We start from the raw sequence: 56,355 nt of genomic DNA, 5'->3' as shown, positions 1-56,355 counted from the left end.
CAGCGCGGCGATGGCGCTGTCGTCCTCGGGCAGCAGCGCGGCGCGGTTGCCGGCCACGGCGGCAAAGCCGGTCGTGGCGTGATTCGCCTTGATGACCGGCTCGGCGAAATCGGGCAGGACCTTCAGTTCCTCGGGGCTGGGCTGCCACAGGCCCGACAGGCGCGAGCGGACATTGGCCATGGTCTCGACCTCGGCGCCGCGCATGCGGATCTCGCCGAACAGCACATAGGCCAGGATGCCGACCAGCGGCACCAGTTCGATCACCAGGATCCAGGACAGCCGGACCGTCGGCTCAAGCCGCGGGCGCAGCAGCACGCGCACCGAAACGGCCAGCGCAGCTGCGTAATGCATGAACACAAGGGCTTCGGTCCACATGCCGCCATGAAAGCCCGGACAGCGCGGAATTGCAATTCGGCACCGCTTTGCATATCTGAGCCCCTGAACGCAGCGCAGGGGGCCGCCGATGAACTGGATCACCAATTATGTCCGTCCGCGCATCAATTCGCTGTTCTCGCGCCGCGAAGTGCCCGAGAACCTGTGGACCAAATGCCCGGAATGCGGGACCATGCTGTTCCACCGCGAATTGTCGGACAACCTGAACGTCTGCACGAATTGCGACCATCACCTAGCGATCAGCCCGCGCAGCCGCTTTGCCGCGCTGTTCGACGGCGGCGTCTTCGTCGAGGTCAAGGTGCCCGAGCCGGTCGCCGACCCGCTGGGCTTCCGCGACCAGAAGAAGTACCCCGACCGCATGAAGGCCGCGCAGAAATCCACCGGCGAGAAAGAGGCGATGCTGGTCGCCGAGGGCGAGATCGGCCGCACCCCCATCGTCGCCGCCGCGCAGGACTTTTCCTTCATGGGCGGCTCGATGGGCATGTATGTCGGCAACGCCATCATCGCCGCGGCCGAACGCGCGGTGAAGCTGAAGCGGCCCCTGGTGCTGTTCTCGGCCGCCGGCGGCGCGCGCATGCAGGAGGGCATCCTGTCGCTGATGCAGATGCCGCGCACCACCGTCGCCGTGCAGATGCTGAAAGAGGCGAAGCTGCCCTATATCGTCGTGCTGACCCATCCGACCACCGGCGGCGTCACCGCCAGCTATGCCATGCTGGGCGACATCCAGATTTCCGAACCGAACGCGCTGATCTGCTTCGCCGGCCCGCGCGTGATCGAGCAGACCATCCGCGAAAAGCTGCCCGAGGGCTTCCAGCGCGCCGAATACCTGCTGGAACACGGCATGCTGGACCGGGTGACGCATCGCAAGAAGCTGCGCGAGGAACTGGTCTCGATCCTGCGCATGCTGGGCGGCCTGCCCGCGCCGGTGGTGGGCGACCTGCCCGCACCCGGCACCATCGCCGCCCCGCGCGCCGAGACCCCGGCCGACAGCCCATCCGCCTAGGCCGGACGACATCGCGATGACCTCCTCCGACGCCATTCTCGCGCGGCTCATGCAGCTGCATCCCAAGGTCATCGACCTGTCGCTGGACCGGATGCACCGCATCCTGGCCGCACTCGGCAACCCGGAACGCCACATCCCGCCGGTGGTCCATATCGCCGGCACCAACGGCAAGGGCTCGACCCAGGCGATGATCCGCGCCGGGCTGGAATCGGCCGGCAAGCGCGTCCATGCCTATACCTCGCCGCATCTGGCGCAGTTCCACGAACGCATCCGGCTGGCCGGAGAGCTGATCTCGGAAGCCGAACTGGCCGCGGCGCTCGAGGAATGCGAGGCCGCGAACGCCGGCGCGCCGATCACCTTCTTCGAGATCACCACCGCGGCGGCCTTCCTGGCCTTCTCGCGCACGCCGGCGGATTACACGCTGCTGGAAGTGGGCCTGGGCGGCCGGCTAGACGCGACCAATGTGATCGAGGCGCCGGCCCTGACCGTCATCACCCCCATCAGCATCGACCATACGCAATACCTGGGCGAGACGCTGGCCGAGATCGCCGGCGAAAAGGCCGGGATCATGAAACGCCGCGTGCCCTGCATCGTCGCCCCGCAAGAGGCCGTCGCCCGCGAGGTGATCGAGCAGAAGGCCGAGCGGCTGTTCGCGCCGCTGCGCATCGGCCGGCAGGACTGGGACAGCCGGCGCGAGGGCGACAGCCTGGTCTACCAGGACGAACACGGGCTGATGGACCTGCCCCTGCCCGTCCTGCCCGGCCCGCATCAGATCGTGAATGCCGGCACCGCCATCGCCGCGCTGCGCGAGCTGGGCTTCGGCCGCATCGAGGCCCGCGCCGCAGTGACCGAGGTCGAATGGCCCGCGCGCATGCAGCGCCTGAACCATGGCCCGCTGGTCGAGGCGGCGGGGGCCTGCGAATTGTGGCTTGACGGCGGCCACAACCCGGCCGGTGGCGAGGCGGTGGCGGCGACGCTGGCCGCCCTGCCCCGCCGGCCGGTGCATCTCGTCTGCGGCATGCTGAACACCAAGGATGTCGCAGGCTACATGCGGCCGCTGGCCGGCGTCGCGCAAAGCCTGACCGCCGTGGCGATTCCCGGCGAACCGAACACCCTGCCAGCCGAGGATACTGCCGCGGCCGCAGCCTCGGTAGGGCTTGCGGCCGGCACCGCCCCGGATACGCTGGCGGCCGTCAGCCGCATCGCCGCAGACCAGCCCGGCGCGCGCATCCTGATCTGCGGCTCGCTTTATCTTGCCGGGCAGGTGCTGCGCCGGAACGGCTGACCCGGCGGGCGGTTCGTACCCGTCCCGGCAACGGCAAGGGCGGGCCGCGGTGCGCGACCGCCTGGACGGCTATCACGCGGGGCCTCTCGGCGCGTTGACGGCGACGATCACGCCAGAAGCAGTGGACACCAAGCGAAGCGGCCCGCCTTCGGCCCGGCAGGGGCCATGGCCGCGCCCAGCCCCGACAGGCGCCCGGGCGTTCCCGCAACGGCCAGCGGGGCGCGGCGCGCAGGATGCGTCCCCAAGCCACGAAACCATCCCGCAGGCTGGGCCACCGCCCGCCTTCGCGTGGCGGGACCGCTCCTGCCGCTTGGGCAAGGGCCGGGCAAGCGACCCGGAAAGGCGCCGGCCAGCGGACCCTGGTCACCGCCCGTCCAGCATCCTCAATTCGTGGGTGCGGCCCGCCTTGACATAGGTCAGCCGTCCGTCGCCGATGGAGTTGATCGTGCCGCCGTCGATGCGGTCGCCCAGCCGGACCGTCACCACCTTGCCGCTGCGCAGCCGGATCAGCGCCCGGCTGGCCTTGCCGGCGCCGATGATGCCGATGACCGTGGTGCGGCCCATGTCGATGCCGCGCGCCTGCGTCGCCGCCTTGGCCACCGAGGCCGAAGTCGTACCCTTGGGCAGGGCATTGGTGGCGATCTCGGGCTCGTTGTCGATCTCGGGCGGCTTGTAGTCCTGGCGTTGGGCACGCGCGGCCCGTTCCTCGGCCTCGGCCTGGGCGCGGGCGCGGGCTTCGGCCTGGGCGCGGGCCTCGGCCTCGGCCTTGGCATCGGCGGCGGCGCGGGCGCGGATGCGCGCCTCGGCCTGGGCCTGCAACTGCTCGTCAAGCTTGCGGCGGGCGGCCAGTTCGGCCTCGCTGGGTCCGGCAGCGGCGGCTGCGGCCGCCGCCGGCGCGGCGTCGGGGGCCGAGGGCGCGCGCTCGCCCCGCCGGGGCGGCAGGGGCGAGGAGGCCAGCGCCGAAAGCTGTACCCCGCCCGGCGTGGTGGGCGATGCCGCGACCGCGGCCGAGATGGCCGCCTCGACCGCATTGCCCGAAACCCCGCCGCCGGCCGGGGCGCCGGGACGGGCACGGGGACGGGCCGAGCCACGCAAAAGCCCGCCCGAATCCTGGGCGGGCGCGGCGGCGCTTTCGACATGGTCGGGTTTGTCCGGTGGCGGCGTGGTCGCCGATCGCAGCGCGGCGTCGATGGCCGATGGTCTGACGGCATCGCTGGCCGAGCCGGGCTTGCGCTGCGGCCGTGCCTGAGCCAGCCGCTCGCCGCGCAGCGGGGATTGCTGCATCGCCAACCCATTGCGGCCCAGGTCGCGGATAAGGTCGCGCAAATGCCCCTGCTCGGCCGGGGTCAAGTCGTCGGCGGGCAGGCCCGCGCCCGGAACCTCGGGGGTCGAGCCCTCGGGGCGCGACGGCGGCCGGGCCGAACCGCGCAGCATCGCATTGCCGGTCGCGGCGACGGGCTGGACCTGGGCGGGGGCCGATACCGGCGCCGCCGAGGCGGGCGCCGGCGCTGCGGGGCGGCTGCGTCCGGGGGGCCGCGCGCTGCCGACGGGTTGGACGCGGGACCGGCTGGCCTCATAGGGCAGCGGGTCCGAGGGCACGCGCGGCGCGGTATCGGCGCGCGGCACCGTGGTTTGCGGCGTGCTGCGGCGCGGCGCCAGCTGCGGCCGGGCCGAACTGGTCAGCGGAGCGGCCGCTGGGCCGGGCCGGGCCGGCGCGGCAGCGGGGGCCGATCTCGCGGCGGGCAGCGTGGCGGCCGCTGCGACGCTGGCGGTCGTGCTGTCCTGCGTGCTGTCCTGCGCGGGGGCGGGTTCCGGCGCCGGGGCAGCTGCGGTGACCTGCGCCGGGGGCGGCACCACGGCGGCCGCGACCGCGGCAGCGGCGACCATGACGCGGCGCCGCTCCTCCTCGGTCAGGGCCGAGGGCGGCGCGGGTGCCGGTGCGACCGCCACGCGCTGTTGCGGTGCCGCGACAGGCTCCAAGGCAGGCGTCGGCGCAGGATCGGGCTCGGTCATGGCGGTGGCGGGCTGAGAAGCCGCGGGCGCGGGCTCGGCGATTTGCACCGGGGCCTGTTCGGCAGGCTGCGTGGCCGGTGCGGCAGGCTGCGTGGCCGGTGCGGCAGGCTGCGTGGCCGGTGCGGCGGCCGCAAGCTGCGGCTCCTGCCGATCCGGCACCAAAAAGGCCCAGATCAGGATCAGCCCGACGACCAACGTGCCCAGCATCGCGATCAGCCCGGCAAGGCCGCCGCGTTCGCCGGGGCGGCGGGGCTGCGCCGGGGCGCTGCCCGCCGGCCGGGGGCTGCGGCGGGCGTCGGCCGCGCGTTCATGCACGGCACGGGCCCGCGGGTTCAGCGCGGCACCGGCCTGAGGCGCGGCGGCAGACCGTGTGCCGGGTCCGGCCTCTGGCGCCGTAGCCGCGGCCGCGAAAGCCGCCGGCTGGTCCGGGTCCGCCGCTTCGGCGATTCCCGAGGCATCGCCTTCCTCCGGGGTGGCGGCCTTTTCATCGGCCGCGGGAAACGAGACGGGATCGGGCGCCCCGATCAGGGATGATTCCGTTTTTTCGTCGTCATTCCCGGTGAATACTTCGGCATCCTCGGAAAATCCCGCCACGGTTTCTGGCTCTGCCGGCGGGGCCGAAACCTCCTCGGCCACGTCGGCTTCCCCGTCGGCCGCCGGCGCGGGCTGGGCCTGGGAGGGGCTTTCCGCGGCTGCATCCTCCAACGCCTCGTCGCCGTCGCCGTCAAGATCCAGCGTGTCCTGCGCTGCGTCCGGTTCTTCCTCGATCAGCAGCGCCGAGGCCGTCACCCCGGCCTGCGCCGGATCGACCTGCGGCCGGCTGCGCGCAGCGGCTTCCAGCACGAAGACCGGCTCGCCCGGATAAAGCCCCGCGGCCGGCGCGGCACAATAACCCTGTCCTTCGAATCCGTATTGCCGGGCGAAATCGCGGGCCTCGCGCAGGGTCTGGCGGGCCACGGCGGCAACGCGGACGCTGTCGCCCTCGCCCTGCCAGTCAAAGGCCAGATCCTCGATCGCATAGGGGGTCAGCCCGTCCAGCGCGCGCCCCACCGCATGGTCGCGGTCCGCGCCGGGCGCGACGGTCAGCGTCGTGTAAAGGATCTGGTCGTCGGGAATGATCAGGACGACGGGCAGCACCGCCTCGGTTCCGGTGGCCATGCTGCGCAGGCGCGCAAGCTCGTCGTGAAAGTCCGGCGAGGCGAAATCGACCGAGCCCAGGTGCCGCCAGGCCGCCGGAGCGGCGCCGCCCTGCCCCTGCGGGCCCCGCTCGCGACGTTCCAGATGCACGGCATCCTCGCTGAAGGAGAGGGCGTATTCGGTGACGGAATCAAGCGACATCGACAGGCTTTGCTTTCGGTTCCGGGCGCCCTGGGCTGGCCCGGACGCATCTTCGTGATTGATGATCCTGAACTAGCCCAGAACACGATCCGTGAAAAGCCGAACACCGGATTGTGAGGCATCCCGAGACGTATTTGCGGCGTTATAGGGGCTCGTGAAGGCAACCGCGCAAGGGCAAGGCACCCGATGCGCCAAGGAGTAAAGACCAGATGCCCCGATTCCGACCCCTGATGGCTGCCGCGACGCTGATCGTTCTGGGCGCCGGCCCGCTGATAGCCCAGACCGCCCCGGCCGACGCGCCGCCGCCTCCGCCCGCGCAGATGGGACATCACGCCATGAAACATGCCGCCCCCTTCGCCAGGCTGAGCGTGACCGGCACCGGCCATGCCACGGTGCAACCCGACATGGCCACGATCACCCTGGGCGTCAGCACCCGCGCCGCCACCGCCGCCGAGGCGATGACGCAGAATGCCGAGGCGCAGGCCAAGGTCATCGAGACGCTGAAGGCCGAGGGGATCGAGGCGCGCGACATCCAGACCTCGGGGCTGAACCTGTCGCCAGTCATGGATTACTCGGACCAGGGCCAGCCGCCGAAGCTGACCGGCTATGGCGCGCAAAACAGCGTGACCGTGCGGGTGCGCGACATCGCCGGGCTCGGCGCGGTGCTGGACAAGCTGGTCGCCTCGGGCGCCAACGAGATCAGCGGCATCGCGTTTTCGCGCGAGGACATGACCGAGGCCGAGGACCAGGCCCGCACCGAGGCCGTGGCCGAAGCGCGCCGCCGGGCCGAGGTGATGGCCGAGGCGGCGGGCATGCGGCTTGGCCGGCTGATCTCGCTTTCCGAGGCGCCGACGGGCGGCGGGCCGCGCCCGATGATGGCCATGCGCGCCCAGGCGGCCGAAGCGGCCGATACCCCCATCGAGGCGGGCGAACTGGCCGTCCGCGCCGATGTCACCGCGGTCTTCGCCATGCGCCCGGCCGATGCGCCGCAAGGCGGCGGGCAGCCCGAGGGTGAAATCGCACCCGAGGAGCCCCCGGTCGAGCCTCCGGCGAACTGACCCCCCGACGGGCGGCGCAGCGATGCGCCGCCCTTTCGCTTCAGGCCGTGGCCGCGGCCAGCGCCTGATCCAGGTCGGCGATGATGTCGGCCGCGTCCTCGATCCCGATCGAGAGCCGCACCACATCGGGCCCGGCGCCGGCCGCGATCTTCTGCTCGTCGGTCAGCTGGCTGTGCGTGGTCGAGGCGGAATGGATCACCAGCGAACGCGAATCGCCCAGGTTCGCCACATGGCTGAAAAGCTTGAGGTTATCCACCAGCTTCACCGCCGCGTCGTAGCCGCCCTTGATCGCAAAGGTGAACAGCGCCCCCGCCCCCCTGGGATAGACCCGCCGCGCCGTTTCGTTCCAGGGCGAGGAAGCCAGGCCGGCATAGGTGACCGAGGTCACGCGCGGATCCGCCTCCAGCCATTCCGCGACCTCAAGCGCGTTCTCGACATGGCGGGCCATGCGCAGGCCCAGCGTCTCGATCCCCATCAGCGTGTAATGCGCGGCCTGCGGGTTCATGGTCATGCCCAGGTCGCGCAGCCCGATGGCGATGCCGTGGAAGGTGAAGGCCAGCGCGCCGAAGGTCTCGTGGAACTTCAACCCGTGATAGGCGGGCTCGGGCTGGGAGAGGCTCGGGAACTTGTCCGAGGCCGACCAGTCGAACCGGCCCGAATCGACGATGGCGCCGCCCGTCACCGTGCCGTTGCCGGTCATGTATTTGGTCAGGCTGTGGACGACCAGCGTCGCGCCCATTTCGATGGGCTTGCACAGCCAGGGCGTGGCCAGGGTGTTGTCGACGATCAGCGGCAGACCGGCCTGATCCGCGACCCTGGCGACCGCCGGGATATCGGTGACATAGCCGCCCGGATTGCTGATCGATTCGCAGAAAATGGCGCGGGTGTCGTCGTCGATGGCGGCGCGCAGCGCATCCAGATCGTCCAGGTCGACGAATTTGCACGACCAGCCGAAGCGCCTGATGGTCTGGCTGAACTGGGTGATGGTGCCGCCATAAAGCCGGGTCGAGGCGATGATGTTGCGCCCCGGCCCCATCAGCGGGAACAGCGCCATGATCTGCGCCGCGTGGCCCGAGGAACAGCAGACCGCCCCCGCCCCGCCCTCGAGTTCCGCGACCCGCGCCTGTAGCGCCGCGACGGTCGGGTTGGTCAGGCGGGAATAGATATAGCCGACCTCCTGCAGGCCAAAGAGCCGCGCGGCATGGGCGGCGTCCTGAAAGACATAGGCCGTGGTCTGATAGATCGGCACCTGCCGCGCCCCGGTCGCCGGATCGGGCGCGCTGCCTGCATGGATGGCGGTGGTGTCGAAACCCCATTTCTCGGACATGGAAACTCTCCCCTTCTTCGGGCAGAGACTAGGCGCAAGCGGGCGGCGAAGGGAACAGCAAACCCGCCGCGGCCGGCCGGAAAAGCCGGCCCCTCGCGCGGGGGCACCCCCCGGACCGGGGAATTTCCCCTGCCGTTTCGCCAAGGGCGGGCCTGCGGCGACCGCCCCGCCGGGCGTTCCCGCGCGCGGGGCATGAAAAAGACACCTGCCGGGATCGGCCATCATGCGTGGTGAGATCGTTGGCAAGCCAAGGCCAGCCCGCGGACCGGGCGGAAGGTCAGCCTGAGCCCCTTGCGGCCTGCCGGGGGCAAGCTATGCTCACTCCATGATCGATCCAGGTGATGGCCCGGAACAGCCACGAAGGTTCGCGACGCGCATTTGGGGAGTATGTCGGCGTATCCGACCTGCACATTTGAAAAGCTGCGGCTTCGCTCGCTCCTGGCAAGCATGGGTGCGCGGCCTCATCATCGGCGCCATCATGCCTCTCGTCGGATCACTGGCGGGAAGGTGACGGTCCGGTTCCTTCCCCATAGCAGAGGCTACCGCAGCAGAGTTCTTGACGGACATTCCCCCAATGGAAAAGCCCGCCAATATTCGGCGGGCTTCGCGCGTCGGCCGAGCCGATGGCTCAGCGGCATTCAAGCTGCACGTTGACCGGATTGGGCACCAGTTCCAGCATCGCCCCCGAGGAGGCGTCGACGCCCGCGCCGATGATGCCGCCGACAAGCACATTGCCGGCCATCGCCGCGCCGCCGCCGCCCGCCACGCGGTTGGTCACGCGGATCTGCTGCGGCTTGCAGCGGTCCTTGGTGACCAGCACGTTCAGCTCCGACTTGCGCGGCACCTTGAAGGAACAGGGGGTATTCCCGCAGGTCTGCCCGTCGCTGAGCTTGACCTGGGCCCCGCCGGGGGTCGTATTGACGATCAACACGTCCTTCGTCCCGCGGGTAATTGTGGCGCAGCCAGCCAATGAAAAGGCTGCGCAAAGCGCAAAAACACGTCCGATCACAGGAAACCTCACAATAAAAGTGAGATCGTATTATTGTCAAATTTGTCTAAATACAAGCGGATCCCTCGCCAGTTTGCCCTGTATCCAGCAGCATTTCTTCAAGCGACGCCGGCCCGTTCCGCGCGCGACAGACCGGAGAAAAATACCATTAACGGCAAGCGGATAGGAAGGTTTCCTCGAAGTGACAAAAGCGGAATTCTCATCATTTCGCATGAGAGAAGGGCCGGCGCAGCAGGAAGGAAAGCCCAAGACGATCCCGCCGCGCCGCTTCGGCGACAGGCCGTGTCGCGGCAGCCGCAAGCCGTCGAACGCCGCGGCGCGCGGGCGATTTCTTCCAGATTTTCGGGGAAAGAAAATGGTGCGGTCGAGAAGACTCGAACTTCCACTCCGGTTAAGGAACAGCGACCTCAACGCTGCGCGTCTACCAATTCCGCCACGACCGCACTTTCGTAGGCTCGCGTCTCATAGACGCTTGCGCGGCGGATGAAAAGGGCATTTTTCGCCCGCCGCGCGTTTCTTTTCACTCGGCCGCGACCGCCGCCTGCGGCGTGTAATTCAGGATCGGCGCCAGCCAGCGTTCGACCTCGCGCACCGGCATCCCCTTGCGCTCGGCATAGTCCAGAACCTGGTCGTGTTCGACCTTGGCGACGCCGAAGTAATAGGCCTCGGGATGGCCGATATAAAGGCCCGAGACCGAGGCGCCGGGCCACATCGCCATCGACTCGGTCAGCTCGACCCCGGTCGCCGTGGTGGCGTCGAGCAGCCGGAACAGCGTGACCTTTTCCGTGTGGTCGGGCTGGGCCGGATAGCCGGGCGCCGGGCGGATGCCCTTGTAGGGCTCGGCCACCAGCTCCTCGGGGGTGAAGTTTTCCTCGGCATAGCCCCAATATTGTCTGCGCACCCGCTCGTGCATCATCTCGGCCAGCGCCTCGGCGAAGCGGTCGGCCAGCGCCTGCACCAGGATGGCCGAGAAATCGTCATGCGCGGCCTTGAACCGGTCGGCGATCTGCTGCTCCTCGCCGCCCGCTGTCACCACGAAGCCGCCGACATAGTCGCGGGTGCCCTCGGGGGCGACGAAATCGGCCAGTGCCACGTTCGGGCGGCCGTCGCGCTTGCTCACCTGCTGGCGCAGGGTATGCAGGGTCGCCAGTTCCGCCGCCCGGTCCTCGCCGGTGAACAGCCGGATGTCGTCGCCGACCCGGTTCGCCGGCCAGAAGCCGATGACCGCGCGCGGACGGAACCATTGCTCGTCGATGATGCGCTGCAGCATGGCCTGCGCGTCGGCAAAGAGCTGCCGCGCCACCGCGCCCTGCTTCTCGTCCTCGAGGATGCGCGGATAGACCCCCTTCAGCTCCCAGGTCTGGAAGAACGGCGTCCAGTCGATATAGCGGGCAATCTCGGCCAGGTCGAAATCCTCGATCACCCGCGGGCCCAGGAATTCGGGCGCCTTGACCTGATAGCCCGACCAGTCAATCCGCAACGCATTGTCGCGGGCCGAGGCCAGCGGCAGGCGCTTCTTGTCCGCCTCGGCCCTGGCATGCTTGTTGGCCACGTCCATGTATTCGCTGCGGATGGTCTCGACATAGGCGTTTTTCTGGCCCGAGAGCAGGCTGCCGACCACCCCCACCGCGCGGCTCGCGTCGGTGACATAGACCGCCTGCCCCCTGGCATAGCGCGGATGGATCTTGACCGCGGTATGCACGCGCGAGGTGGTGGCGCCGCCGATCAGCAGCGGGATGTCGAAACCCTCGCGCTCCATTTCGCTGGCGACATGCACCATCTCGTCCAGCGACGGGGTGATCAGGCCGGAAAGCCCGATGATGTCCACCTTCTCGGCCTTGGCGGTCTCCAGGATCCTGGTCGCGGGCACCATCACGCCCAGGTCGATGATCTCGTAATTGTTGCAGGCCAGCACGACGCCGACGATGTTCTTGCCGATGTCGTGCACATCGCCCTTGACCGTCGCCATCAGCACCTTGCCGGCGCTGGAGGAACCGCCCGCGCCGCCCGCCGCGGCCTTCTCGGCCTCCATATAGGGCAGCAGATGCGCCACCGCCTGCTTCATCACCCGCGCCGATTTCACCACCTGCGGCAGGAACATCTTGCCCGAGCCGAAAAGGTCGCCCACGACGTTCATGCCGGCCATCAGCGGCCCCTCGATCACGTGCAGCGGGCGCTCGGCCCTCAGCCGCGCCTCCTCGGTATCCTCGTCGATATATTCGGTGATGCCATTGACCAGGGCGTGCTCCAGCCGCTTCTCGACCGGCCATGTCCGCCAGGTCAGATCCTTTTCGCGCGCCTTCGCCCCGCCTTCGCCGCGGAACCGCTCGGCGATCTCCAGCATGTTCTCGGTCGCGGTGCCGCCCTTGGCGGGCTTGCGGTTCAGCACCACGTCCTCGCAGGCCCCGCGCAGGTCCGGGTCGATCTGGTCATAGACCGCCAGCTGGCCGGCATTGACGATGCCCATGTCCATCCCCGCCTGGATGGCGTGATAGAGGAACACGGCATGCATCGCCTCGCGCACCGGCTCGTTGCCGCGGAAGCTGAAGCTGAGGTTCGAGACCCCGCCCGAGACATGCACATGCGGCAGGGACTGGGTGATGCGCCGCGTCGCGCCGATGAAATCGAGCCCGTAATTGTCATGCTCCTCGATCCCGGTCGCCACCGCGAAGATGTTCGGGTCGAAGATGATGTCCTCGGGCGGGAAGCCGACCGTGTTCACCAGCAGGTCATAGGCGCGCGCGCAGATCTCGACCTTGCGGTTCTCGGTATCGGCCTGGCCGGTCTCGTCGAAGGCCATCACCACCACCGCGGCGCCGTAGCGGCGGCAAAGCCGGGCCTGCGCCAGGAAGCTCGCCTCGCCCTCCTTGAGGCTGATCGAGTTCACGATGGCCTTGCCCTGGACGCATTTCAGCCCGGCCTCGATCACCTCCCATTTCGAGCTGTCGACCATCACCGGCACGCGGGCGATGTCCGGCTCGGCCGCGATCAGGTTCAGGTAGTCGATCATCGCCTGCTTCGAATCGATCAGCCCCTCGTCCATGTTGACGTCGATGATCTGCGCGCCGTTCTCGACCTGGTCGCGGGCCACGTCCAGCGCCGCGGCATAGTCGCCGTTGGTGATCAGCTTGCGGAATTTCGCGGATCCGGTGACGTTCGTCCGCTCGCCCACGTTGACGAAGGGGATGTCGTCGGTCTTGACGAAGGGCTCCAGCCCCGACAGGCGCAGGCGCGGCTCGATCTCGGGGATCGCGCGCGGCGGCAGGCCCTCGACGGCGCGGGCGATGGCCGCGATATGCTCGGGCGTCGAGCCGCAGCAGCCGCCGACCACGTTCACCAGCCCCTCGCGGGCGAATTCGGCAACCTGCGCCGCCATCTCCTCGGGCGATTCGTCGTATTGGCCCATCTCGTTCGGCAGGCCGGCATTGGGATAGGCGCAGATCAGCGTATCGGCGACCGAGGACAGCTCGGCCAGGTGCGGGCGCATGGCGGCCGCGCCAAGCGCACAGTTCAAGCCCACGGTGATCGGCGCGGCATGGCGCATGGAATACCAGAAGGCGGTCGGGGTCTGGCCCGACAGCGTGCGCCCGGACAGGTCGGTGATGGTGCCCGAGATCATCACCGGCAGGCGCTGGCCCTTCTCTTCGAACACCTCCTCGCAGGCAAAGATCGCGGCCTTGGCGTTCAGCGTGTCGAAGATGGTCTCGATCAGGATCAGATCGGCGCCGCCGTCGACCAGCCCGCGCAGCTGCTCGGCATAGGCGATGCGCAGATCGTCGAAGGTGACGGCGCGATAGCCGGGATTGTTCACGTCCGGACTGATGGATGCGGTGCGATTGGTCGGCCCCAGCGCGCCGGCGACCCAGCGCGGCCGCCCGTCCTCGGCGGTGGCACGGTCCAGCGCCCGGCGGGCGATGCGGGCGCCGTGGAGGTTCAGATCGTAAACCGCGGATTCCATGCCGTAATCGGCCTGCGCGATAGTCGTGGACGAGAAGGTGTTGGTCTCGACGATATCGGCGCCCGCCTTGGCATAGCGGTAATGGATCTCCTCGATCGCCTTGGGCTGGGTCAGGTTCAGCAGGTCGTTGTTGCCCTGCTGCGGATGCTCGCCCGGCGCAGGCGGATGGCAGCCGCAGGCGCAGCCCGAACCATGGCCGGCGAAATCCGCCTCGCCCAGGCCAAGCTGCTGGATCTGCGTCCCCATCGCACCGTCGAGGATCAGGATACGGTCGCGCGCAGCCGCGCGCAGGGCGTCGAAGACGGGGGAAAGGGGCAGGGTCATGGTTCGGTCCGCGCGTTGTATCGAAAGGGCTGTATATAGGCAGATCGGCATTTAGTGAAATTCAACATCCGCACAATGATCTTGCACCGGATTCATGATCTCGGACCACCCTGCTTTCTCCGTTTCACAAATACCCTCGGGGGTCCGGGGGCAGACGGCCCCCGGCGCGACCGCGCCACCGGCATCGCCCTTGCACCCTCCGCGCGCCGGGACTATCTGCCGGCCATGACCGAATGGATCACCGCTCCCGGACTGACCGATTATGCCGAGGCCACAGCCTTCATGGAGGCGCGCGCCGCCGCCATCGCCGATGGCCGGGCGGGCGAGCTGGTCTGGCTGGTCGAGCATCCGCCGCTTTACACCGCCGGCACCTCGGCCAGGGCCGCCGACCTGCTCGATGCGCGCTTTCCCGTGCACGAGACCGGGCGCGGCGGGCAATATACCTATCACGGCCCGGGACAGCGCGTCGTCTATGTCATGCTGGACCTGAACCGCCGCGGCCGCGACGTGCGCGCCTTCGTCAAGGCGCTGGAGAGCTGGGTCATCGACGCGCTGGCTGAGTTCAACCTGAGGGGCGAGATCCGCGACGGCCGGGTCGGCGTCTGGATCGCCCGGCCCGACAAGGCGCCGCTGCCCGACGGCTCCATGCGCGAGGACAAGATCGCCGCCATCGGCGTCAAGCTGCGCAAATGGGTCAGTTTTCACGGCCTTGCCATCAATGTCGAGCCGGACCTGGGCCATTACGCCGGCATCGTGCCCTGCGGCATCTCGGGCCACGGCGTCACCAGCCTGGTGGACATGGGCCTGCCGGTCGGCATGGACGACCTGGACCTGGCGCTGCGCCGCAGCTTCGCGCGAAACTTCCCGCCGCTCGGCGGCTGATTTTCACCCTGCGACATATTCACCTTCCGCGTTCCTGCGACCTTTTTCCGGTGTTCGGGCTGCTTGGCGCGTGATAGCCCTGTCAGCGCGGGAAGCGGAGAGGTCCGTTCCCCAGACAAAAGCGATTACCCAAGAGGAAACGCGATGAAGATCAGCATCTGTGCCACTCTCGCCGCCCTGTCCCTCGCCCTGCCCGCCGTGGCCCAGGAGGGCGACGCCGCCAAGGGAGAGAAGGAATTCAACAAGTGCAAGGCCTGCCACATGGTCCAGGCACCGGACGGCACCGACATCGTCAAGGGCGGCAAGACCGGGCCGAACCTCTACGGCGTCGTCGGCCGCAAGATCGCCTCGGAGGAAGGCTTCAAATACGGCGACGGCATCCTTGAAGTGGCCGAAAAGAACCCCGACCTGGTCTGGACCGAGGCCGACCTGATCGAATACGTCACCGATCCCAAGCCCTGGCTGATCGAGAAGACCGGCGATTCGGCCGCCAAGACCAAGATGACCTTCAAGCTCGGCAAGAATCAGGCCGACGTGGTGGCCTTCCTGGCCCAGAACTCGCCCGATGCAGGAGCCGAGGCGGCCCCGGCCGAAGACGCCGCGGATTGATGCGCGGCGTCGCCGTGCCGCTGAAACGGCGTGCCCCTGCCTGCGACAAAACCACGCGGGGGCGCGACTTTTAGTCCCTTCTTCGCATTGCGAGGGGTAGGATTGTGGGCTAGAAACCAGCGAGTCCGCTGGCCCTTGGGCCGGCCAGCCGCATGTCTAGGGAGTCCACGCATGGCAGACGCAGCCGTTCACGGCCACGGTGACCATCATGACACCCGCGGGTTCTTCACCCGCTGGTTCATGTCAACCAACCACAAGGATATCGGGATCCTTTACCTGTTCACGGCCGGCATCGTCGGCCTGATCTCGGTCTGCTTCACCGTCTATATGCGGATGGAATTGCAGCATCCCGGCGTGCAATACATGTGCCTCGAGGGCGCGCGCCTGATCGCCGACGCCTCGGCGGAATGCACGCCCAACGGGCATCTGTGGAACGTCATGATCACCTATCACGGGGTGCTGATGATGTTCTTCGTGGTGATCCCGGCACTGTTCGGCGGTTTCGGCAACTATTTCATGCCGCTGCATATCGGCGCCCCGGACATGGCCTTCCCGCGGCTGAACAACCTCAGCTACTGGATGTATGTCTGCGGCGTGGCCCTGGGCGTCGCCTCGCTCCTGGCGCCGGGCGGCAACGACCAGCCCGGCTCGGGCGTCGGCTGGGTGCTCTACCCGCCGCTCTCCACGACCGAGGCCGGCTATTCCATGGACCTGGCGATCTTTGCCGTCCACGTCTCGGGCGCCAGCTCGATCCTGGGCGCAATCAACATCATCACCACCTTCCTGAACATGCGCGCGCCGGGCATGACGCTGTTCAAGGTACCGCTGTTTGCCTGGTCGGTCTTCATCACCGCCTGGCTGATCCTGCTGTCGCTGCCGGTGCTGGCGGGCGCCATCACCATGCTGCTGATGGACCGCAACTTCGGCACCCAGTTCTTCGACCCGGCGGGCGGGGGCGACCCGGTGCTTTACCAGCACATCCTGTGGTTCTTCGGCCATCCCGAGGTCTATATCATCATCCTGCCGGGCTTCGGCATCATCAGCCACGTCATCTCGACCTTCGCGCGCAAGCCGATCTTCGGCTACCTGCCGATGGTGCTGGCCATGGCGGCGATCGGCATCCTGGGCTTCGTGGTCTGGGCGCATCACATGTATACCGCCGGCATGTCGCTGACCCAGCAGGCCTATTTCATGCTGGCGACCATGACCATCGCGGTGCCCACCGGCATCAAGGTCTTTTCCTGGATCGCCACCATGTGGGGCGGCTCGATCGAGTTCAAGACGCCGATGCTCTGGGCCTTCGGCTTCCTGTTCCTGTTCACCGTCGGCGGCGTGACCGGCGTGGTGCTGAGCCAGGCGCCGCTGGACCGGGTCTATCACGACACCTATTACGTCGTGGCGCATTTCCACTACGTGATGTCGCTGGGCGCGGTTTTCGCGATCTTCGCCGGGGTCTATTACTGGATCGGCAAGATGTCGGGCCGGCAATACCCGGAATGGGCGGGCCAGCTGCATTTCTGGATGATGTTCATCGGCTCGAACCTGATCTTCTTCCCGCAGCACTTCCTGGGCCGCCAGGGCATGCCGCGCCGCTATATCGACTACCCGGTCGAGTTCTCGTACTGGAACAACATCTCGTCGATCGGCGCCTATATCTCCTTCGCCTCCTTCCTGTTCTTCATCGGCATCGTGTTCTACACGCTCTTCGCCGGCAAGCGCGTGAACGTGCCGAACTACTGGAACGAGCATGCCGACACGCTGGAATGGACCCTGCCCTCGCCGCCGCCGGAGCATACCTTCGAGACGCTGCCCAAGCGCGAGGACTGGGATCGCGCCCAGGCGCATTAATCCCGCGCATTGAACGATGCCCTATGCATGGCACGACGCGGCCCCGGAGCAATCCGGGGCCGTCTGCTTTCGGCTCGAGATCTGGCCTCACCGCTCGCTGTCCCGGCAGGGTTTCGTCTGGGTGATCGGGCTGACCGCCGCAGGACTGGCGCTGCCCCTGCTGGCGGTGGTCGGATCGAAGGTGCTATGGGGACTTCTGCCCTTTGCGGCGCTGGCGGTCTGGGGGTTGTGGCAGGGCATCGTGCGCAGCTATGGCACCGCGCGCGAGGTCATGCTGCTTGACCGCGACCGCCTGATCCTGACCCGCAGTGATCCCGGACGGCCGGACCGCATCTGGCGAACCAACCCCTATTGGGTGCGCACCGCCCTGCGCCGGAACGGCCCGGTCGAGGATTACCTGGTCCTGACCGACGGCCAGCGCGAGGTGGAACTGGGCGCGTTCCTTGCGCCCGAGGAACGGGTGGCGCTGCGCGACGATCTGGAGCGGCGGCTGAACGGGTTGCGCTGAACCGAAAGGCCCGGACACGCGGTCCGGGCCTTCGCCTGCAACGGCCGGGGAGGAGGTCAGCCGTCGACGCGGATCACCTTGTTTTCCGGGTCATAGGGGCTGTCCTCGGTCACCTCGGCATCCCACAACTCCCGCTGCATCCGCAGCTTGAGCCGGGTGCCCGGCTGGGCCAGATCGGGGCGGACATAGCCCATGCCGATGGACTTGCCAAAGGCCACGGACCAGCCGCCCGAGGTCAGCCGTCCGATCCTGGTGCCGTCCTGGGCATAAAGCGCCTCGCGCCCCCAGGGATCAGCATCGGCGGGCCCGTCGATCAGCAGGGTCACGCATTTCGAGCGGATGCCCTTCGCCAGCATCGCCTGCTTGCCGTTGAACGCCTTGTCCAGATCGACGAAACGGTCCAGCCCGGCCTCGAGCGGCGTCGCGTCGCGGCCCAGTTCGGTGCCGAAGGCCCGATAGGATTTCTCCTGGCGCAGCCAGTTCTGGGCACGCGCGCCGACCAGCTTCAGCCCGTGCTTCTCGCCCGCCGCGACCAGCTGGTCCCAGAGGTAGCGGCCGAACTCGATCGGGTGATGCAACTCCCAGCCCAGCTCGCCGGTATAGGCGACGCGGATGGCGCGGACGGGGCACATGCCCAGCTCGATATTGCGCATCGACAGCCAGGGGAAACGCTTGTTGCCCAGCACCGTCTCGGGGTCGGCATCGCGCACCAGCTCCTTGAGGATGGCGCGGCTGTTCGGCCCGGCGAGGGCAAAGACGCCCCATTGCGTGGTGACGTCCTGCACGATCACCTGGCCGAATTCGCCCTCCATCTCCTCGGCCATCTTGCGCAGGTGGTCGCCGTCGTAATCCGCCCAGGCCCCGGCCGAAATCAGGTAGTAGTCGTCCTCGGCCAGCCGCACGATGGTGTATTCGGTCCGCGTCGTGCCGGCCTCGGTCAGCGCATAGGTCAGGTTGATGCGGCCGACCTTGGGCAGCTTGTTGGTGGTGAACCAGTCGAGGAAGGCCGTCGCCCCCTTGCCATGGACGCGATGCTTGGCGAAGGCCGAGGCGTCGATCAGCCCGGCCGCGCCCCGGATCGCCTCGGCCTCGGCCTTGGCATATTGCCACCAGCCGCCGCGGCGGAAGCTGCGGCTGGCATGGTCGTCGAAACCGGCGGGGGCATAATAGTTCGGCCGCTCCCAGCCGTTCACCTGGCCGAATTGCGCGCCGGCTTCCTTCTGCCGGTCATAGGCGGGCGCGGTGCGCAGCGGACGGCAGGATTCGCGCTCCTCGTCCGGGTGGTGCAGGACGAAGACATGCTCGTAAGCCTCCTCGTTCTTGCGGGCGGCGTATTCGGTGGTCATCCAGCCGCCGAAGCGGCGGGGATCGAGACTCGCCATGTCGATCTCGGCCTCGCCCTCGGTCATCATCTGCGCCAGGTAATGGCCGGTGCCGCCGGCGGCGGTGATGCCGAAGCTGAAGCCCTCGGCCAGCCACATGTTGCGCAGGCCGGGCGCCGGGCCGACCAGCGGGTTGCCGTCGGGCGTGTAGCAGATCGGACCGTTGAAATCGTCCTTGAGGCCCACGGTTTCCGAACTGGGAAGCCGGTGGATCATCGACATGTATTCCTCTTCGATCCGCTCCAGGTCCAGCGGGAACAGGTCGGCGCGGAAGCTTTCCGGCACGTCGTAGAGGAAGCGCGCCGGGGCATTGCGCTCATAGGGGCCCAGGATCCAGCCGCCGCGTTCCTCGCGCACATACCATTTGGCGTCCGCATCGCGCAGCACCGGGTGCTCCGGGTTGCCCTCGGCGCGCCATTTGACCAGCGCCGGGTCGGGCTCGGTCACGATATACTGGTGCTCGACCGGGATCGCCGGGATCTTGATGCCCAGCAGCCGCGCGGTGCGCTGCGCATGGTTGCCGGTCGCGGTCACGACATGTTCGGCGCGGATCTCGAACTGCTCGCCCGAGGGGACGAGGTTGCCGCCCCTTTCGACCATCTTCTCGCAGGTGACGATCCATTCCTCGCCGGTCCAGCGGTAGCCGTTGACCTGGATCTTGCGCTCGATGCTGGCGCCGGCCATGCGCGCGGCCCGCGCCATGGCCTGCGTCACGTCGGCGGGGTTGATATAGCCGTCGGTCGGATGGAACAGCGCGCCCTTCAGATCCTCGGTGCGGACCAGCGGCCAGCGGTCCTTGATCTGCTGGGGCGTCAGGAATTCATGCTCGATGCCCACCGTCTCGGCGGTGGCGGAATAGAGCATGTATTCGTCCATCCGCGCATCGGTCTGCGCCATGCGCAGGTTGCCGCAGCGGGTAAAGCCGGCGTTCAGCCCGGTCTCGGCCTCGAGCCCGGCATAGAGCTTGACCGAATAATCGTGGATATGGCTGGTCGCATAGCCCATGTTGAACAGCGGCAGCAGGCCCGCGGCATGCCAGGTCGAGCCCGCCGTCAGCTCGTCCCGCTCGACCAGCATCGTCTCCCAGCCCGCGCGGGCCAGATGCAGCGCGATGCCGCAGCCGACGGCGCCGCCTCCGACCACCAGGGCCTTCACATGGGTTTTCATCGCAAGCGACTCCTTATTCCGCGCATGGGCTACCTGTGGCGATTAGAGCCCGAACCGCGCGCCGGGCCCGCATTCCCGGCGACATGTTCTTGGCAAAAAACGACATGGCGCATCCGGGCGGTCCGGGAAAGCAAACGCCCCGGAAAACCGGGGCGCATCGTCACAGCATCGAGGGCACCACCAGGTCCGGCGGCCGGTGGCCATCGGCAAAGGTCTTGATGTTGATGATGACTTTCTCGCCCATCTCGATCCGCCCCTCGATGGTGGCCGAGCCCATATGCGGCAGCAGCACGACATTGGGCAGCTCGCGCAGCCGCGGGTTGATCTCGTGCCCATGCTCGAAAACGTCAAGGCCGGCGCCGGCGATCTCGCCCGCGCGCAGCATCCGGGTCAGCGCGTTCTCGTCGATCACCTCGCCGCGCGAGGTGTTGATGACCACGGCCGAGGGCTTCATCAGCTTCAGCCGCCGCGCGTTCAGCAGGTGGAAGGTCGAGGGCGTATGCGGCGCATTCACCGAAACGATGTCCATGCGCGCCAGCATCTGGTCCAGGCTTTCCCAATAGGTCGCCTGCAATTCGGCCTCGACCTCCGGGCGCAGGCGGCGGCGGTTATGGTAATGCACCTGCATGCCGAAGACATTCGCCCGCCGCGCCACCGCCTGGCCGATGCGGCCCATGCCCAGGATGCCAAGGCGCCGCCCGCCCAGCCGCCCGCCCAGATGCGCGGTCGGCGACCAGCCATGCCAGCGGCCGGCCTGCATCTCGGCCATGCCCTCGGGCAGGCGGCGGGTGACGCCCAGGATCAGCGCCATGACCACGTCCGCGGTATCCTCGGTCACGACGCCCGGCGTGTTGCTGACCAGGATGCCGCGCTGGCGGGCGGAATGCACGTCGATATGGTCCACGCCCGCACCGTAATTGGCGATCAGCTTCAGCCTGTCCCCGGCCTGGGCCAGCATGGTGGCGTCGATCTGGTCGGTGATCGTCGGCACCAGAACGTCCGAGACGCGCATGGCGGCGACCAGTTCATCGCGACTCATCTTGCGGTCGTCGGTGTTCAGCGACACGTCGAAAAGCTCGGACATCCGGGTCTCGACCGCCTCCGGCAGGCGCCGGGTCACGGTAACTTTAAGGCGCGAGCGGGTCGGATCGGTCGCATGAACGGCGGGCATGGTCGCTCCTCTCTTCCAAAGCCGGGCGGCTTTTGGCAAAGTGCCCGCGATGCGGGGCAGGCACAAGACCCCGAAAAAGCAGGACGGGCAGATGAAGCAAGGACAGGTCTGGCTTGGCGCCGCGATACTGGCGACGGGGGCGTGCTTGGGATCGGCGGCGCTGGCGCAAGCCACCGATCCGGGCGAGACGCTGGATGCCAAGCAGATCCCCGGCCTCTCGGCCGATGCGACGATCAGCCGCCACCAGGACGGCCGGCGCGACCCGAATCGCGGCTCTGTCACCAACCTGCCGCTGCCGCGCTATGTCAGCCTCAAGGGCAGCGAGGGCAATGCGCGGCGCGGTCCCAGCCTGTCGCATCGCATCGACTGGGTGTTCCGCCATGCCGGCATGCCCCTGCGCGTGGTGGCCGAGTTCGGTCATTGGCGCCGGGTCGAAGACCAGGACGGCGCCGGCGGCTGGGTGCATTATTCCCTGCTGTCGGGCGTGCGCACCGCCATCGTGACCAAGGACATGCTGGACCTGCAGGCCCGCCCCGAGCCGCGCGCCGAGGTGGTGGCGCGGGCCGAGGCCGGCGCCATCGTCCGGCTGCATGAATGCAATCCCGACTGGTGCCGGGTCTCGGGCGGCGGCGAAAAGGGCTGGGTGCCCAAGACCACGATCTGGGGCGTCGATCCCGACGAGATCCGCGACTGAAACCCGTGCCGGCAGGTCAGCCGGCCTTGCGGATCACCACATGGCCCAGCGAGACGCGCATCCAGGCAAAGCGCGAGGCGCGTGGCGTGCCGGTGCCGAAATCGGGATGGGTCATGTCCTCGGCCCCGCATTCGTCGATCAGTTCCTTGACGAAGCCGACCATGCCGCGGTCATGGCCGTGGAACCGCCGGCGCACCAGGTGCCAGCGCATCCAGCCGGTCAGCTTGCCCAGCGGATAAACCGCCTGCACCGGCCGCGACCGATGCAACCTGTCGAGCAGCCGTTCATGCGGGGAAAGCCGGGGCGGCCGGGGACGATAGGATTTGCCGTCGGGATATTGCCGCCAATAACCGGTGCCCCAATCCTCGATAAAGTAATATCCGCCCGCCTTGAGGTGGTGTTCGAAAAGATGCCAGAAGCTGATGCGGGACAATTGCCCGACATGCGAGGCATCGTCGATGATGACGTCGAATCCTTGCGGCGCCCGTTCCGCCGCGATCCGGTCCAGAAGCGCCTTGTCCTGTTGTTCGCCGACATAGCAGCGCACCCGCCCGCTTTCGAAGCGCGCCGAGCAGGGATTGATGTCCAACCCGGTGATTTCGGCATTCGGCAGCCAGGATTCCCAATATCTCAGCGAATCGCCCCGCGCTATTCCCAATTCCAGCAATCGCAGCGGCTGCATACGCAGGGGGCCGATATATTTTTCGTAATTGGCGAAGTAATGCTGAAGTCCCATCTTGTCGATCGGCACTTCATCGACGCTTTTCATCGAGGCTGCCTTGAAAACCTGCATGCCATCCTCCCGGACAGATTACCGCCTACATTCCAGAAACTGCACGGGAAGGATAGGCCGGTGCAGCCGGGCCATCAAGAAATTGGCGCCTTTCCTGCCGGAATGGACGGGTTGATGCCGACCTGGCGGCGATCAGCCTCCAGGTCATATTGCCTTGCAGTTGTGACATCGGCCGCCACGGCCGCCGGATCGCCGCCCGGCGGCGGATTCGCGCAAGCCCTTGTCCGGCGAAACGCATCCTGCGCAAGCCGCGGTCAGCCGGCCTCGGACAAAAGCCCGCGTCCCTTCAGCAATGCCTCGACGCCGGGGGTACGGCCGCGGAACTTCAGCCACAGCTCGTCGGCCGGCCGGGAATCACCCTTGGAAAGAATCCATTGCTCCAGCCGGCACGCGGTTTCGGCGTCGAAGGGATCGCCCTTTTCCATGAAGGCCGCGAAAGCGTCGGCATCCATCACCTCGGACCACATGTAGCTGTAATAGCCCGAGGAATAGCCGTCGCCGGAAAACACATGCGCGAAATGCGGCGTGGCATGGCGCATCGGGATAGCGGCCGGCGCGCCCAGTTCCGCCAGCACCTCGGCCTGCCGCGCCATCGGGTCGGCGGGCGGCGCGCCGCGGTGAAAGGCCAGGTCCACCAGCGCGCTTTCCAGATATTCGGTGGTGGCAAAGCCCTGGTCGGCATTGCCGGCCGCCAGGATGCGGTCGCGCAGCGCCGCGGGCAGTGGCGCCCCGGTCTCGGCATGGCGGGCATGGCGGTCCAGCACCTCGGGCTGTTCCAGCCAATGCTCGAAAAGCTGGCTGGGCAGCTCGACGAAATCCCGCGCCACCGAGGTACCCGAGATCGAGGGCCAGGACACGTCCGACAGGATATGGTGCAGCGCATGGCCGAATTCGTGGAACAGCGTATGGGCATCGTCCCAGGACAGATAAGCCGGCGCGCCCGCGGCCTCGGGCGGGGTGAAGTTGCAGACATTGGTGACGATCGGCCGCTGCCCCGCGCCGATCTTGTGCTGCTGTTGCAGCGACGAACACCAGGCCCCCGACCGCTTGCCGGGCCGGGCGAAGTAATCGCCGACGAAGACCGCCATGCGCCGGCCGTCCCGCGTCACCTCCCAGGCGCGGGCATCGGGCGACCAGAGCGGCGCCGTGAACGCGCGCATCTCGATCCCGAACAGGCGCTGCGCGGTGTCGAAGACTGCGCCCAGCATCGCCTCCAGCGTCAGATAGGGCTTGACCTCGGCCTCGTCGAGATCGTGTTCGGCCTTGCGCCGGCGCTCGGCATAGAAGCGCCAGTCCCAGGGTTCCAGCACGCCGTTCACCCCGTCCTCGCGCAGCATCGCGGTCAGGCGCTCGGCATCGGCCTCGGCCCTGGTCTTGGCCGCAGCCCAGACCTGGGTCAGCAGCGCCTCGACATTCCCGGCATTGCGGGCCATCTCGGGCTCCAGCTTGTAGCTGGCGAAATCCTCATAGCCCAGCAGCCGGGCGCGCTCGTGGCGCAATTGCAGGATCTCGGCGGCGATGGGGCGGTTGTCGGTCGCGGCCCCGCCCGCGCCCTGCCCCGAGCCGCGCGCGCACCAGGCCCGCCAGGCCGCCTCGCGCAGGGCGCGGTCTTCGCAATATTCCAGGAAGGGCACGATCAGCGAGCGGTTCAGCGTCACCACCTGCCCCGGCATCCCGCGTTCGCGCGCTGCCGCCCGCATGGCGCGGACCAGCCAATCCGGCAGGCCGGACAGCTGGTCGTCGGCGACACCCATGGCAAAGTCGCGCTCGTCCGTCAGCACGTTCTGGGCGAAATCGGTCGACAGCACCGCCAGCCGCTCGCGGATCGCCGCCATGCGCTCGCGCGCCGCGCCGGTCAGGCCCGCGCCCGCCCGGCGCAGCCCGCGCAGGGTCAGCTCGGTCAGGCGGCAGTCCTCGGGCGCAAGCCCGCCCGCATCCTGCATCACCGCCTCGACCCGGTCGAACAGCCTCGGGTCCATGCTGACCTTGCTGCCATGCGCGGCCAGGCGCGGGGCGATGCGGCGCTGCAGATCCTCGCGCGCCGGGTTGGAATCGACGCCAGTCAGGGTGAAGAAGATGGCGCAGAGCCGGTTCAGCGGCTCCTCGGCCGTCTCCAGCGCGGCGACGGTATTGGCAAAGTCCGGCGGCGCGGGATTGGCGGCGATGGTCTCGACAGCCTCCTCGGCCAATTTCAGGCAGGCGTCGAAGGCCGGGTCGAAATCCTCGTCGCGGATCAGGTCGAAACGCGGCAGGCCCAGGGGGCCGGTCCAATGCGTCAGTTCGGGGTTCATGCGAGCCTCCTTTTCCGGGGGCGAGTGTTTCAGCCTGCGCGGAAATGTCCAGAGCCGCAGACAGTGCAATCGGCGCGTCGCGATATCTTCATCAGCCGGTTCTCGCCGTAAAGCCCGTCAAAGATCAGCATGCGGCCGCGCAGGGGCTCGCCCGCCCGCGCGATCAGCTTGATCGCCTCCAGCGCCATCAGGCTGCCCACGACGCCGGGCAGGGGACCGACGACGCCGGCTTCGGCGCAGGCGGGGGCAAGGCCCGGTGCCGGAGCCTCGGGAAAGATGCAGGCCATGCAGGGCGCACCGCGGGCCGGATCCCAGATCGTCACCTGCCCTTCCCATTGCGCGATGGCGCCGGCGACCAGCGGCACGCCGGCGGCGGCGCAGGCCGCGTTCACCGCGCGGCGCGCGGCGAAACTGTCGGTGCCGTCCAGCACCAGGTCATGTTCAGCGACCAGGGCGGCATCCTCGGCCCCGATGCGGCGGTTCAGCGCCGTGACCTCGACATGCGGGTTCAGCGCCAGCATGGCATCGCGCGCGGCCTCGGCCTTGGGGCGGCCGTCATCGGCGCTGCGAAAGATCACCTGGCGCTGCAGGTTCGACAGGCCGACCTGATCGTCGTCGGCGACGGTGATGCGCCCGACACCGGCCGCCGCCAGATAAAGGCAGACCGGCGCCCCCAGCCCACCGGCGCCCACCACCAGCACGCGGGCGCGACGCAGCGCCGCCTGTCCCGGCCCGCCCAGCTCGCGCAGCACGATATGGCGGGCATAGCGGTCAAGCTCGGGGTCCGAAAGCGGGCCGGATCGCACGGGCGCGGGCGGATCGGGCAGCGGGACGGCGCGGCGATGCAACTGCCGCAGCAGCAGACGATAGCCCAGTCCCAGCGCCACCACGCCACCGGCCAGCCCCCAGACCCGAGGATCGCCGCCGACCAGCCGCGCAACAGTGCTGCCAGGCGCCAGGGCCAGCGCGGCAATGGCGGCCAGCCACAGCGCAGCGACCCCCGCCCAGCCGCGCCATTCCGGCCAGCCAAGCAGGCGCGCCGCGACCAGCACGGCCAGCATGAGGAAAAGGATCAGCACGGGCTCAGCCCCGCCCGGTCGAGCCGAAGCCGCCCTCGCCGCGCGCGGTCTGCTCCAGCGCCTCGGCCATGACATAGGCGGCGCGGGTCACGGGGGCGATCACCGCCTGGGCGATGCGCTCGCCGTGACGGATCGCATAGGGCTGCGGGCCCAGGTTGATCATGATCACCCCCAGCGGCCCGCGATAGTCGCTGTCGATGGTGCCAGGCGTGTTGGGCAGCGTCACCCCATGCTTCAGCGCCAGGCTGGAGCGGGGGCGGATCTGCATCTCGTAGCCCTCGGGGATCTGTACGCGCAGCCCGGTGGGCACCAGGCGGATCTGGCCGGGTTCGAGCAGCAGCTCGCCCCCGCCCAGCTCGGCCCGCAGGTCGGCGCCGGCCGAGCCGCGGGTCTGGTATTCGGGCAGCGGCAGCGCCGGATCGGCGCCCGGTTCGCGCAGAACCAGAATCGTCACCTCGGCCGCCATTCCCAAAGCCCCTTATTTCGGCGAGATCATCATGACCATCTGGCGCCCTTCCAGCTTGGGCATGGATTCGACCTTGCCCGCCTCGCCGACATCGGCGGCGACGCGGTTCAGAAGCTCGACCCCAAGCTGCTGGTGGGCCATCTCGCGGCCGCGGAAGCGCAGGGTGATCTTGACCTTGTCGCCCTCGGCCAGGAACTTCATGACCGAGCGCATCTTGACGTCGTAATCATGGGTATCGGTTCCGGGACGGAACTTGATTTCCTTGATCTCGATGATCTTCTGCTTCTTGCGGGCCTCGGCCTCGCGCTTTTGCTGTTCATACTTGAACTTGCCCAGGTCCATGATCTTGCAGACCGGGGGCGTGGCATTCGGCGAGATCTCGACAAGATCCAGCCCGGCTTCCTGTGCAAGCTCCAGACCGCGGGCGGGTGTCACGACGCCGATATTTTCGCCTTCGGGACCGATCAGGCGGATTTCGGCGACTCGGATGCGCTCGTTGACGCGGGGGCCGGTGTCACGGGTGGGCGGAGCGTTATGCGGTCTGCGGGCTATGGCTGTCTTCCTTGTATTGCCGGGGGTTCCGGGCGGTTAAATAGTCCTGCGCAGGCGGATTTTCAACCGGATTCGGTTGCGCGCGCCAAGGTTTGGCCGGTGTTCTGCGCGCTTTCCCATGGTGGCCGGCGCCGCTGCCGTGCTGCTGTCGCCGGAACGCTTTCCCCGCTTGCCGCAGCATGGCATAGAAGAGCCGACCCGCCGCAGCCCTGACGGAGAAACCGATGCAGAAATTCCTGGCCGTGATCGTGATTCTTGCCCTTGCGTTCGGCGGGTTGTGGCTGGGGAGCGGCGGCGATCCGCTGGCCCGGCTGGCTGGCAATGCGCCGCCTCCACCGGCCGAGCCCCCCGCCGCCGCCCCGACCGCCGCCCAGCAAGGCGCCAATGCCGCAGCCGATGCCGCGGCCGATGCGGCAGCCGTCGCGGCGGATGCGGCGGCCGAAGCCTCGGCCTCGGCCGGACAGGCGGCGGTCGGCGCGACAGGTACGGCCGCGGACCAGGCCGAAGCGGCGGCCGAGGCGGCCATAGCCGCCGCCGACCGCGCCGCCGACGCCGCGGCCCGAGCCAATGCCACCCCCGAACAGGCCGAGGCCGCCGCCATCGCCGCCAGCACCGCCGCACGCGAGGCCGCCAGCGCCACGCGCGAAGCCGGCGCGGCGGCGGGCGAAGCGGTCCAGATCGACGCCGCCCTGACCCCGCAGGGCTTCGATGCCGCCAAGGTGCGCGCCATGATCGAGGGCTCGGCGCTGACGCCCGAGCACAAGGCCGAACTCCTGGCCCAGCTGGAGCGGACGACGCTGGACCCGGCGGCGCTGGCGCAGGTGCTGGCGCAGATCAAGGCTGCCCTGCCATGAGCTTTCCCAGCCTGGAGGATTTCCTGACGGCGCCGCGCGGCCGGCTGGACAAGGGGCCGGTCGCGCTTTTGCTGATCGAGGACCAGGCAGCGGTGCAAAGGACGCTGGCGCATCACCTAGCCGCCGGGTTCCGGCTGATCCTGGCGCTGTCGCCCGAGCCGCTGCCCGCCCATGTCCTGCCCAGGGAAGGCGCGGAACGGATCCTCAACCTGCGCCACGATGCGCGCCGCGGCCAGGCGGCGGTCGAAGCGGTCAATGCGGTGATCGCGGCGGCGCCCGCCGATACCTGGCTTTACTACGGCTATAATGCCGAGTTCCTGTTCTATCCCTTCTCGGAAAGCCGCAGCGTGGGCGAGATGCTGGCCTTTCACGCCGAGGAACGCCGGCGGGCGATGCTGACCTATGTCATCGATCTCTATGCCCCGGACCTGGAGCGTTTCCCCGATGCGGTCAGCCTGGACGAGGCGATGTTCGACCGCACCGGCTATTACGCGCTTGGCCGCATGGATCGCGAGGGGCGCCACAAGGAACGGCAACTGGATTTCCACGGCGGGCTGCGCTGGCGATTCGAGGAGCACCTGCCCGCCGACCGCCGCCGCATCGACCGCATCGCGCTGTTTCGCAGCCAGCCGGGGTTGCGGCTCTTGCCGGACCTGCGCTTCAACGTCGAGGAATACAACACCTATGCCTGCCCCTGGCACAATAACCTGACCGCGGCGGTTGCGTCCTTCCGGGTGGCCAAGGCGCTGGCCCGCAATCCCGGCTCGCGCGGGCAGATCCGCGGCTTCCGCTGGCGCAATTCGCATCCCTTCCGCTGGAACTCGCAGCAGCTGATGGACCTGGGGCTGATGGAGCCCGGCCAGTGGTTCTAGGACCGGCCGCGGATCAGGCGGCGCTGACCCGCCAGATCACGTCGCCCACGTCATCGGCCATCAGAAGCGACCTGCCGTCCGGGCCGATGGCCACGCCCACCGGCCGGCCATAGGAATATTTCTCGTCCTCGGAGAGAAAGCCCGACAGGATGTCGCGCGGTGGGCCGGCAGGCCGGCCGTCCCGGAAGGGCACGAAGATCAGCCTGTAACCCGACAGGGTCGAGCGGTTCCACGAGCCGTGCTGGCCGATCGCCATGCCGTCCGGGAAGCCCGGCAGCGTGCCCTCGGGCATCCAGCACAGGCCGAGCGAGGCGGTATGGCCGCCCAAGGCGTAATCGGGGGTGATGGCGCGGGCGACCTCGGCCGGATCCTGCGGCACCCGGTCGTCGATGATCCGCCCCCAATAGCAATAGGGCCAGCCGTAGAACCCGCCCTCCTGCACCGAGGTCAGGTAATCGGGCGGCGTCTCGTCGCCCAGCCCGTCGCGTTCGTTCACCACGGTCCAGAGCGCACCGGTCGCGGGCTCCCAGGCCAGGCCGACCGGGTTGCGCAGGCCCGAGGCGAAGATGCGGGCGCGGCCGGTCTCCAGGTCCAGTTCCCAGATCGCGGCCCGGCCCTCTTCGGCCTCCATGCCCTCGTCGGCGATATTGGTCAGCGAGCCGACACCACAATAGAGCCGCTTGCGGTCGGGCGAGACGATCAGGCTGCGCGTCCAATGCCCGCCCGGCTTGAAATCGACCAGCCGGCGCCCCGGCCCGTCGAGCCGCGTCGCGCCGGGCGCATAGGGAAAGGCGACGATGCCGTCGGTATTGCCGACATAGAAGGTATCGCCGACCAGGGCCATGCCGAAGGGCTGGCGCTGGCCCTCGAGGAAAACCTGGCGCGTCTCGGCCACGCCATCGCCGTCGCCGTCGCGCAGCAGCGTGATGCGGTTGGCGCTGGTGCCCAGGGCGCGGGCGCGGCGCATGGTGGCCTGGGCGGCGCGGTCGAGCAGCGATTTCGGCGGGCTTGCCTCTTGCAGGGCCTCGGCCACCAGCACATCGCCATTGGGCAGCACCTCGATCCAGCGCGGATGGCGCAATTCGCGGGCGAAGGCATCCACGCGCAGGCCCGGCGCGGCCTCGGGCCGCTGGTCCGGCGCCCAGCCCCGCGCGGTGGGCATCTTCAGCGTCATGATGCCCTGTTTCTTCGCCTCGGGGATGGCGGGGCTTGGCCCGAACGCCGCCATTCGCGGCGCGCCCATGCGCCGCATCAGCACCATCGCGCCGCCGATGGCGGCCGTCGCCCTGGCCAGAAGATCCATGGCTTTCCTTCCTGTCTCTGCAAGCCGCAGGCTAATCGGGATGCGCCGCGGGTCAATCCCGGAATGCGTCGAGACCGGAGCAAATCGGCGGGGGCGGCGCGGGTGGCGCCGTCCCTGGGGTATTTGGGGAACAGAGAAGCGTTCAGCCGCGCGCGTCGCGGACCAGCCCCGCGAGACGCTCGGTCGAGGGGTCGTGGCCGGGGGCGGGCTTGCCCTCAAGCAGCGGCGCCAGCTTCAGCGCCAGTTCCTTGCCGAGTTCCACGCCCCATTGATCGAAGCTGTTGATGCCCAGGATCACCCCCTCGGCAAAGACGCGATGCTCGTAGAGCGCGACGATCTGGCCCAGAGTGTAGGGGGCGAGTTCCGGGATCAGCAGCGTGGTCGAGGGGCGGTTGCCGGGAAAGACCCGGTGGCGGGCCTGGCGCTCCAGTTCCGCGCCGGTCAGGCCCTTGGCACGCATGAGGTCCAGCGCCTCGTCCAGCGAACGGCCGCGCATCAGCGCCTCGGATTGCGCCAGGCAGTTGGCGACCAGCAGCAGGTGATGATGCGCCAGCTCTGGCTCGTGGCCGCGGGCGGCGACGATGAATTCGCAGGGCACCACCGCCGTGCCCTGGTGGATCAGCTGGTAGAAGGCATGCTGGCCGTTGGTGCCCGGCTCGCCCCAGACCACCGGCCCCGAGGGCTGGGTCAGGTCGCTGCCGTCCATGGCGACGCGCTTGCCGTTCGATTCCATTTCCAGCTGCTGCAGATAGGCCGGCAGGCGGCCGAGGCGGTTGTCATAGGGCAGCACGGCACGGGTGCCGTAGCCGCAGACCTGGTGGTGCCAGATGCCGACCAGCGCCAGGATTACCGGCAGGTTTTCCGCCAGCGGCGCCTGGCGGAAATGCCGGTCCATGGCCGCGGCGCCGGCCAGGAAGCGGTCGAAGTTCTCGGGCCCGATGGCGATCATCAGCGACAGGCCGATGGGCCCCCACATGGAATAGCGCCCGCCGACCCAATCCTCGAAGCCGAAGACGCGGGACGGCTCGATCCCCCATTCGGCGGTGCGGTCGGTGGCCGAGGACAGCGCGGCGAATTGCGCCGCCGGCTGCGCCACGGTCTTCGCCATCCAGTCCAGCGCCGTACGGGCATTGGTCATGGTCTCGATGGTGGTGAAGGTCTTGGAGGCGACGATGACCAGCGTGGTCGCCGGGTCGAGCCCCTTCAGCGTATCGGCAATGTCCGCCCCGTCCACGTTGGAGACGAAATGCACCCGCGGCCCGTCATGCCAGGGCGAAAGCGCCCGCGTGGCCATGGCCGGGCCGAGGTCCGAACCGCCGATGCCGATATTGACGACATCGGTGATGCGGCCACCCTGCCCCTGGAAGCTGCCGTCGCGGACGGCGGCGGCGAAATCGCGCATCCGCTGATGCGTGCGGCGCAGCTCGGGCATCACGTCGCGGCCGTCCACCGTGACGCTGGCGTCGAGATTGCGCAGCGCGGTGTGCAGCACGGCGCGATCCTCGGTCTCGTTGATGCGCTGGCCGGTGAACATGGCCTCGCGGCGTTCCGGAACCGGCGCGGCGAGGTCCAGCAGCAGGTCGCGGGCGCGCGCGTCGATGCTGGTCTTGGACCAGTCCAGCACCAGCCCTTCGGCGCTGGTCGAAAAGGCGGCGGCGCGGGCCGGATCGGCGTCAAACAGCGCCTCGATCCGCAGCGCGCCCTGGGATTTGCGGTGGTCGGTCAGTCTGGTCCAGATATCGGTCATCTCACTCTGCCCAATGCACGGTGATGTCGCCCAGGAAGGCGCGGATCGGCGCCTCGGTCGGGTCGAGGCCCTGCGCGCGCTCGAACGCCTCGCGCTTGTCGGCGCCGGCGATCAGCAGATGGGTGTTGATCGCGCCCTTCAGCGCCGAGGCGGTCAGGGTGATCCGCGGCTCGTCCTTCACGCTGTTGATTGCCATGACGGTGGGCGCGTCGGAGGCCAGCGCCAGCACGGTCTCGGAAGCCGAGGGAAACAGGCTTGCCGTATGCATGTCGGTGCCCATGCCCAAGAGCAGCACGGTCAGCGGCAGATGCGGGGCGATGGTCTCGGCAAGCGCCGGCACCGCATCCTCGGGGCGCTCGTCGCCGGTATAAAGGTCGATGTAATGCGCCGTAGCCGCCTTGTCCTTGAGCAGGTGGCGGCGCAGCAGCCGGCCGTTCGAGCGGACATGCTCGCCATCCACCCAGCGTTCGTCGTTGAGCAGCACGGTGACGCGCGGCCAGTCGATCTCGCTGCCCGAAAGATAGTCGTAAAGCGGTGCCGGGGTGGTGCCGCCCGGCACGCAGAGGCTGGCGCCGTCATTCACCCGCAGGTGCTGCGACAGCTGCCCCGCCAGCCGGTCGGCCAGCGACAGAAACAGCATCTCGCGGTCGGGATATTCGATGAACTCGAGCGTCATGGCCGGATCTCCCTCCAGCGGCGGTTGTCGCGATGCAGCAGGCGCAACGCCTCTTCCGGGCCGCTTGAGCCGGGGTCATAGGGCTCGGGCCGCTTCGAGCCGGATTCCCAGGCGGCGATGATCGGGTCCGTCCAGGCCCAGGCGGCCTCGACCTCGTCGCCGCGCATGAACAGGGTCTGGTTGCCGCGGATCACGTCCATGATCAGCCGCTCATAGGCGTCGGGCATGTCCGAGCCTTCGGCCCCCAGCGCATCGGCAAAGCTCATGTCCAGCGGCACCTGCACCAGGCGCATGCCGCCCGGCCCCGGCTCCTTGATCATCACGGTCAGGTGCATGCCCTCGTTCGGTTGCAGCTTGATGACAAGCTGGTTGGCCTTGTGCGTGCCGCCGTCGTCGAAGATCGAATGCGGCGGCTCCTTGAAGGTCACGACGATCTCGCTGGTGCGGGCGCGCAGCCGCTTGCCGGTGCGCAGGTAGAAGGGCGTGCCGGTCCAGCGCCAGTTGGCGATCCGCACCTTCAGCGCCACGAAGCTTTCGGTGCGCGAGAGCGGATTCTCGGCATCCTCCAGATAACCGGGACCATCGGGGCCGGCCATGTACTGGCCGCGCACGATGTCCTCGGCCGCGAGCGGTTCCAGCGCACGGATCACCTTGAGCTTTTCGTCGCGCACCGCATCGGGGTCGAAATGATAGGGCGGCTCCATGGCGATCAGGCACAGAAGCTGCATCAGGTGATTCTGCACCATGTCCCGCATGGCGCCGGAATGGTCGTAATATTCGCCGCGCCCGCCCACGCCCACCGTCTCGGCCACGGTGATCTGGACATGGTCCACATATTGCGCGTTCCACAAGGGTTCGAACAGGATATTGGCGAAGCGCACCGCCATCAGGTTCTGGACGGTTTCCTTGCCCAGGTAATGGTCGATCCGATAGATCTGGTTCTCGTCGAAATGCCGGGCCAGCGTCGCGTTCAGCGCGCGCGCGGTGGCAAGGTCGCGGCCGAAAGGCTTTTCGACCACGATGCGGCTGTCCGCATCCGCGATGCCGTTGCCGGCCAGGCGTTCGGCAATGTCGCCGAACAGCGCCGGCGCCACCGAGAAATAGAACGCATGCACCACCCCCGGCCGCACCCGCGCCTTGAGTTCGGCCCAGCCATCGGTGCCGCGCGCGTCGATGGCGACATAGCCCAGCATGTCCAGAAAGGCCGAAAGCTGCGCCTGGTCCTGGCCGGGGCCGATGAATTCCTCGATCGCTGCGCGCATCTCGGCGCGGAAGGCCTCGTCGTCCTGGCGGGTGCGGGCCGCGCCGATGATGCGCGCGCTGGCCGGCACCTGCCCGGCCACGAAGCGGCGATACAGGCCCGGCACGATCTTGCGCCGGGCCAGGTCGCCGGTAGCACCAAAGATCACCAGGTCGAAATCCTCAACCGGAATGATGCGTGAAACCATCGCTGCCTCCTCATCGCTGATCTGCCGATTAGCTGATGTTAGCGGTAACATCAAGTCCTTCAAATCCGTCCCCTTTCAGTTCGGTTCCCGCGGGGTTGCGCCAGGCCACGGGAAGGGCGCGGCCTGGGTTGTATCAAGACGCGCGATGGCCTTGGCCAGGCGCGGCAGGCGGGCACGGCGCATCAGTTCCTTGCGGGTCATGTCGCCGCCGGCGGCGCGGGCGCGCGCCTCGGTCGCCTGGACCGCGGCCAGGACGGGGTCCGGCGCCCGCAGATAGAGGTCGCGCAGGAACTCGTCGGGATGAATCGCCCGCAACCCGACCGATGCCAGCGCGCCGCGCGGAAAGTCGCGCAGATTCGCGGTGACGATCGCCGCTGCCCCGGCGGCCAGCGCGCATTCCACCACATGCCGATCGGCCGGGTCGGGCAGGTCGAGGCCGAATCCCCCCTGCCCCGGCTCGACCAGGGCCTGCGGAAAACGCGCCTGCAGCAGCGCGATCTCGGCCCCGGCCTCGGCGCCCTGGCGGGTGGCGACGTGGCGCCATTCGTCCAGGATGCGGCGCGACCAGGCCGGCTGGAACAGCCCCGCCGCCGCCGTGTCGATCAGGATTTCCCGCAGCACGGTCGGGAACAGCACGCAGGCGTCCAGGACCGCCTTCATCCGTCCAGCCGGAAGAACAGCGCCTTGAGATAGCCGGTCTCGGCCAGCTGGGGCAGCGTCGGATGGTCCGGGCCGGCCTGGCCGGTATGCAGCAGTTGCATCCGCCGCCCGCCCCGGCCGATGCCGCGGGCGCTGGCATTGCGGAATGCGGCCAGATCGGCGGCGTGGCTGCAGGAACACAGGCCCAGATAGCCGCCCGGTGCGACCAGGGGCGCGGCCAGCTTCGCCACCCGCTCATAGGCGCGCAGGCCCGCCTCCAGCGCCGGTTTCGAGGGCGCGAAGGCCGGCGGATCACAGATCACCAGGTCGAACTGCGCACCCTCGGCGGCCAGCGCCTCCATCTGCTCGAAGGCGTCGCCCTGGCGGGTGGCCAGCCGCGACTCGGCGCCCATGGCGCGCGCGCCGCCCCGCGCCAGATCCAGCGCCGCGGCCGAGCCGTCGATGCAGGTGGCATGGACCGCCCCCACCGCCAGCGCGGCAAGGCCGAAGCCGCCGACATGCGAGAACACGTCCAGCACGCGCTGGCCCTGCGCCAGCCGCTGCGCAAAGGCATGGTTGGGGCGCTGGTCATAGAACAGCCCGGTCTTTTGCCCCTGCACCAGGTCGGCCAGATAGATCGCGCCGTTCATCGGCACCTCGACGGGGCCGTCGACGGCGCCCGACAGGATCTCGGTCCGCTCGGGCAGGCCCTCCAACCCGCGTGCGCGCCCCTGCCCGTTCAGGATCACGGTCGAGACGCCGGCAACCTCGCGCAGCGCCGCGGCGATGTCTTCGACCATGCGCTCGGCCCAGGCGGCGTTGGGCTGGATCACCGCGGCATCGCCGAAACGGTCGATGATGGTGCCGGGCAGCCCGTCGGCCTCGGCATGGACCAGCCGGTAGAATGGCGCATCGAACAGCCGTTCGCGCAGCGCCAGTGCCCGGTGCAGCCGCGCGGCGATCCAGCCGCGGCTGATCCGCACCTGCGGGTCGGGGTCCATGACGCGGGCGATGATCCGCGAATCGGGGTTCACCGTGACCAGCCCCAGCGGCCGGCGCTCGGCATCTTCCAGCACGGCAAAGCTGCCGGGCGGAATGGCGCGCGTTCGCCGGTCCGTGACCAGTTCGTCGGCAAAGATCCAGGGAAAGCCGTGGCGGATCGCCTGGGGCTTGGATTTCGGGCGCAATCGGATGATGGGCAGATCGGCGGTCATGGCGGCCTCGTGCAAAACGGCGCAGGATTGCCACGGCAAGCGCCCGCGGGCAAGAGCAGGCCGGTTGCAATGTTACCGCTAACAGGCTACATTGGTGCCAAAGGAGAAGCGAGCCATGACCCTGCACGCCACCATTGACCGGGTGACCGACCGCATCCGCGAGCGTTCGATCCATAGCCGCAGCGCCTATCTGGCCAAGATCGCCCGCGCCGCCGAGGCGGGGCCGCGCCGCGCGCATCTGTCCTGCGGCAACCAGGCCCATGCCTATGCCGCCATGCCCGACAAGGCGGATTTCGCCACCACCCGCAAGCCCAATATCGGCATCGTCACCGCCTATAACGACATGCTCTCGGCCCATCAGCCCTATGAGCGTTATCCCGACCTGATCCGCCAGGCCGCCCATGCGGCGGGCGCCACGGCGCAGGTCGCGGGCGGCGTACCGGCGATGTGCGACGGCGTCACGCAGGGCCGGCCGGGGATGGAACTGTCGCTGTTCTCGCGCGACGTGATCGCGCTGGCCTCGGGCGTGGCGCTGACGCATGACGTCTTCGATGCGGCGCTTTACCTGGGCGTCTGCGACAAGATCGTGCCGGGGCTGATCATCGCCGCCGCCACCTTCGGCCATATCCCGGCGGTCTTCGTGCCGGCCGGGCCCATGCCCTCGGGTCTGCCCAATGACGAGAAATCCAAGGTCCGCCAGCAATTCGCCACCGGCGAGGTCGGGCGCGAGGCGCTGATGGCGGCCGAGATGGCCAGCTATCACGCGCCGGGCACCTGCACCTTCTACGGCACGGCGAACACCAACCAGATGCTGATGGAGTTCATGGGCCTGCACCTGCCCGGTTCCAGCTTCGTCAATCCGAACACGCCGCTGCGCGAGGCGCTGACCAGCGCCGCGGTCCAGCGCGTGGCCGCGATCACCCGGCTGGGCAACGACTACCTGCCGGCGGGCGAGGTGCTGGACGAGTGCGCCTTCGTGAACGGCATCGTCGGGCTGATGGCCACCGGCGGCTCGACCAACCTGGTGCTGCACTTGCCGGCGATGGCGCGGGCGGCCGGGGTGATCCTGGATCTCGAAGATTTCCACGACCTGTCCGAAACCGTGCCGCTGATGGCCCGCGTCTATCCCAACGGCCTGGCCGACGTGAACCATTTCCACGCCGCGGGCGGCCTTGGCTTCATGATCGGCCAGTTGCTGGAGGCGGGGCTGCTGCATGATGACGTGCGCACCATCGCCGGCGGCGGGCTTGGCGCCTATGCCAGCGAACCGAAACTGAAGGACGGCCGGATCGAATGGGTCGAGGGCGCGCGCCAGACGCTGAACGACAAGATCCTGCGCCCGGCCGCCAGTCCCTTTGCCGCCACCGGCGGGCTGAAGCAGCTGTCGGGCAACCTGGGCCGCGGCGTCATCAAGGTCTCGGCCGTGGCGCCGGAGCGCCATGTCATCGAGGCGCCGGCGCGCGTGTTTTCCGACCAGGAAGAGGTCAAGGCCGCCTTCAAGCGCGGCGAGTTCACCGAGGACGTGGTGGTCGTCGTCCGCTTCCAGGGCCCGCGTGCCAACGGCATGCCCGAACTGCACTCGCTGACCCCGACGCTGGCCGTGCTGCAGGACCGCGGGCTGCGGGTGGCCCTGGTCACCGACGGCCGCATGTCCGGCGCCTCGGGCAAGGTTCCCGCGGCGATCCATATCTCGCCCGAGGCGGCGGATGGCGGGCCGCTGGCGCGGCTGCGCGACGGCGATCCCGTCCGGCTCGACGCGGTGGCCGGCACGCTGACCTGCCTGGCCCCCGGCTTCGAGGACCGGCCGGCGATCACGCATGACCCCTCGCCTTCCGCCGAGGGGCTAGGGCGCGAGCTTTTCGCCGCTTTCCGCCGCAATGTCGGCCCCGCCACCGAGGGCGCCGCGGTCGTCGTCTGACCTCCTGCCAGTTTCGTCCCCCGCGCCCGGCCGGCGTCAATGGTCGCGGCGCGCCGGGGCGCACAGGGCCATGTCGGTGCCAGACCAGCCGGATCGGCCTGGCCGCGCACGCGGCCAGGCAGGCCGGTGCCGCGGCAGCGGGATGACCTGCCCCATGCCTGCGATACGCGGCAGGGCCGGGCGCTGCGACCCCGCCTCCTCCACCGGCTCGCGCAGGAACAGCACCGTCAGGCAGACCCGGCCCCCGTCGTCCCGAATCGGACAGATCCGGGCATCGACCCGAAAGCGCCGGCCGGATTTGGCGACCTGCACCAGATGATGGAGCCGCGCCTCGCACCCATCCGGCATCCCGAGCATGCGCCGGATCCGGTCCGGCACCCAGTCCGCGGGGTCCAGAAGCATCACCACGGGGCGACCGACCAACTCCTCGCGCCGATAGCCGCACATGCCCAGGTAGCTTTGGTTCACCGCGACGATATGGCCGGCCCGGTCGAGGATCAGCACCGCGCGATGCGAGCCCATCGCCCGCATCGCCCATTCGAGATCGTGGTGAAGCCGCTGGATTTGGGTCATCCCGGATAACTCCTGCAAAGGATTTCCGGCAGGATTGCGCCAATAGGCTAAGATTCCGTTAGCACGCGCCAGTTTTCTTCAGCATTCGGTCGGCGGGCCGAACCGCTCGATCATCCGCTTGCGAATCTGGTCGCGCACGCCGCGGTAAAGCGCCAGCTTCGCCTCGCGCCCCTCGGCCAGGCCGCTGGGGTCCATGATCGGCCAATATTCCACGTCCAGATGAGAAACCCTCGTCAGTTCAAGGGCCTGCCTCTGGCTGGCCGGGGACAGCGCGATCACCAGGTCGAAACTGGTCAGATCGTCCCCCCAGGCCTTCATTTCCTCGAAGGATCGCGCGCGATGGGTGGAAAGCTCGACCCCGATCTCCTTGCAGACGGCGATGGCAAAGCCGTCGATTTCCATGTCGTTCCTGACACCGGCCGATTGCACATAGGCAGCGCGGCCGTAGAATTTCTTCATCATCCCCTCGGCCATGGGGGAACGGATGGCGTTGTGGTCGCAGCAGAACAGCACCGAATGGGGAATCGGTCCGGCCACGAATCACTCCGGAACGAGCGCGCAGATCAGGGTGAACAGGCGCCGGGCGGTGTCTATGTCGACCTCGGCCTTGCCTTCCAGCCGCTCCTGCAAGGTGCGGGCCCCTTCGTTATGGATGCCGCGACGGGCCATGTCGATCGCCTCGATCTGCGCCGGAGGCAGGCGCTTGACCGCATCGAAATAGCTGGTGCAGATCTGGAAGTAATCCTTGACCGTCTGCCGGAACGGGCCCAGCGACAGGTGGAACTCCGCCACCTTGTCGCCCGATTCGGTCGCGATGTCGAAGACCAGCCGCTTCTCGCGCACCGCCAGGGCCAGGGCATAGGGACCGGCGGGAACCGCCTGCCCCTCACGGCCGGGCAGGGTGAAGCTGTTGTCCTCGAGCAGGTCGAAGACCGCGACGCGGCGGTCCTGTTCGATCTCGGGCGTGGGAGGGGGCAGCGCGCTGTCGTCGATGTCGATCCGGCACAGCCTGTTGGCGGACTGACTCATCCTTGCCCCCCGTTCAGGACCGCCAGCCGCGCCGAGACCGAGCGGCCATGCGCCGAAAGCCCCTCGGATTCAGCCAACCGCACCGCCGCGGGGCCGATCGCCCCCAGCGCCTCGGGTGAAAGCCGGGCGATGGTGCTGCGCTTGAGGAAATCCATCACCGACAGGCCGGACGAGAACCGCGCCGAGCGCGCCGTCGGCAGGACGTGGTTGGGGCCGCTGACGTAATCGCCCACCGCCTCGGGCGTCCAGCCGCCCAGGAAGATCGCCCCGGCATGGCGGGTCTTTTGCGCCAGCGCCTCGGGATCGTCGACGCAAAGCTCCAGATGCTCGGGCGCCAGCCGGTCCGACAATGCCGCCGCCTCGTCGAGATCGCGCGTCACGATCACCGTGCCATAGTCACGCCAGCTCGCCCCCGCCACCTCGGCGCGCGGCAGGGTCGGCAGGATGCGCTCAACCTCGGCCACCACGGCGCGGGCCAGGGATTCGTCCGGCGTGACCAGGATCGACTGGGCATCGGCGTCATGCTCGGCCTGCGCGAGCAGGTCCAAGGCCAGCCATTCCGGGTTCTGCGCGCCCTGGGCGATGATCAGCACCTCCGAGGGGCCGGCGATCATGTCGATGCCGACGCGGCCGAAGACCTGCCGCTTGGCCGCCGCGACATAGGCGTTCCCCGGCCCGGTGATCTTGTCCACCGGCCGGATGGTCTCGGTGCCGTGGGCCATGGCGGCAATCGCCTGCGCGCCGCCGATGCGATAGATCTCGTCCACCCCGGCAAGCTCGGCCGCCAGCAGCACCAGCGGGTTCACCGCGCCGCCGGGCGTCGGCACGCAGACCACCAGCCGCTCGACCCCCGCCACCCGCGCGGGAATGGCATTCATCAGCACCGAGGAAGGATAGCTCGCCTGCCCGCCCGGCACATAAAGCCCGGCGGCCGAGACCGGCGTCCAGCGCCAGCCGAGCGTCGCGCCCTCGGGATCGGTCCAGCTCAGATCCTCGGGCATCTGCCGGGCATGATAGGCACGGATGCGGCTTGCAGCCATGGCCAGGGCGGCGCGATCCTCGGCCGAGACCTGCGCCGTCTGCGCGGCAATCTCCTCCTTCGAGAAGGCCAGCGTCTCCGGCGTCAGCGCCAGGCGGTCGAAACGCCCGGTCAGCTCGACCAGCGCCGCATCGCCCCGGTCGCGCACATCGGCAATGATCGCGGCCACGGCATCGTTCACATCGGCCGCATCCTCGCGCTTCATGGACAGAAGCGCGGCGAAGCGTTCGGCGAAATCGGGCTGGGCGGTCGAAAGATGGATGGGCATGGGTCAGGCCTTCAATGACCCGACCTTGTTAGCGGCAAGGGCCAGGGGGCTCAAGCGGCTATGGCAGCACCGAACCAGCCCGTTCAGCGCCGGTTGCAGGGCCGAATTCGGGTATTTGGGGAACAGAGAAGTCAGGTGGCCTTCTTCGTTCCTCAAATACCCATGCGACCTGGCGACCGGCAGTGTGCCGGACCGGGAAGATTCGCCGGATCAACTGTCTGGATGCTGCGGCGCGCGGCGCGAGGGGGCGATATAAGGCCGCGTCACGTCGCGCAGTTCGACATTCAGGCACTCTGCTTCGACAGCCAGTGTGCCGTCGCCGGCAAACTGCAGAAGCAGCAGGCCGGTGCCGTCCTCGCCCGCCTGCCATGTCAGGGTCAGAAGTTCCAGGATCAGGTCCTTGTCCGTGCGGTCGATCCCGTCGCTTTGCACCCGCCGCACGTCCGAGACCAGCAGTACCGCGCGCACCCGTTCATAGGGGCGGCCGTCGCGGCGGGCGAGATCGGCATCCTCCCAGCGGAAACGGTTCAGGAGCAGCGCCAGTTGCCGGTGTCGGCCATCATAGACGATCTCGGTCACCGGCAGGATCGCGTCCTGCACCAGCGTCGAGATCACGGTCAGGTCGTCGGCGTCGCCGGCCATAAGCGCCAGCGGCGCGGGATCGGCATCGGTGAAACGGGCGTCAGCCATCGGCGGGAACCTCCTTGATGCGTTCGATATCGGCGCCGACGCCGCGCAGCTTGCGCACCACCTTCTCGTAGCCGCGGTCGAGGTGATAAACCCGGCTGACGATGGTCTCGCCCTCGGCGGCGAGCCCGGCGAGGATCAGGCTGACCGAGGCGCGCAGGTCGGTCGCCATCACCGGGGCGCCGCGCAGCTTTTCGACGCCATGGACGGTGGCGTGGCCGCCATGCACCTCGATCCGGGCGCCCATGCGCGCAAGCTCCGGGGCATGCATGAAGCGGTTCTCGAAGATCTTCTCCTCCAGGACCGAGGTGCCCTCGGCGGTGCAAAGCAGCGCCATCATCTGCGCCTGCAGGTCGGTCGGGAAACCGGGGAAGGGCTCTGTCACCACGTCGACCGCGCGGATACGGCCGTTCTTGCGCGCGACCTTCAGCCCGCGCGCCGTCTCGACCACCTCGATGCCGGCCTCGTCCAGCTTCTCGCAGAAGGCGGCGACCAGATCGATGCGGCCGCCCAGGCATTCGACCTCGCCGCCGCAGATCGCCGGGGCCAGCATGTAGGTGCCCAGCTCGATCCGGTCCGTCACCACCGGATGCGTGGCGCCGCCCAGCGCCTGCACGCCCTCGACGGTGATGGTCGAGGTTCCCTCGCCCTCGATCTGCGCGCCCATGCGACGCAGGCATTCGGCCAGGTCCACGATCTCGGGCTCGCGCGCGGCATTGTTGATGACGGTGGTGCCGCGGGCCAGCGTCGCCGCCATCAGCGCGTTCTCGGTCGCGCCGACCGAGACCAGCGGAAAGTCGATCACCGCGCCCCTGAGCCCGCCCGAAGGCGCCTTGGCATGGACATAGCCCTCGCGCAGGTCGAGCTCCGCCCCCATCGCCTCCAGCGCGCGCAGGTGCAGGTCCACGGGCCGCGCCCCGATGGCGCAGCCGCCGGGCAGCGAGACCTCGGCATGGCCGTCCCGCGCCAGCATCGGCCCCAGCACCAGGATCGAGGCGCGCATCTTGCGCACGATGTCGTAATCGGCGCGGTGGCTGGTCAGGTCGTGGCTCGACAGCGCCAGCACCTGCCCGTCCTGAAGACTGGCGACCTCGGCCCCAAGCGATTGCAGAAGCGCGGTCATGGTGCGGATGTCCGACAGCCGCGGCGCATTGGTCAGCGTCAAGGGCTGGTCGGTCAGCAGGGTCGCCGGCATCAGCGCCAGGCAGGCGTTCTTGGCCCCGGCGATCGGGATCTCGCCCTTGAGCGGCCCGTTCCCCCTTACAATGATCTGGTCCATCTATTCCTCGTTTCCGGGCACTTGCCTGCTTGGCGGCATCTCCGACCCGTGCTGCTCGTTCGTGGTTTCTTGCGCCGTCCCGGCCCGAGCGCGCCCCTGCGCCTTGCGTCGCGCAAGATTGGCCCGCAGCGCCGCCTTGAGCCGCGCTTCGCGTGTGTCGTCCTGGGGATCGCGGGGTGTCCTTGTCATGGCTTTCTGTTAGCGTCCTTGCCGGCTTGCGTCCAGCGGCGGCGCCCTGGCCGCACGGCGATCGGCAACGATCGGCGAAATGCATTTTTCCCGATCTTCCCTCTTGCACCCCCGGCACAGTCGGTCTAAAGCCCCGTCCACGGCGCTGCGGTAGCTCAGTGGTAGAGCACTCCCTTGGTAAGGGAGAGGTCGAGAGTTCAATCCTCTCTCGCAGCACCATCTCATTCCCTCAGACCCAGAAAGTTCCTGCATTGCAGGGCCTGCCGGTGCAGTCGATGCGCGCCGGGCCGCAGTTACCGGGTCATTCCCGCAAGCCTGCCGACGCTGTGGCGCGGTTGCCGACAGGCGGCCTGAAAGCGCAAGCGGGGCCGCCCGCAAACCCGCTTTCGAGCCGGTTCCGGGGCAGGACGCCGCCCGGAGCTCTGCGACGACCTCTGCGGCAGGAAGCGCCGCGATTTCCGGCGCGTCGCGTGAATCGCGCCCATTGGAAGCGGCCGCCGCCTGTCTCTGGCGCGACCTTGTGGCGGCGAGATCGAGGGGATGCTTTCCCACCCCTGCACCCCGTTCCTCGAGCCCGCGGCCGGGCAAGCGGGACAGCGGCGATGACCCGCCGAGGGGTTCGGGAACTTCCGGCCCCGCCCTACTGCTTGCGCTCCCAGCGGCCGCCGGCCTCGGACCAGTATTCCGCAGCGATATCCTCGGCCTTCAGCGCCCGCCATTGCGTCCGGGCGCGTTCCAATGCCTCTGGATCATTGCCGTCGAAGACGATGCAGGCGCGTTCCAGCGCCAGGCATTCCGCGCCCGAGACCGCGGCCCCGTCCAGCGCGATCAGGCAGCGCGGGGCATTGACGGCCGCCTGGCCCTCGACGGTCAGCAGCACCGGCTGGCGGGCGTCATGCGGCCCGCCGGCCAGGCCATGCGGCAGGAAGCCCTCGTCCAGCCACAGCCTCTCGTCCAGCACCACCTGCCGCGCCCGGTCCCTGCCCCGCAGCTCGACCCGCCAGCCCGCTTGCAGGCTCTTGCCGATCAGCATCGGCAAGAGCTGCGCCGGACCCGAGCGCGTCAGGTGGTAGAACAGGGCCGAGCCCATCAGCCCTGCTTCTCGAAGCGGTCGCGCACCAGCCGGTCCAGCGTCATCACGCCCCAGCCGGATGCCCCCTTGGGCGCCAGCCCGGTCTCGGCGGGCGGCAGCGCCACCCCGGCGATGTCCAGATGCACCCAGGGCATGCCCTCGCCCACGAAACGCTGCAGGAACTGCGCCGCGGTGATCGAGCCGGCGGCACGCCCGCCGGTGTTCTTGATGTCGGCCAGGCGCGAATCGATCAGCTTGTCATAGGCCGGGCCCAGCGGCAGCCGCCAGGCGCCCTCGCCCTCGGCCTTGGCGGCATTCAGCACCGCCGTGGCGAAGGCGTCGTCATTCGAGAATACCCCGGCATTCTCGTGCCCCAGCGCGATGATGACGGCGCCGGTCAACGTCGCCAGATCGACCAGGGCGGCGGGCTTGAAGCGTTGCTGCGCATACCAAAGCACATCGGCCAGCACGAGCCGGCCCTCGGCATCGGTATTGATCACCTCGATCGTGTCGCCCTTCATCGAGCGCACGATGTCGCCCGGACGCTGGGCGCGGCCGTCGGGCATGTTCTCGACCAGGCCAACCAGACCCACGACATTGGCCTTGGCCCGGCGCAGCGCCAGCACCCGCATGACGCCGGCGACCACGCCCGCACCGCCCATGTCCATGGTCATCTCCTCCATGCCGGCGGCGGGCTTGATCGAGATGCCGCCGGTGTCGAAGACCACGCCCTTGCCGACCAGCGCCAGCGGCGCGGCATCACCGCCGCCGTTCCAACGCATGACCACGACCTTGGAGGGGCTCTCGGACCCCTGCCCCACGGCCAGCAGCGCCCGCATGCCCAGCCTGGCCAGCTCATCCTCCTCCAGCACCTCGACCTCCAGGCCCAGCTCGCGCATGGCCAGCAGCCGGTCGGCGAAATCGCTGGTGGTCAGCACATTGGCGGGCTCGTTCACCAGGTCGCGGGTGAAGAACACGCCCTCGGCCAGGGCGGCGCCGTCGGTGGCCGCGCGGGCCAGCGCCTCGGGATCCTGGTGCATGAAGATCACCCGGCCGCGCGGCGTGGCGCCCTGAGCCGGCCCGGACGCCGGCTCGTCGGTGCCTGCCGCATCCGAGAGCCGCGCATCCTGGGGCGCGCCGGTGTGGCTGGTGGTCGCGGCGGGCTCGGCCGGGGTCTCGCCCTCGGCGGCGGCGCCATTGCCGGATTTCTTCGTCTTGTAGGCCGAGAAGTCATAGGCCCGCAGCGCCAGCCCCAGCGCCACCTCGGCGGCGCGCGCATGGTTGCCGGCCAGCACCAGGGTATCGGCCTTGCCCAGCCGGGCGCCGATGCTGGCACCCGCCGCCCGCGACGTCGCCACGTCGGCGCCGGACGGCAGCAGCACGATCTGCAACGATTCCGCCTTCAGCCCGGCGGGAAAGGCCAGCTCCAGCGCCTTGCCGGGCTTGACCGCCTTCCAGGCCTCGGATGCGAAGGCCCGCCCCACCGCCTCGCGCGTGGCGCGCGGCAGGCCGGCGGGCAGCCGCCCGGTCTTGGGCACCAGGATGGCGATGCGGCCGGGCCGCTCGGCCAGCCCCGCGACATCCGTCGCCGTAAAGGAAATTTCGACTGGATGAGTCATGGTCCTGCCCCCTCGCGTTGCTCCGTCCTGGCGGAAACTAGTCACGCCCGCGCGGCTTGACCAGAGCCGGGGCTTTCCCAACGCCCGCGCAACGGCTAATCAGGCGGGGTCCGAGCCCGCGAAAGCCCCCATGCCCCGCATCGACCGCTACATCCTGTCGCAACTTATGACCCTGTTCGGGTTCTTTGCGCTGGTGCTGGTGTCGGTCTACTGGATCAACCGCGCCGTCTCGCTGTTCGAGCAGCTGATCTCGGACGGGCAGACCGCGCTGGTGGTGCTGGAATTCACGGCGCTGACCCTGCCGCTGGTGATCTCGGTCGTGCTGCCCATCGCGGCCTTCGCGGCCAGCGCCTATGGCACCAACCGCCTGGCCTCGGAATCGGAGCTGGTGGCGATGCAGGCGACCGGCATCTCGCCCTGGCGGCTGGCGCGGCCGGTGCTGGTCTTCGGCGTGCTGGTCGGGCTGATGGTGGCGCTGCTCGTCCATGCCGTGGTGCCGATGGCGCGCGGGCGGCTGGCCGACCGCCAGGCCGAGATCGCGCAGAACGTCACCGCGCAATTCCTGCGCGCCGGCTCGTTCCAGTATCCGGCGCAGGGCGTCACGCTTTACATCCGCGACATCGCGGCGGACGGGCGGCTGGTTGATTTCTTTCTTGAAGACGCCCGCGACCCCGGCAGCCAGACCACCTATACCGCGGCCGAGGCGCTGCTGGTCAGGACCGACGAGGGGCCGCGGCTGGTGATGATGCAGGGCATGGTGCAGGATCTGCGCCATGCCGGCGACCGGCAAAGCCTGTCGGTGACGCGGTTTTCCGAACTGGCCTATGACCTGGGCAGCCTGATCGACACCGGGGCGAGCCGCAAGCGCGACCTGCGCGCCTATTCGACGCTGCGGCTGATGGACCCCGACCCGGAATTGCTGGCCGCGACCGGCGCCACCCCCGACCGCGCCCTGGCCGAGGCGCATGAGCGGCTGGCCAAGCCCTTCCAGGCGCCGGTGGCGGCGCTGCTGGGCTTTGGCATGCTGCTGCTGGGCGGCTTCAGCCGCTTCGGCGTCTGGCGGCAGGTGATCTGGGCGGTGGTGGCGCTGATCGTGGTGCAGTTCCTCGGCACCGCGGCCGAGAACCAGGTCGCCGGCAATGCCGCGCGCTGGCCGCTGATCTATGTCTCGCCCCTGGCCGGGGCGGCGATCTGCGCCGCGGTGCTGTGGCTTGCCGCCCGGCCGCGGCGGCTGCGCGGCAGCCCGAAGCCCAGGGCGGCGAAAGGGGGCGCGGCATGATCCTGTCCACCTATGTCGCGCGGCGCTTCCTGCGCATGCTGGTGATGATCGCGGCGATCTTCGGCGCCATCCTGTTCCTGATCGACATCGTCGAGCAGATCCGCCGCTTCTCGGACGAGAATATCGGGCTTTCGGGCGCCGCGGGCCTGTCGCTGCTGAACATCACCGCCAGCTTCTATTCCATCCTGCCGCTCATCACGGTGCTGGCGGGGATCGCGCTGTTTCTGGGCCTGTCGCGCACGTCGGAACTGGTCGCGATCCGGGCCTCGGGGCGTTCGGGCATCCGGGTGCTTTGCGCCCCGGCGATCACCGCTGCGCTGGCCGGGATGCTGGCGGTCGCGGTGCTGAACCCGATGGTGGCGGCGACCACGAAACGCTATGACGACGCGGTCGCGCAGATGCGCAGCGGCGGCGGCCAGACCGTCAGCGTCGGCGACAATGCGGTCTGGCTGCGCCAGGCCCTGCCCGCGCCCGGCGCGAACGGGACCGAGACCGCGGGCCAGGTCGTCATCCGCGCCAGCCGCGCCAGCCCCGATGCCACGACGCTTTATGACGCGACCTTCACGGTCTATTCGCCCCAGATCGGGCCGACCCGGCGCATCGACGCCGCCACGGCGCGGCTGACCCAGGGGGCGTGGGAACTGACTGACACCAAGGAATGGCCGCTGACCCAGCCAAACCCCGAGGCGATGGCCCGCACCGCGCCGCGGCTGGAACTGCCGACCGACCTGACCGCCGCCCGCATCCGCGACAGTTTCGGCCGGCCCGAGGCGATTCCGGTCTGGCAGTTGCCGGCCTTCATCAAGGGACTGGAGCGGGCGGGCTTTTCCGCCCAGCGGCACAAGGTCTGGTTCCAGATGGAGCTGGCCCGGCCGCTGCTGATGGCGGCCATGATCGCCATCGCGGCGGTCTTCGCCATGCGCCATATGCGCGGGCGCCGGATGGGGCTTCTGGTGCTGGGGGCCTTCGGCTGCGGCATCGCCCTGTTCTTCCTGCGCAATCTGGCGCAGGTGCTGGGCGACAATGGCGGCATCCCGCCGGCCCTGGCCGGCTGGGCGCCGCCCATCGTGGCGCTGCTTTTCGCCTTGGGGGCACTCTTGCGGCTGGAGGACGGTTGATGGCGCGTGGCCACAGGGGACGGAAGACTGCGAAAACGGCCAGCGCCGCGCTGCTGGCGGTCCTGCTGCCCGGCATGGCCCCGGGGCAGAGCCTGACGCCCGAGGGCCAGACCCTGCCGGTCTATAACCAGCCCGACGAGGTGCCGCAGGGCCCCGACGGCCCGGCGCTGGCCCCGACCGAAAGCCCCGACGGCACCGCCCGCTTCGCCGACGGCACCGAGGCGTCGCATACGCCCAGCCTCGCCGCACGGCCCGGCAGCCTGCGCATCGCCGGCGGCGATGGCGAGGGCGCGGGCAGCCCGGCCACGCTGCTGGCCGATCAGGTGACGCTGGGCGCGGACAACCGGCTGACCGCCTCGGGCGGGGTGGTGATCTGGTATCGCGGCGCGCGGCTAATCGCCTCGCGCGTGGTCTATGACAACGCAAGCGGGACGGCGGTGATCGAGGGGCCGATCCACCTGACCGAACCCGCCCGCGCCGGCACGCCCCAGGAAACCATCCTGATCGCCGACAGCGCCCAGCTGGACCCGAACATGCAGGACGGCATCCTGCGCGGCGCCCGGCTGGTGCTGGCGCGCGAGATGCAGATGGCCGCGCGCGAGATGCGCCGCAGCGAGAACGGCGCCGTCACCCGGCTGGACAATGTCGTCGCCTCCAGCTGCCAGATCTGTGCCGAGAACCCGATCCCGCTGTGGGAAATCCGCGCCCGAGCCATCACCCATGACGCGCGCACGCAGAAGCTGCATTTCGACCGCCCGCAGTTTCGCGCGCTTGGCCTGCCCATCGCCAGCCTGCCCTGGCTGACCGCGCCCGATCCCAGCGTCGAGCGCATGACCGGATTCCTGCGGCCGCAATTCCGCACCACCTCGGGGCTGGGTTTCGGCATCAAGCTGCCCTATTTCGTCACGCTGGGCGATCATGCCGACGTCACGCTGACGCCCTATGTCGCGCTGTCGCGCACCCGTACGCTGGAGCTGCGCTATCGCCAGGCCTTCAGCAACGGCGCGATGGAATGGAACGGCGCCATCTCGCGCGACGACATCGAGGAGGGCGAGACCCGCGGCTATCTGTTCGGCGGCGCACGGTTCGAGCTGCCGCGCGGCTACATGCTGGGCCTGCAGATCCAGATGGCCAGCAACCGCGCCTATCTGCTGGATTACGACATCTCCAACGCCGACCGGCTGTGGAGCGGACTGACGCTGGACCGCGTGCGCCGCGACCGCATGATGATGGCCCGGATCGGCAATTACGAATCGCTGCGCGAGGACGAACCCGAGGAGGTCACCCCCTCGGTGGTCGCCGATGCGCTGTGGAAGCGGCGCTGGACCCCCGGCCGGATCGGCGGCATCGCCAGCCTGGAATGGTCGCTGCACGCCCATCGCCGTGCGTCCTCGACGGATCATGACGGCCGGGACATGGCCCGCGGCTCGGTCGCGCTGGACTGGTATCGCAGCGCGATCCTGCCCGGCGGGCTGGTCGGCACGGTCGAGACCCGGCTTGATGCCGATTTCTATCGCATCAACCAGGACAGCGATTACGAGGATTGGGTGATGCGCACCGATCCGGTGCTGGCCGCCGAGCTGCGCTGGCCCCTGGCCCGCCATTCCGGCGGCGTCACCCATATCGTCGAGCCGGTGGCGCAGCTGGTCTGGTCGCCCGAACGCGATGCCGAGGACAAGGTGCCGAACGAGGACAGCCGCCTGATCGAGTTCGACGAGGGCAACCTGTTCGCGCTGAACCGCTTTCCGGGCTGGGACGCGCGCGAATCGGGCTGGCGCGCCAATCTGGGCATCGGCTGGACGCGGATCGACCCGGCCGGCTGGTCGATCGGCCTGACCGCCGGGCGGGTCTTTCGCAACAAGGCCGATCCGGCCTTCGAAAACGACCCGGCGGACCCGGCATTCTGGGACGGCGGGCCGCTGGGCGGCAAGCGGTCGGACTGGCTGGTCTCGGCCACCTATCAGGGCATGAACGGGCTGGCACTGGTCAACCGGGCGCTGTTCGACGACGGCTTCTCGATCAGCCGCAACGAGCTGCGGCTGGGCTGGTTCCAGCCGGGCCTGCAGGTCTCGGCCGGCTATCTCTGGCTTGATTCGGACAAGGGCGAAAGCCGGCCCGAGGATGTGTCGGAACTGACCATGGCCGGGGGCTGGCAGGTCGCGCCCGGCTGGTGGGCCACGACCGAGACGCGCTATGACTTCACCGCCGATCGCGCGCAAAAGGCGCAGTTGGGCCTGGAATATCGCAATGAATGCATAACCGTCGAAATGTCGGTCGAGCGGCGCTTTACCTCTTCGGACGAGGTGCGGCCCGACACCCGTTTCGACCTGGGTATCCGGCTGGGCGGCTTCGGCCAGCAAAAGCCCGGTCCGGGAACGGTGGCGCGCCGCGCCTGCCTGCGCTAATGTCCGGCAAAACCATGCGGCGAGGGAGCTGATGCGGCGAATTCTTCTGGGGGCGGCCATGGCCGCGATGCTGGCAGCAGGCGGGGTGGCCCCGGCCTTTGCGCAGGGCAATCCGTTCCAGCCGCTGGTCTATGTCAACGATTCGGCCGTCACCCGCTATGAGCTGGAGCAGCGCATCCGCTTCCTGCAGATCCTGCGCGCGCCCGATGCCGACCGCGCCTCGGCCGAGCAGGCGCTGATCGACGACCGGCTGCGCCTGTTTGCCGCGGAGCAGATGGGCATTGCCGCCAGCGACGCCCAGATCGACGCCGGCCTGGCCGAGTTCGCCGGCCGCGCCAATCTTGGCGTCGAGGAATTCACCCGCGCCCTGGCCCAGGCCGGGGTCGAGCGGCAGACCTTCCGCGATTTCGTCGCCGCCGGCATTGTCTGGCGCGAGGTGGTGCGCCAGCGCCTGGTACCGCAGGTCCAGGTCAGCGATGCCGAACTGGACCAGGAAATGCAGCGCCTGCTGGAGACGCCGCGCATCACCCATGTCGCGCTGTCGGAACTGATCATCCCCGCCCCGCCCGGCCAGGAGGCGCAGGCCATGGGCCTGGCGGAATCGCTGGTCCAGAGCGTGCGCTCGGAGGCGGATTTCGCCGCGGCCGCGCGCCGGCATTCGGCCACGCCCTCGGCCGGGGAAGGCGGGCGGCTGCCCTGGATGCCGCTGGAGAACCTGCCGCCCTCGCTGCGGCCGATCATCCTGTCGATGAAGCCCGGCCAGATCAGCCAGCCCCTGACCGTCGAGGGCGCGGTGGTGCTGTTCTACCTGCGCGACAGCCGCGGCACGCTGCGCCCCGGCGCCAGGGAACAGGTGCTGGATTACGTGCGCTTCCGGCTGGCCAGCCTGGCCGAGGCGAACCGGATCGCGGCGCTTTCCGACACTTGCGCCGATCTTTTCGTGCATGCCCGCGGCCTGCCGCCCGAACAGATCCAGCGCCAGACCCTGTCCCAGGGCCAGATCCCGGCCACAGAGGCGCTGCGGCTGGCCGTGCTGGACGACAACGAAACCTCGGTGGTCAGCCAGGGCGGCGCGGCCGAGCTGCTGATGCTGTGCAAGCGCCAGTCCGCGCTGCTGGCCTCCGGCGCTGCGCCGGAGGCGCCGGTGGCGGTGACGGCGGAGGGCGAGACGGCCGCCGCGCCCGACCCCGACGCGCTGCCGGACCGCGAGGAGATGCGCAACCAGATCTTCAGCCGCAAGGTCGGCCAGGCCGCCGACAACTACCTGGCCGAATTGCGCGCCAATGCGATCATCCGGCGGCCGTGAGCCCCCGGCCCCGCCACCGAGGGCGCTTCGCCCCCCGGACCCCCAGAGGGTATTTGGGAAACGGAGAAGATGACTGAAGCCCGTCCCATCATCCTGACCTGCGGCGAGCCGGCGGGCGTCGGGCCGGAGCTGGCGCCCAAGGCGCTGGCCTCGGGCGTGCCCTTCGTGTTCCTGGGCGATCCGCGGCATCTCCCCGAAGGAACCCCCTGGGCCGAGGTCGCAGCTCCGGGCGAGTCGGTGCCCGAGGGCCTGCTGGCAGTGCTGCGGCATGATTTCCCGGCGCCGGCGGTGCCGGGCCGGCCCGATCCCGCCAATGCGCCCGCGGTGGTCGAGGTCATCGCCCGCGCCGTCGACCTGGCCCTGTCGGGCGCGGCGGGCGGCATCTGCACCCTGCCGATCAACAAGGAGGCGCTGAAGCGCGGGGCCGGCTTCGGCTTTCCCGGCCATACCGAATATCTGGCGCATCTGGCCGGCGACGTGCCGGTGGTGATGATGCTGGCCTCGACCACGGTCGAGCCGCCCTGCCGGGTGGTGCCGGTGACCATCCACATCCCGCTGTCCGAGGTGCCGCTGGCCCTGACGCCCCTGCGGCTGGAGCAGGCGATCCGCATCACCGATGCCGCGATGCGGCGCGATTTCGGCCTGGCCCGGCCGCGGTTGGCCATCGCCGGGCTTAACCCGCATGCCGGTGAGAACGGCGTCATGGGCGACGAGGAGGCGCGCTGGATGGCACCGCTGATCGAGCGGCTGCGCCGCGAAGGCTTCGACCTGCGCGGGCCGCTGCCGGCCGATACCATGTTCCATCCGGCGGCACGGGCGCGTTACGACGCGGCGCTGTGCGCCTATCACGACCAGGCGCTGATCCCGATCAAGACGCTGGATTTCGCCGGGGGCGTGAACGTGACGCTGGGCCTGCCCTTCGTGCGCACCTCGCCCGATCACGGCACCGCCTTCGACATCGCCGGCCAAGGGATCGCCGATGCGCAAAGCGTCATCGCGGCGCTGCGCATGGCGCATGAGATGGCGGGCCGGCGATGAGCGCCATCGACGGGCTGCCGCCGCTGCGCGAGGTGATCGCGCGCCACGATCTGCGGGCGAAGAAGCAGCTGGGGCAGAATTTCCTGCTGGATCTGAACCTGACCGCCAAGATCGCGCGGACGGCCGGCGACCTGACGGGCTGTGACGTGATCGAGGTGGGGCCCGGTCCGGGCGGCCTGACCCGCGGGCTGCTGGCGGAGGGTGCGCGGCATGTGCTGGCGATCGAGAAGGACGCCCGCGCCCTGCCCGCCCTGGCCGAGATCGCCGCCGCCTATCCCGGCCGGCTGGAGGTGATCCATGGCGATGCGCTGGAGGTCGATCCGCTGGCGCATCTGTCCCCGCCGATTCGCATCGTCGCGAACCTTCCCTATAATGTCGGCACCGAGTTGCTGATCCGCTGGCTGACGCCGGCCGCATGGCCGCCCTTCTGGCAGTCGCTGACGCTGATGTTCCAGAAAGAGGTGGCCGAGCGCATCGTGGCGCAGCCGGGCGGCAAGGCTTACGGCCGCCTGGCCGTGCTGGCGCAATGGCGGACCGAGGCGCGGATCGTGATGGCCCTGCCGCCCGAGGCATTTGTCCCGGCGCCCAAGGTGCATTCGGCGGTCGTCCACCTGACCGCCCTGCCCGAGCCGCGCTATCCGGCCGATCCGGCAGTGCTGAACCGGGTGGTGGCGGCCGGGTTCAACCAGCGCCGCAAGATGCTGCGCGCCTCGTTGAAGGGCCTGCACCCGGAGATCGAATCGCTGCTGGTCCAAGCCGGCATCGCCCCCACCGCCCGCGCGGAAGAGATCGGGCTGGAGCAGTTCTGCGCGCTGGCGCGGGGCCTGGCCGCCGCACCGCGCTGAGCCTCATTCGCCCGAGGCGCTTTCGGGCTGGGTCTTCGCCGCCTTGGTGCCGCGGCCCGAGGATTTCGCGGCGGGAGCCTTGCCGCCGTCTTCGGACGGTTTCTTGCGGCTGCGCGGCGCTGCGGTCGTGCTGCGGCTGCGGCGGCGCGGGGCCGATTCGGCAGCGGCGGGCTCGGCCGAGATCGCGGCAGAGGCTTCCGGGGCCACGGCGGGCTCGGCCGGCACATCGGCAGAGGTCGCGGCGCTTTCCGGGGTCTCGACCGGGCCGGCGGCATCCTCGTCCGCGGTGATCACCGGCGGCAGCCCGGAATCGATGGGCGCGGCAGCCGGCTGGGCGCGCTCTTCCGCGCGGGCTTCCATGCGGGGGGCGGGCTGCTGGCGTTCCTCGCGGCGGTCGTCGCGACGCTCGTCGCGGCGGTCCTCGCGCCGGTCGTGGCGATCCTGACGATCCTGGCGGTGGCCGTGATGACCGTTCTGGCCATTGCCGTTCTCGGACGCGGCCGAGGTGTTGCCATCCTGGGCATCGTCGTCGCGCCCCTGCTGCTGGTGGCCCTGGCGTTCGGCCTGCTCGCGCTGCGCCTCGCCCAGCATGCGGGTGTAATGTTCTGCGTGTTGAAGAAAGCTCTGCTCGGCCACCCGGTCGTTGGAAAGCTGGGCGTCGCGGGCGAGCGTGAGGTATTTCTCGATGATCTGCTGGGGCGTGCCGCGCACCTTGCCCTCGGGGCCCGAGGAATCGAAGACGCGGTTGACGATATTGCCCAGCGAACGCTGTCGGTTCGACTTGTTACGCGAACGGGATTTGGATGATCTCATCAGCTTGTTGTCAGTTTATGTCCGGCAAGGGCCGGCTGAGGTTGGGGTCATTCCTAAGGCGGGTGTCAGCGCAGGTGCGGCGTTTGCTCCGGCTCCCGCGTCACCAGTGAAAGGCTGGGTTATCTGAGTATGACTGACCCGTGCGTGGGCGGCGCGCCCCCGTCACAATTGCGAATAAACACGCCGCAGCGCCGCTTACAAGCGAAAATTTCGTCAAAACCCGCGAAAGGCGCGGAACCTTGCCGGATCAAAGCGGCTTTCGGGCGGCGACGACCCGGTCGCGCCCGTCCAGGTCGGGCAGGATGCGGGGCTCGGCCAGCCCGGCTGCACGCATCAGCGCCGCCACGGCCGCGCCCTGCGTGGGACCGATCTCGACCATCAGCCGGCCGCCGGGCGCCAGATGCGCGGGCGCCCCGGCGGCGATGGCGCGATAGGCGGAAAGCCCGTCCGCCCCGTCGGTCAGCGCCTGCTGCGGCTCCCATTCCCGCACCTCGGGCGTAAGCTGCGCCATTTCCGCAAGCGCGATATAGGGCGGGTTGGAGACGATCAGGTCGAATTGCCCCGTGACCGAGGCAAACCAGTCGGATTCGAGAAAATCCGCGCAAACCCCCATGACCTTGGCATTTTCCCGCGCCACGGCAAGAGCGGCCGGCGAAATTTCGGTGCCAAGCCCGCGCGTGCCCGGCCGTTCGGCCAGAAGCGAGATCAGGATCGCCCCCGTGCCGGTGCCAAGGTCCAGGACCGAGGCAAAGGGTTCCGCCAGCGCCGCCTCGACCAGCGTTTCGGTCTCGGGGCGCGGGTCGAGCGTGTCTCGGGTCACGCGGAACTCGTGCTTCCAGAAGGCGCGGCGACCAAGGATCTGGCTGACCGGCTGGCGCGCGGCGCGGGCGGCAAGCGCTGCGTCGAAACGTCGCAGCGCCTCGGGCGGCAGCGGCGCGGCCAGCACGCCGGTCAACTGGTGGCGCGGCAGGTCCAGGGCATGGGCCAGAAGCAGCCGGGCATCCTCGGCCGCACCGGGCACCCCGGCCTGGGCGAGTCGAGCGGCGCCTTGCCGCAGGGCCTCGGCCCCGGTCACGGAATCACTCGCCCTGCGCGGCCAGGCGCGCGGCCTGGTCATGCGCGGTCAGCGCCGCCACGATCTCGCCGATCTCGCCTTGCATGATGCGGTCGAGCGCATAGAGCGTCAGGCCGATGCGATGGTCGGTCATCCGGCCCTGCGGGAAGTTGTAGGTGCGGATGCGTTCCGAGCGGTCGCCCGAGCCGACCTGGCTCTTGCGGTCCGCGGCGCGCTCGGCATCGGCGCGCGACCGCTCCATGTCGTAAAGCCGCGCCCGCAGCACGGCCATGGCATTGGCGCGGTTCTGGTGCTGGGACTTTTCCGAACTGGTCACCACGATGCCGGTCGGCAGATGGGTGATGCGCACTGCCGAATCGGTGGTGTTGACATGCTGGCCACCAGCGCCGCTGGCGCGCATGGTGTCGATGCGGATATCGCTGGCGGGAATGTCGATATCCACCGCCTCGGCCTCGGGCAGCACGGCCACGGTGGCCGCGCTGGTATGGATGCGCCCGCCCGATTCCGTCTCGGGGACGCGCTGGACGCGGTGGACGCCCGATTCGTATTTCAGCTTGGCGAAGACGCCCTCGCCCTCGATCCGCGCCACCGCCTCACGCACGCCGCCCAGGTCGGATTCGGCCAGTTCGAGCATCTGGAACTGCCAGCCCTGCGATTCGGCAAAGCGGCGATACATGGCCAGCAGATCGCCGGCGAACAGCGCCGCCTCCTCGCCGCCGGTGCCGGGGCGGATCTCCAGGATGGCCGGGCGGGCATCGGCGGCGTCGCGCGGCAACAGCGCGATGCGCAGCGCATGTTCCAGCTCGGGCAGCGCGGCGCGCAGGCGCGACAGTTCGTCCTGCGCCAGTTCGCGCATCTCGGGATCGACCAGCAGGGCCTCGGCCTCGCGCAGGCCGGCCT

The 56,355-nt window shown here is 69.1% G+C and carries 47 protein-coding genes, 2 tRNA genes and 1 pseudogene (1 of these 50 running past the window's edge); 19 read left to right on the top strand and 31 right to left on the bottom strand.

The features are described from left to right. On the bottom strand, positions 1 to 375 hold the start of the coding sequence (cls, locus tag ACDP63_RS08785) for a cardiolipin synthase (protein WP_024845592.1). Its footprint begins 1,053 nt before the window's first position; only the first 375 of its 1,428 coding nucleotides appear in the window; the start codon lies at positions 373 to 375; the stop codon falls past the left edge of the window. An 88-nt stretch (positions 376 to 463) separates the two neighbouring features. Between cls and accD the strand changes: the two genes are divergently transcribed. Together accD and ACDP63_RS08775 are read left to right on the top strand one after the other, a co-directional pair. After that, entirely contained in the window at positions 464 to 1,396 is a 933-nt protein-coding gene (gene accD, locus ACDP63_RS08780; RefSeq protein WP_024845591.1) for an acetyl-CoA carboxylase, carboxyltransferase subunit beta, read from the top strand. A 16-nt stretch (positions 1,397 to 1,412) separates the two neighbouring features. Then, on the top strand, positions 1,413 to 2,681 hold the full coding sequence (locus ACDP63_RS08775) for a bifunctional folylpolyglutamate synthase/dihydrofolate synthase (RefSeq protein ID WP_409927904.1): 1,269 nt from the start codon (positions 1,413 to 1,415) through the stop codon (positions 2,679 to 2,681). Between the two features lie 363 nt (positions 2,682 to 3,044). Here ACDP63_RS08775 and ACDP63_RS08770 read toward each other — a convergent pair whose 3' ends face one another. Further along, a complete protein-coding gene (locus tag ACDP63_RS08770; RefSeq protein ID WP_074990789.1) occupies positions 3,045 to 6,032 on the bottom strand; it encodes a hypothetical protein in 2,988 nt (995 codons plus the stop codon). Positions 6,033 to 6,241: 209 nt separating this feature from the next. On the opposite strand from ACDP63_RS08770, the gene ACDP63_RS08765 reads away from it, so the two are divergent. Beyond that, positions 6,242 to 7,090, top strand: a complete 849-nt coding sequence (locus ACDP63_RS08765) for an SIMPL domain-containing protein (RefSeq protein ID WP_024845588.1) — start codon at positions 6,242 to 6,244, stop codon at positions 7,088 to 7,090. Between the two features lie 40 nt (positions 7,091 to 7,130). On the opposite strand, the gene ACDP63_RS08760 is transcribed toward ACDP63_RS08765, so the two are convergent. The 4 genes from ACDP63_RS08760 to metH all read right to left on the bottom strand — a co-directional run bounded on the left by ACDP63_RS08760 (position 7,131) and on the right by metH (position 13,708). Then, the gene (locus ACDP63_RS08760) at positions 7,131 to 8,417 is read right to left on the bottom strand and encodes an O-acetylhomoserine aminocarboxypropyltransferase/cysteine synthase family protein (protein WP_024845587.1); all 1,287 of its coding nucleotides are present in this window, start codon (positions 8,415 to 8,417) and stop codon (positions 7,131 to 7,133) included. A 628-nt stretch (positions 8,418 to 9,045) separates the two neighbouring features. Beyond that, positions 9,046 to 9,345, bottom strand: a complete 300-nt coding sequence (locus ACDP63_RS08755) for a translation initiation factor 2 (RefSeq protein WP_374327593.1) — start codon at positions 9,343 to 9,345, stop codon at positions 9,046 to 9,048. 437 nt (positions 9,346 to 9,782) lie between these two features. Then, positions 9,783 to 9,869, bottom strand: a tRNA-Leu gene (locus tag ACDP63_RS08750). Between the two features lie 77 nt (positions 9,870 to 9,946). Then, on the bottom strand, positions 9,947 to 13,708 hold the full coding sequence (gene metH / locus ACDP63_RS08745) for a methionine synthase (RefSeq protein WP_409927903.1): 3,762 nt from the start codon (positions 13,706 to 13,708) through the stop codon (positions 9,947 to 9,949). Between the two features lie 225 nt (positions 13,709 to 13,933). Here metH and lipB point away from each other — a divergent pair, with 225 nt between their 5' ends. From lipB to ACDP63_RS08725, 4 genes are all read left to right on the top strand, one after another. Next, positions 13,934 to 14,590, top strand: coding sequence for a lipoyl(octanoyl) transferase LipB (gene lipB, locus ACDP63_RS08740; protein WP_024845584.1), 657 nt, complete (start codon positions 13,934 to 13,936; stop codon positions 14,588 to 14,590). A gap of 144 nt (positions 14,591 to 14,734) precedes the next feature. Further along, complete coding sequence (locus ACDP63_RS08735) at positions 14,735 to 15,199, top strand: c-type cytochrome (RefSeq protein ID WP_024845583.1); 465 nt, start codon at positions 14,735 to 14,737, stop codon at positions 15,197 to 15,199. A gap of 171 nt (positions 15,200 to 15,370) precedes the next feature. Continuing rightward, positions 15,371 to 17,047 carry a cytochrome c oxidase subunit I gene (gene ctaD / locus ACDP63_RS08730; RefSeq protein WP_074990786.1) on the top strand — a complete coding sequence of 559 codons (1,677 nt, stop codon included), beginning with the start codon at positions 15,371 to 15,373 and terminating at the stop codon, positions 17,045 to 17,047. Positions 17,048 to 17,063: 16 nt separating this feature from the next. Next, a complete protein-coding gene (locus tag ACDP63_RS08725) occupies positions 17,064 to 17,555 on the top strand; it encodes a DUF2244 domain-containing protein (RefSeq protein ID WP_024845558.1) in 492 nt (163 codons plus the stop codon). Between the two features lie 56 nt (positions 17,556 to 17,611). Here the strand turns inward: ACDP63_RS08725 and ACDP63_RS08720 are convergent, their stop codons facing one another. Beyond that, on the bottom strand, positions 17,612 to 20,104 hold the full coding sequence (locus tag ACDP63_RS08720; protein WP_024845557.1) for an FAD-dependent oxidoreductase: 2,493 nt from the start codon (positions 20,102 to 20,104) through the stop codon (positions 17,612 to 17,614). A 160-nt stretch (positions 20,105 to 20,264) separates the two neighbouring features. Further along, positions 20,265 to 21,275 carry a 2-hydroxyacid dehydrogenase gene (locus ACDP63_RS08715; protein WP_024845556.1) on the bottom strand — a complete coding sequence of 337 codons (1,011 nt, stop codon included), beginning with the start codon at positions 21,273 to 21,275 and terminating at the stop codon, positions 20,265 to 20,267. Between the two features lie 91 nt (positions 21,276 to 21,366). Here ACDP63_RS08715 and ACDP63_RS08710 point away from each other — a divergent pair, with 91 nt between their 5' ends. Next, positions 21,367 to 21,969, top strand: coding sequence for an SH3 domain-containing protein (locus tag ACDP63_RS08710; RefSeq protein ID WP_024845555.1), 603 nt, complete (start codon positions 21,367 to 21,369; stop codon positions 21,967 to 21,969). A 16-nt stretch (positions 21,970 to 21,985) separates the two neighbouring features. Here the strand turns inward: ACDP63_RS08710 and ACDP63_RS08705 are convergent, their stop codons facing one another. From ACDP63_RS08705 to infC, 5 genes are all read right to left on the bottom strand, one after another. Then, a complete protein-coding gene (locus ACDP63_RS08705; protein WP_024845554.1) occupies positions 21,986 to 22,762 on the bottom strand; it encodes a hypothetical protein in 777 nt (258 codons plus the stop codon). 254 nt (positions 22,763 to 23,016) lie between these two features. Next, positions 23,017 to 25,053: a M3 family metallopeptidase gene (locus ACDP63_RS08700; protein ID WP_024845553.1), complete on the bottom strand. Its 2,037-nt coding sequence runs from the start codon at positions 25,051 to 25,053 to the stop codon at positions 23,017 to 23,019. Between the two features lie 29 nt (positions 25,054 to 25,082). Beyond that, positions 25,083 to 26,114 carry a HesA/MoeB/ThiF family protein gene (locus ACDP63_RS08695; RefSeq protein WP_036748171.1) on the bottom strand — a complete coding sequence of 344 codons (1,032 nt, stop codon included), beginning with the start codon at positions 26,112 to 26,114 and terminating at the stop codon, positions 25,083 to 25,085. 22 nt (positions 26,115 to 26,136) lie between these two features. Then, on the bottom strand, positions 26,137 to 26,598 hold the full coding sequence (gene dut, locus ACDP63_RS08690; protein WP_024845551.1) for a dUTP diphosphatase: 462 nt from the start codon (positions 26,596 to 26,598) through the stop codon (positions 26,137 to 26,139). A 12-nt stretch (positions 26,599 to 26,610) separates the two neighbouring features. Next, positions 26,611 to 27,150, bottom strand: a complete 540-nt coding sequence (infC, locus tag ACDP63_RS08685) for a translation initiation factor IF-3 (protein ID WP_036748168.1) — start codon at positions 27,148 to 27,150, stop codon at positions 26,611 to 26,613. 224 nt (positions 27,151 to 27,374) lie between these two features. Between infC and ACDP63_RS08680 the strand changes: the two genes are divergently transcribed. Both ACDP63_RS08680 and ACDP63_RS08675 read left to right on the top strand, forming a co-directional pair. Then, positions 27,375 to 28,004, top strand: coding sequence for a hypothetical protein (locus ACDP63_RS08680; RefSeq protein WP_024845549.1), 630 nt, complete (start codon positions 27,375 to 27,377; stop codon positions 28,002 to 28,004). Beyond that, positions 28,001 to 28,876, top strand: a complete 876-nt coding sequence (locus ACDP63_RS08675) for a glycosyltransferase family 2 protein (RefSeq protein ID WP_024845548.1) — start codon at positions 28,001 to 28,003, stop codon at positions 28,874 to 28,876. The genes ACDP63_RS08680 and ACDP63_RS08675 overlap by 4 nt, the downstream gene beginning before the upstream one ends. A 13-nt stretch (positions 28,877 to 28,889) precedes the next feature. On the opposite strand, the gene ACDP63_RS08670 is transcribed toward ACDP63_RS08675, so the two are convergent. The 6 genes from ACDP63_RS08670 to ACDP63_RS08645 all read right to left on the bottom strand — a co-directional run bounded on the left by ACDP63_RS08670 (position 28,890) and on the right by ACDP63_RS08645 (position 35,903). Beyond that, positions 28,890 to 30,179, bottom strand: coding sequence for a PQQ-dependent sugar dehydrogenase (locus ACDP63_RS08670; RefSeq protein ID WP_024845547.1), 1,290 nt, complete (start codon positions 30,177 to 30,179; stop codon positions 28,890 to 28,892). A gap of 142 nt (positions 30,180 to 30,321) precedes the next feature. Then, positions 30,322 to 31,926 (bottom strand): glucose-6-phosphate isomerase, encoded by a 1,605-nt coding sequence (gene pgi, locus ACDP63_RS08665; RefSeq protein WP_024845546.1) that lies wholly within the window; start codon positions 31,924 to 31,926, stop codon positions 30,322 to 30,324. A gap of 1 nt (position 31,927) precedes the next feature. Then, the gene (pgl, locus tag ACDP63_RS08660; RefSeq protein ID WP_024845545.1) at positions 31,928 to 32,602 is read right to left on the bottom strand and encodes a 6-phosphogluconolactonase; all 675 of its coding nucleotides are present in this window, start codon (positions 32,600 to 32,602) and stop codon (positions 31,928 to 31,930) included. Continuing rightward, positions 32,599 to 34,050 (bottom strand): glucose-6-phosphate dehydrogenase, encoded by a 1,452-nt coding sequence (zwf, locus tag ACDP63_RS08655; protein ID WP_024845544.1) that lies wholly within the window; start codon positions 34,048 to 34,050, stop codon positions 32,599 to 32,601. Before zwf ends, pgl begins: the two co-directional genes overlap by 4 nt. A gap of 75 nt (positions 34,051 to 34,125) precedes the next feature. Beyond that, the gene (locus ACDP63_RS08650) at positions 34,126 to 34,710 is read right to left on the bottom strand and encodes an RSP_2648 family PIN domain-containing protein (RefSeq protein ID WP_028710123.1); all 585 of its coding nucleotides are present in this window, start codon (positions 34,708 to 34,710) and stop codon (positions 34,126 to 34,128) included. After that, positions 34,707 to 35,903 (bottom strand): RSP_2647 family RNA methyltransferase, encoded by a 1,197-nt coding sequence (locus ACDP63_RS08645; RefSeq protein WP_409927902.1) that lies wholly within the window; start codon positions 35,901 to 35,903, stop codon positions 34,707 to 34,709. Before ACDP63_RS08645 ends, ACDP63_RS08650 begins: the two co-directional genes overlap by 4 nt. 115 nt (positions 35,904 to 36,018) lie before the next feature. Between ACDP63_RS08645 and edd the strand changes: the two genes are divergently transcribed. Then, positions 36,019 to 37,821, top strand: coding sequence for a phosphogluconate dehydratase (gene edd / locus ACDP63_RS08640; RefSeq protein ID WP_024845541.1), 1,803 nt, complete (start codon positions 36,019 to 36,021; stop codon positions 37,819 to 37,821). A 36-nt stretch (positions 37,822 to 37,857) separates the two neighbouring features. Here edd and ACDP63_RS08635 read toward each other — a convergent pair whose 3' ends face one another. The 7 genes from ACDP63_RS08635 to ACDP63_RS08605 all read right to left on the bottom strand — a co-directional run bounded on the left by ACDP63_RS08635 (position 37,858) and on the right by ACDP63_RS08605 (position 42,885). Then, complete coding sequence (locus tag ACDP63_RS08635; protein ID WP_024845540.1) at positions 37,858 to 38,394, bottom strand: PAS domain-containing protein; 537 nt, start codon at positions 38,392 to 38,394, stop codon at positions 37,858 to 37,860. A gap of 78 nt (positions 38,395 to 38,472) precedes the next feature. Continuing rightward, positions 38,473 to 38,931: a low molecular weight phosphatase family protein gene (locus ACDP63_RS08630; RefSeq protein WP_024845539.1), complete on the bottom strand. Its 459-nt coding sequence runs from the start codon at positions 38,929 to 38,931 to the stop codon at positions 38,473 to 38,475. Between the two features lie 3 nt (positions 38,932 to 38,934). After that, entirely contained in the window at positions 38,935 to 39,423 is a 489-nt protein-coding gene (locus ACDP63_RS08625) for a UPF0262 family protein (protein ID WP_024845538.1), read from the bottom strand. Continuing rightward, positions 39,420 to 40,730 (bottom strand): histidinol dehydrogenase, encoded by a 1,311-nt coding sequence (hisD, locus tag ACDP63_RS08620; RefSeq protein WP_024845537.1) that lies wholly within the window; start codon positions 40,728 to 40,730, stop codon positions 39,420 to 39,422. The genes ACDP63_RS08625 and hisD overlap by 4 nt, the downstream gene beginning before the upstream one ends. Positions 40,731 to 40,940: 210 nt before the next feature. Next, positions 40,941 to 41,420, bottom strand: a complete 480-nt coding sequence (locus ACDP63_RS08615) for a DUF2948 family protein (RefSeq protein WP_024845536.1) — start codon at positions 41,418 to 41,420, stop codon at positions 40,941 to 40,943. After that, positions 41,413 to 42,696: a UDP-N-acetylglucosamine 1-carboxyvinyltransferase gene (gene murA / locus ACDP63_RS08610; protein WP_024845535.1), complete on the bottom strand. Its 1,284-nt coding sequence runs from the start codon at positions 42,694 to 42,696 to the stop codon at positions 41,413 to 41,415. The genes ACDP63_RS08615 and murA overlap by 8 nt, the downstream gene beginning before the upstream one ends. After that, entirely contained in the window at positions 42,697 to 42,885 is a 189-nt protein-coding gene (locus ACDP63_RS08605) for a hypothetical protein (protein WP_074990784.1), read from the bottom strand. Positions 42,886 to 43,029: 144 nt separating this feature from the next. Between ACDP63_RS08605 and ACDP63_RS08600 the strand changes: the two genes are divergently transcribed. Continuing rightward, positions 43,030 to 43,104 (top strand) — tRNA-Thr (locus ACDP63_RS08600). A 421-nt stretch (positions 43,105 to 43,525) separates the two neighbouring features. Here ACDP63_RS08600 and ACDP63_RS08595 read toward each other — a convergent pair. Further along, the gene (locus ACDP63_RS08595; RefSeq protein WP_024845300.1) at positions 43,526 to 43,975 is read right to left on the bottom strand and encodes a DNA polymerase III subunit chi; all 450 of its coding nucleotides are present in this window, start codon (positions 43,973 to 43,975) and stop codon (positions 43,526 to 43,528) included. Beyond that, a complete protein-coding gene (locus ACDP63_RS08590; RefSeq protein WP_024845301.1) occupies positions 43,975 to 45,576 on the bottom strand; it encodes a leucyl aminopeptidase in 1,602 nt (533 codons plus the stop codon). The genes ACDP63_RS08595 and ACDP63_RS08590 overlap by 1 nt, the downstream gene beginning before the upstream one ends. 130 nt (positions 45,577 to 45,706) lie before the next feature. Here ACDP63_RS08590 and lptF point away from each other — a divergent pair, with 130 nt between their 5' ends. From lptF to rsmA, 7 genes and pseudogenes are all read left to right on the top strand, one after another. After that, positions 45,707 to 46,855: an LPS export ABC transporter permease LptF gene (gene lptF, locus ACDP63_RS08585; protein WP_024845302.1), complete on the top strand. Its 1,149-nt coding sequence runs from the start codon at positions 45,707 to 45,709 to the stop codon at positions 46,853 to 46,855. After that, a complete protein-coding gene (gene lptG, locus ACDP63_RS08580; protein WP_024845303.1) occupies positions 46,852 to 47,973 on the top strand; it encodes an LPS export ABC transporter permease LptG in 1,122 nt (373 codons plus the stop codon). The genes lptF and lptG overlap by 4 nt, the downstream gene beginning before the upstream one ends. Further along, positions 47,973 to 50,378 carry an LPS-assembly protein LptD gene (locus ACDP63_RS08575; RefSeq protein WP_024845304.1) on the top strand — a complete coding sequence of 802 codons (2,406 nt, stop codon included), beginning with the start codon at positions 47,973 to 47,975 and terminating at the stop codon, positions 50,376 to 50,378. Before lptG ends, ACDP63_RS08575 begins: the two co-directional genes overlap by 1 nt. Positions 50,379 to 50,400: 22 nt before the next feature. Further along, a pseudogene (locus ACDP63_RS08570) lies at positions 50,401 to 50,799 on the top strand (SurA N-terminal domain-containing protein); the annotation flags it as partial. Between the two features lie 75 nt (positions 50,800 to 50,874). After that, positions 50,875 to 51,684: a peptidylprolyl isomerase gene (locus tag ACDP63_RS08565; protein WP_256233577.1), complete on the top strand. Its 810-nt coding sequence runs from the start codon at positions 50,875 to 50,877 to the stop codon at positions 51,682 to 51,684. 69 nt (positions 51,685 to 51,753) lie between these two features. Further along, positions 51,754 to 52,722, top strand: coding sequence for a 4-hydroxythreonine-4-phosphate dehydrogenase PdxA (gene pdxA / locus ACDP63_RS08560; RefSeq protein WP_024845306.1), 969 nt, complete (start codon positions 51,754 to 51,756; stop codon positions 52,720 to 52,722). Next, a complete protein-coding gene (gene rsmA / locus ACDP63_RS08555; protein WP_024845307.1) occupies positions 52,719 to 53,567 on the top strand; it encodes a 16S rRNA (adenine(1518)-N(6)/adenine(1519)-N(6))-dimethyltransferase RsmA in 849 nt (282 codons plus the stop codon). Before pdxA ends, rsmA begins: the two co-directional genes overlap by 4 nt. 3 nt (positions 53,568 to 53,570) lie before the next feature. Here the strand turns inward: rsmA and ACDP63_RS08550 are convergent, their stop codons facing one another. The 3 genes from ACDP63_RS08550 to prfA all read right to left on the bottom strand — a co-directional run. Continuing rightward, complete coding sequence (locus ACDP63_RS08550; RefSeq protein WP_024845308.1) at positions 53,571 to 54,380, bottom strand: DUF4167 domain-containing protein; 810 nt, start codon at positions 54,378 to 54,380, stop codon at positions 53,571 to 53,573. A gap of 247 nt (positions 54,381 to 54,627) precedes the next feature. Further along, positions 54,628 to 55,455: a peptide chain release factor N(5)-glutamine methyltransferase gene (prmC, locus tag ACDP63_RS08545; RefSeq protein ID WP_024845309.1), complete on the bottom strand. Its 828-nt coding sequence runs from the start codon at positions 55,453 to 55,455 to the stop codon at positions 54,628 to 54,630. A 4-nt stretch (positions 55,456 to 55,459) separates the two neighbouring features. Beyond that, positions 55,460 to 56,355 (bottom strand): peptide chain release factor 1 (prfA, locus tag ACDP63_RS08540; protein ID WP_409927901.1); only part of this gene is annotated, 896 nt, incomplete at its 5' end.

The organism is Paracoccus sp. P2 (assembly GCF_046335115.1).
Lineage (GTDB): Bacteria > Pseudomonadota > Alphaproteobacteria > Rhodobacterales > Rhodobacteraceae > Paracoccus > Paracoccus pantotrophus.
Note: the sequence above shows the minus strand (reverse complement) of the source record. Positions and strands in the feature narration are given on the sequence as shown.

Excerpts from the sequence above, each read along its gene's own strand:
- ACDP63_RS08575 (WP_024845304.1), top strand. The coding sequence starts at position 47,973 with ATGGCGCGTGGCCACAGGGGACGGAAGACTGCGAAAACGGCCAGCGCC.
- ACDP63_RS08680 (WP_024845549.1), top strand. The coding sequence starts at position 27,375 with ATGCAGAAATTCCTGGCCGTGATCGTGATTCTTGCCCTTGCGTTCGGC.
- dut (WP_024845551.1), bottom strand. The coding sequence starts at position 26,598 with ATGGCGGCCGAGGTGACGATTCTGGTTCTGCGCGAACCGGGCGCCGAT.
- ACDP63_RS08770 (WP_074990789.1), bottom strand. The coding sequence starts at position 6,032 with ATGTCGCTTGATTCCGTCACCGAATACGCCCTCTCCTTCAGCGAGGAT.
- ACDP63_RS08635 (WP_024845540.1), bottom strand. The coding sequence starts at position 38,394 with ATGACCCAAATCCAGCGGCTTCACCACGATCTCGAATGGGCGATGCGG.
- ACDP63_RS08720 (WP_024845557.1), bottom strand. The coding sequence starts at position 20,104 with ATGAAAACCCATGTGAAGGCCCTGGTGGTCGGAGGCGGCGCCGTCGGC.
- ACDP63_RS08675 (WP_024845548.1), top strand. The coding sequence starts at position 28,001 with ATGAGCTTTCCCAGCCTGGAGGATTTCCTGACGGCGCCGCGCGGCCGG.
- ACDP63_RS08615 (WP_024845536.1), bottom strand. The coding sequence starts at position 41,420 with ATGGCTGACGCCCGTTTCACCGATGCCGATCCCGCGCCGCTGGCGCTT.
- ACDP63_RS08775 (WP_409927904.1), top strand. The coding sequence starts at position 1,413 with ATGACCTCCTCCGACGCCATTCTCGCGCGGCTCATGCAGCTGCATCCC.
- ACDP63_RS08735 (WP_024845583.1), top strand. The coding sequence starts at position 14,735 with ATGAAGATCAGCATCTGTGCCACTCTCGCCGCCCTGTCCCTCGCCCTG.
- ctaD (WP_074990786.1), top strand. The coding sequence starts at position 15,371 with ATGGCAGACGCAGCCGTTCACGGCCACGGTGACCATCATGACACCCGC.
- murA (WP_024845535.1), bottom strand. The coding sequence starts at position 42,696 with ATGGACCAGATCATTGTAAGGGGGAACGGGCCGCTCAAGGGCGAGATC.
- ACDP63_RS08700 (WP_024845553.1), bottom strand. The coding sequence starts at position 25,053 with ATGAACCCCGAACTGACGCATTGGACCGGCCCCCTGGGCCTGCCGCGT.
- ACDP63_RS08625 (WP_024845538.1), bottom strand. The coding sequence starts at position 39,423 with ATGAGTCAGTCCGCCAACAGGCTGTGCCGGATCGACATCGACGACAGC.
- ACDP63_RS08595 (WP_024845300.1), bottom strand. The coding sequence starts at position 43,975 with ATGGGCTCGGCCCTGTTCTACCACCTGACGCGCTCGGGTCCGGCGCAG.
- metH (WP_409927903.1), bottom strand. The coding sequence starts at position 13,708 with ATGACCCTGCCCCTTTCCCCCGTCTTCGACGCCCTGCGCGCGGCTGCG.
- ACDP63_RS08550 (WP_024845308.1), bottom strand. The coding sequence starts at position 54,380 with ATGAGATCATCCAAATCCCGTTCGCGTAACAAGTCGAACCGACAGCGT.
- ACDP63_RS08650 (WP_028710123.1), bottom strand. The coding sequence starts at position 34,710 with ATGAAGGCGGTCCTGGACGCCTGCGTGCTGTTCCCGACCGTGCTGCGG.
- ACDP63_RS08565 (WP_256233577.1), top strand. The coding sequence starts at position 50,875 with ATGCAGCGCCTGCTGGAGACGCCGCGCATCACCCATGTCGCGCTGTCG.
- edd (WP_024845541.1), top strand. The coding sequence starts at position 36,019 with ATGACCCTGCACGCCACCATTGACCGGGTGACCGACCGCATCCGCGAG.
- rsmA (WP_024845307.1), top strand. The coding sequence starts at position 52,719 with ATGAGCGCCATCGACGGGCTGCCGCCGCTGCGCGAGGTGATCGCGCGC.
- ACDP63_RS08725 (WP_024845558.1), top strand. The coding sequence starts at position 17,064 with ATGCCCTATGCATGGCACGACGCGGCCCCGGAGCAATCCGGGGCCGTC.
- ACDP63_RS08670 (WP_024845547.1), bottom strand. The coding sequence starts at position 30,179 with ATGGATCTTCTGGCCAGGGCGACGGCCGCCATCGGCGGCGCGATGGTG.
- ACDP63_RS08715 (WP_024845556.1), bottom strand. The coding sequence starts at position 21,275 with ATGCCCGCCGTTCATGCGACCGATCCGACCCGCTCGCGCCTTAAAGTT.
- ACDP63_RS08765 (WP_024845588.1), top strand. The coding sequence starts at position 6,242 with ATGCCCCGATTCCGACCCCTGATGGCTGCCGCGACGCTGATCGTTCTG.
- ACDP63_RS08760 (WP_024845587.1), bottom strand. The coding sequence starts at position 8,417 with ATGTCCGAGAAATGGGGTTTCGACACCACCGCCATCCATGCAGGCAGC.
- ACDP63_RS08695 (WP_036748171.1), bottom strand. The coding sequence starts at position 26,114 with ATGCTGGCCGTGCTGGTCGCGGCGCGCCTGCTTGGCTGGCCGGAATGG.
- hisD (WP_024845537.1), bottom strand. The coding sequence starts at position 40,730 with ATGCCCATCCATCTTTCGACCGCCCAGCCCGATTTCGCCGAACGCTTC.
- ACDP63_RS08645 (WP_409927902.1), bottom strand. The coding sequence starts at position 35,903 with ATGACCGCCGATCTGCCCATCATCCGATTGCGCCCGAAATCCAAGCCC.
- pdxA (WP_024845306.1), top strand. The coding sequence starts at position 51,754 with ATGACTGAAGCCCGTCCCATCATCCTGACCTGCGGCGAGCCGGCGGGC.
- pgi (WP_024845546.1), bottom strand. The coding sequence starts at position 31,926 with ATGACCGATATCTGGACCAGACTGACCGACCACCGCAAATCCCAGGGC.
- accD (WP_024845591.1), top strand. The coding sequence starts at position 464 with ATGAACTGGATCACCAATTATGTCCGTCCGCGCATCAATTCGCTGTTC.
- pgl (WP_024845545.1), bottom strand. The coding sequence starts at position 32,602 with ATGACGCTCGAGTTCATCGAATATCCCGACCGCGAGATGCTGTTTCTG.
- zwf (WP_024845544.1), bottom strand. The coding sequence starts at position 34,050 with ATGGTTTCACGCATCATTCCGGTTGAGGATTTCGACCTGGTGATCTTT.
- ACDP63_RS08705 (WP_024845554.1), bottom strand. The coding sequence starts at position 22,762 with ATGCAGGTTTTCAAGGCAGCCTCGATGAAAAGCGTCGATGAAGTGCCG.
- ACDP63_RS08605 (WP_074990784.1), bottom strand. The coding sequence starts at position 42,885 with ATGACAAGGACACCCCGCGATCCCCAGGACGACACACGCGAAGCGCGG.
- lptG (WP_024845303.1), top strand. The coding sequence starts at position 46,852 with ATGATCCTGTCCACCTATGTCGCGCGGCGCTTCCTGCGCATGCTGGTG.
- ACDP63_RS08590 (WP_024845301.1), bottom strand. The coding sequence starts at position 45,576 with ATGACTCATCCAGTCGAAATTTCCTTTACGGCGACGGATGTCGCGGGG.
- lptF (WP_024845302.1), top strand. The coding sequence starts at position 45,707 with ATGCCCCGCATCGACCGCTACATCCTGTCGCAACTTATGACCCTGTTC.
- lipB (WP_024845584.1), top strand. The coding sequence starts at position 13,934 with ATGACCGAATGGATCACCGCTCCCGGACTGACCGATTATGCCGAGGCC.
- ACDP63_RS08710 (WP_024845555.1), top strand. The coding sequence starts at position 21,367 with ATGAAGCAAGGACAGGTCTGGCTTGGCGCCGCGATACTGGCGACGGGG.